Origin of the sequence: Nocardia sp. NPDC051929 (assembly GCF_044548645.1) — a bacterium.
Lineage (GTDB): Bacteria > Actinomycetota > Actinomycetes > Mycobacteriales > Mycobacteriaceae > Nocardia > Nocardia sichangensis.
Map to the genome: position 1 here is coordinate 1 of NZ_JBIUCG010000008.1, position 57671 is coordinate 57671.

Here is a 57671-nt window from a genome sequence, read left to right on the forward strand (position 1 = left end):
CGGCCATCGGCGCCACACCCGCCACCAACTCCGGATCCACCAACGGCTCCGGCTCCGGCTCAGGCTCCCGACCCACACCCCCACCCGGCGCCGCCCCCACCCGAGGAGCCACCACACCACCCGGTTGACCAGGCACGTTCACGCCCGACTGCTGGCCAGGTACGCCCGCCAGGCTCGCCGGGGGTGGACTCGAAGCACCGGCCTGCACAGCAACACTCGGCCCCCCAGGAGGCCCCGGCTGCCCGGCACCGCTGGAGGTACCGGATGCAGGAGCGCCCGGCTGGCCGGGCGGCGGGGGACCGCTCGGCAGTCCCGGCGCAGCCGTGCCCGGTCGTGACCGTTGCTGATCCGGTCGGCTCGACCACGGCGTCGCGGGCCCGGTCCGCTGATCTTCCGCCGTTTCCGGCTCTTTTGCTTCGACCTCAGCGGGCCAGATTTCAGCAGAGGTCATGACCTTCCCCCGGTTGTCTGTGGCCATCGGCGGATAGAGGACGCCCGAGCGGTAGCTTCGAGCAACGGGTGGCAGATGTTCATCCGACCCTTCCTCATAAGTCGCTGTGAACTGGTTGGCAGCCTGGACATTTCGCGCTCGTCAGTGTAGATGGATGCGGTCCGGCCCTTCCGGTTCTACCAGCGTCGCACTTCCCCGAGTTGGGAAGCCTCGACAATGAAGACGTCGAAAGTAGGTCTCACTCATGGTCGATCGTCGCGTATGCCCGCTCCGGTCGATGGTGAGGGGTTCGATCGAGAGGCGGACTTTGCCGTGGTGAGGCACGGGCCTTGCGAGCCTTCGGCCCAGGTGGTGTCGATCGCAATGAACGCAGGTGAAGACTGGACGGCCGACCGTCATGGACCGGCACTCCGCCTAGCATCCGGAAGGTGATCTCATGGGCTTCTTCGGTATTCCATGGAAGGATGTCGCCAAGTTCGCGGTGACCACAACGGCCACCGTCGCCGGTGGCGCGGTCGGATCGCTTATTCCCATTCCGGGGGTCGGCACCACGTTCGGCGCCATGGTGGGGTCTTTCGCGGCGGAGACGCTTTGGGACGGCATCTCGACCGGCAACTGGGGTGACGCAGCTAGTAGAGGCGCCGAATCCGCCGCCTTCTCGCTCCTCGGAGGCGGGGCCGGTGGTGCCCTCCGGGGTGCGGTCGCGACCATGGGGGGCCGAAATCTGGCCGCACGGGCACTTTCGGGCGCGTTCAGCCCGGCTGTCGCGACTACGAGGGCCGTGACGGGCAATGCGGCCCGAGGTTGGTTGGCCGGTGCCGGTGTGGCGGCCGGTATGTCGAGCTTCCGGCCCGGTGCGGGGCCGCCTCCGCCGAAAGAGCCGCAAGCTGTTCCGGACAAGCTCCCGGTGCGTCCGGCGGGTGTGGAATATCGAGGCACTAGTTCGGCCGCGCTGGTGTCTCCATGAGCGAGGACATGCCGACCCTGTATGTCCCGGACGTATATTCCAAACGGTGGCCGGCGGAGCGGCTCAAGCTCTATATCGCGGTTCATGATTTTCTGGAAGTAGATAAGGGCGACGACAAGTGCCTGCACACGACTCTCCAGATGGGCTGGGAATATCTCGGTAAGGGCAACGCGGAAAAAATGCCGATCAAGGCGCCGGTGCCGCAGGTCGACCTGAAGAATTATTCGGTCAGGGCTGCCGTCTTCGAAGACTACGCGATGGTAAACGACAAGCTGGTGAACACTTTCGAGAAGATGGAGAAGCGGGACGTCGGGGTCGCGAAAAAGGTCCACAATTCGAAGGTCTCCGTAGAGACCGCCAGAGACGGCTATAAGAACAAACTCATTCCATATCTCAACACCCAAGCCGCGGCTCCGCCCCCGGATCTGGATGAAAACCGTCATGTCATGACGTACGTCACCGAAGGTTGCGAAAAGTCTCTGCAAATCACGAACACCACGAAATCCGAGCAGGAAGACATCGCAAAAGACATCAAAGGTGATTCCGACGAGACCGACAAGATGACCAAGGACCTCCAGGATCGGGTGAAGGCGCTGGAGACGGCCGCGGCCAATCCGACGGGGTATCCGCAGAACGTCGACACGTCGAACTACCCCACGACCGGCAATAACCAGACGACCCCGCCTGCCGTGGACAACAGCGGCTTCCCCACCGGCCTGGACAGTCTCGACGACCCGACTTCCGGCACGACGCCGGCAGATCTGAACGGCACCGGTACGGACCGCACCGGTCTGAACAATCAGACACCCAACGGTATCGACCCCACCGGAACCACGCCGGGCGTGACGACACCCGAGACTCCGAGTGTGCCGTCGCCGGCCGCCACGTCGCCTGCGAGTTCCGGCCTGGACGCGATGTCCATGCTGCCGTTGATGTTGGGGACACTCGGGAATCGTTTCGGCGCTGACACGGACCTGAACAGCCGCCGCGCGGCGCTGGATCCGCGTCGCTACGACGACGAACTCGATCCGGTGTACCCGCAGCAGGTCGCGTCGCCGACCGTCGCGCAGCCCGCGGCCGCACAGCCTGCCGCGACGGCCCCCACGACGCAGCACACCGGCGCGCCGACCGGGACGACGACTTCCACACAGCCCGCGGTGGCGCCCGGTCGGACACCGGGTGCGGACGGCAGCGTGGTCTACACCTTCCCCGACGGACGCACGCAAAAGGTTTCCGCGATGCGCGCCCAAGTCCTCGACGCGGCGTTCGGCAACAAGAGCGGCACCGACGCGCAGAAGGCGTACGAGAAGACGTCGTCGAAGTGGTCGGACAAGAAGCAGATCGGCGCTCCCATCGATCCTTTCCAGGCGATGACCGGAGACGTCGGTATCTGGGAGAAGCGCACGGCGGTTCTCGTGGTATTCCCTTCCGACACGGGTGGCACGATGGAAGTCATCGTCGACGGCGAGCTGAAACCGTGCAATCCAGCTGAGATGTCCGACAAGGCAGGAGAATTCGGTGCGTTCCAGGGGTTCGTGCACCCGAAGGACACCGATGTGACCGCGCCGGTGGACGGGGGCGCGCCCTCGGCGACGCCGGGCACGGCCGATCAGTCCGCGAACGCGGCAATGCCGGTTGTCGCGGTACCCGCGGGCTGATCGCGCGAACAATGTGGCAGCGGCAGACGAGGATAGGAGGTCGCGATGGCGCTGAATGTGGATCCGCAGGAACTCGTCGCTGCGGCGTCGAAACTCGCCGGGGTGGCGCGCGATACCGGGGCGGCGATACCCGGCGGATGGGTGGTACCCGCGGGAGCTGACCCGATTTCCGCCGCGGCGGTGCCGCAGCTCAACGCGCAAGCCGCGTCTCTGCTCAATGGCATGGCGGGTGTTCTCACCGATATCCAGCGCACCGCGTACAACATCGGCACGGCGGCAGCCGAGTACACCGCGGGCGATGACGAGGGCGCACGGGCCATCAACGGCAGCGGCGGTGAACGCCTGGCCAATCCCGTCGGCGATGTCCAGGAAATCGGCCAGCGGCGCCCGCCCGCGCTGAGGTTCCCCGTCGCGGGGGGCGCCGTCGACCCGTTGACCTTCGCCCAGCAGTTGCACTCGGGTCCCGGGCCGGGCGCGGCGAAGGGATTCGCGGACGCGTTGCGCAAGTTCGCCGGAGGACCGCACCTCGCGGTCGTCGACGGAGTGGACTCGGCGACGCGGTCGATGCAGCACTGGGAACCGGTCGGCGCGAAGGCGGCGTCGGAACTCGGCCGGCGCCGCGGATGGCTCGACCAGCTCGGCACGGGTCTCGGTCTGCTGGCCGACGGAATCGACACCTACAGCGACGCATTCCGCACCGCGAAAGCGAAACACCCCACGCCGGAAGAGATCATCGCCGCGCGCAAGGAGCTCCTCGCGGCGATGCGCTCCAAGAACGAAGTCGGTATCCAAGCCGCGCTGGCGAAATTCAACGAACAGAACGCTCGTTCGGCGGAGACGATCACCGGGTATTCCACCGAGGTCGGCTCGAAGGTCGGCACCGGCAAAGGCACCGGCGATGGCAAGGGAAGCGGTAACGGTGACAGCAGCGCGTTGAGCCAGATGCTGCCCGCCTTGATGAGTGCGATGACTTCGGCCGGAATGCCACTGAGTCAGCTCGGCAAGTCGGATCCGTCGGAGGCCTACGACGACTACGGCGTCGATGACTACGGTTACGACGATCTCGGCATTCCCAGCGGCCTCGGGACGGGCAGCCCGAGCGGGATGCCCGCCGGCAGTCCAGGTCTCGGCATCCCGGATGTCGAGGCCGAAACCGTCGCGGCGACCGCTCTTCCGGTGGCCGCGGCGGCCAGTCTGGGGTCGGGCATGCCCCGCACGGCGGTCATCGAACCACTCGCCGCGTCGTCGGCCGCAGGGGCAACTGCCGCGCGTGGCGGATCGCCGATGATGCCGTACATGCCGATGGCGCCGGGTATGGGCAACGCGGGAGGCAATGGCAACGACCGCAACCGAGTCGTGGCGTGGCATCCGGACCGCTTGATGTATGTCGATGACACACCGCACACCGAAGCGGTGATCGGCGAACGGCCGACCATAGCCCCGACCGTGACCCCGCCGACGCCCGGCCCGGGCAACCAGACACCGACCCAATCCGGAGGTAACGCATGAGTGAGCGCAGCGAGGTGGAGCCATGAGTTCCATCCACCCGGACGTGCAGGCGGCTTTGGACGCCGCCCGCAATCTGCGGCACCGGATCGCCGAGATGCGGGAGAAGATCGACAACATCAGGGCGCGCAGGCCGTCGCCCAGCGGCGCGGTCATCCCGGAAGTCGACGCGATGGGCAGGCTGACCGACCTCTACCTCGCGCCGGGCACCGCTGCTCGGCTGACCTGCCCCGAACTGGTCACCGAGATCATGGCCGCCATCCGGGAGAGCACCGCCGACGCGGCACGGCAGTACCAAAGCGTCATGGAGAACCCCGTCGACGCGGCCGAGCCGATCGCCACCGCTTCCGGGCAGGCAGGATGACCGAGCCGGCCCCGGACGTCACCGTCGCGGACACGGTGCGGTGGCTGCACGACGAGGGGCTGGTCCGTCTGGCCGGGGTGGCGGACGGCATTTCGGAGACGATCGTCGCCTACACGATCGATATCGCCACCGGAACCGTCTCGGCGCACCCGGCGACCGGCGGCGCGGTCGGTGCGGACGTGGTGTCCCTGGCCGCCGACGATCTGCCGTACCCGGCGGGCACCGCCAGGCGTCTGGTGATCGCCGGTGTCACGAATACGGATTCGGTTCTCGTGGTCGACTTGGCGGCCACCCTCACCATCGCGATCAACGCCGACCATCCCGAGCAGGCGGCTCGCTCGTGGGTGCTGCAACTGCTGTTGAATCCCGAGGTCACCATCACCACCAACAGCGCGGACGTCGCGATCGGAACCAGCGCCCGGCTGCGGCAGAGCTTCATTCCCGGCGGCGGCGCGACCTTGATCAACGTCGACGACACCCGCCCGCCGCTCACGGCCGTCACCTTGAACGCGACCACCGATGGTCCAGACCATCTCGATGTGGCCACCGACGGCACCGGTGAGATGTATCTCGGCGCCCGGTTCTGGCAGTTGCGCCAAGTCATGCGCATCGAGGACTCCGCGTGGTCCGCGCTGGCAGCGCGTCTGGAATCGGTGTCCGACGAAGCCGACTACTTGATCGATCCTCGCCCCGGCGAACGAATCTCGGAGAGCAGCCGATGACCGACATGCACTCGTTCCAGGTCGATGACTTCGATGTCGACGACGACGGTGAGCGCGAAGCCGCCCCGCCGGACTGGCGGAACCTGACCTACGAGGTGTTCAACCCCGATCACACCGTCGGCGTCGGGTGCGACCGGGACGGGGAGATCATCGGCCTGTACATCACCGATGACGCCCGCGACAACGGCGACGAGTGGCTGGCGTCCCAGATCGTCAAGCTCGCGCGGTTGGCGCACGCGAAATCGCGTGTGGGCCTGCGGGCCGAGATGGAGTACAAGGGCACCCGTTCCTACACGATCGACTCGTTCGATCTTCCGACCGAGGCGTCGTATCGCGCCATGGAGGAATCCGAGTTCCGACGCGACACCTGAGTGCCGACCGCCGCAACGGCGAGACAGGACAGCGACAATGACCGACAGACTCGACACCGACCCGCCGCACGAGGTGATCGCCACCGCCTACAAGTGGGGGACGGCGATGACCACGACCGGCGGTCGGGCGAAAGGGACCGTCGACGGCTTCGTCGCGCCGCGGCGACCCGAATCGGAGCTCGACCGCCAACTCGTGGCGAAAACGGAGTGGATCAGGACCACCTTCGAGCGTGCGGTGCGTGCCAACGGCCGCCGGGCGGAGGCGACCACGCAGTTCGCGGCACGGATCTCCCACGCGCACGGTGACCACGATCGAGAAGGCGGCGCCGCGGTGCGTAGCGCCGAACCCATCTGACTCGCTGATGGAACCGGAGCGCAGCAGTCCGTACTGGACCGAGATCGTCAAAGACAACTGGCCGGCGATTTCGCCGGGAGACTGGGATGCGCTCGAACGTCTCGCGCGCGACGGCGCGGCGGGGTTGGATCTGCTCGAGGCCGACGGCAAGCGCCGCGACTTCGACGAACGGGTTCGCGCCAGCGCCGCTCTGGACCCGATCAAGGACGAGATGCTGCGCCAGAGCAAGAATCCGCAGGCGTTCGCCGACGCCTTGGAGGCGGCAGCCGACACCTTTCGCTTCTTCTCCGACCTCGTCTACCGGACACGCCACAAGATCCTGGACGTGGTCGATGAGGCCACCCGGAGGATCAACGCGACGAAGCGGGCCGCCGCGGCGGAGGAAGACGAAGCCGACGCCCAGGCGATCCGGAACCGGATTCCCGGAATAATCAACGCCGCCCGGGACGACGTCGAGGATATCGTCCGAGCCGCGCTCGGCGCGCTCGGCCCGAACGACCTGCCCAGTTTGAATCGGATCGGCGATGCGCTGAACCAGCCGGGGCCTTGGGAGCCGGAACACCGCAGGGCGCACGACCACAGCGGTGGCGACCACCAACAGAACCGTCCCGCCACGGATCACTCCGGCAGCCCACGGCAAGACGGATCACCGCGGGTGAACGGGCCGAAGGACGATTCGCCGGTTGCGGTGTTCCCCGGAAAAGTCGATCATCGACCGACTGTGGACCCGGGCGAGGTGCTGTTGCCCGGTGACGAACTCGGGCAACAACCGAATCCGGAGCCGGTGCAGGACACTCCGGTCGTCCCTTCGGCGACGAACCCTGTGCCCGACCAGCGCACGCCCGGTGGGACGACGACCGTCCCCGTGAGCAATTCGCCCGGTGGGGTCCTCGACAACGGGCCCGGTCTACCTGCCGCGAGTGGCGCGCCGCGCACACACATCACCGACAGCGAGCCCCTGGCTTCGCATGACGATGTGCCGGAGGACGGCCACGACCAAGGTGTGCCCGGTGCGGACGCACACGGTTCACACGGAAGGGACCAAGATGTCTCGGTCGATAGAACCGAGTCCGCGAGTCCCGACCGTTCCACTACCGTTTCCGCGGCGGAATCGCACGACACCGTCGCACCCGACCAGATCACCGGTTCCTCCGTGCCCGGGGCCGACCCGGTCGCATCGGCGCCACCGCCGTTGATTCTTCCTCCGCCTGTCGCGGCGCCTGTTGCTGCCGCGCCGCCCGCATCGTCTGTAGCGGCCACACCCGCCGCCTCGGCCCCGCCTCCCGGATCATCGGTCTCCGCTCCAGCGGCACAGGCGGGCTCGGGTCCGCCGCCAGTCCAGCCGAAGCAGACCACGGTCGCGCCGAGCGAAACCCGTGGACCGGCCGCCGCGCCCAAAGTCACGGCGGTGGGCGCGACGCCACCTCCCGGGGCGAGCGGCACCGGCCGGGCGCAGCCGCCGGAACGGACCGAACAGCGTGCTGATGCGGACAAGGACGACTCCGACGACTCGATGCGCACCGTGGTGGGCGCGGCCATGACGTCGGCGGCCGCACCGGCATTCGTCCTGGGCGAGCGAGTGGATGGCGACCTGGTGCTGGCCCGCATGCTGCTCGGCGGCGTCCTTGCCGCGGGCGGCGACGCGGTCCTCGGGCTCGGCTGGGCAGTCTCGGTGATGCGTCATTCGAGCGGCATCACCGCGTTCATCACCTCGAACGAGGGCCGCGGCTGGATGCCCGCCGGGCTGTACCTGCCGCGTGAGATGTCCACGCCGTGGGTGTGGGAGGTGGCCCAGAGCGCGTGGGAGGGTGTCGCCGATCCCGCGCGTGTTCTGGCCGAATTCGGAATCGCCTGGGGCCGCAAGTCCGGTGCTCGGCTGACCGCCGTCGTCTCTTCGGAGGAAGTCGGTGCCGAGTTGCGCCGGCAATTGGGTGACGTGCCGATCGAAGGGGAAGTCCCCGCGGCTTCGGCGATGGACTTCAGCGCGCCGAAGCCGAATCTGGTCGACCGCCTCGAACTGATCGGAGCTCCCGCGCTGGTGCAGCGGGCCGCGACCACGCCGGAGTCGGAGGTCGGGGTGCGATGCTGGGAGTTGGCCTGGGACGCGCATGCCCGGGTCCACAAGGCGGGTCTGGGTTCCCCCGCCGCGCTGGCAGCGCCTGCGACACGGGAGCGGATCCTCGGCGCGCTCCGGCCGGGCCGTGAGGTACCGCAGGAGTGGTGGGAGGAGCTGCGGGATGCCGACGACCTGCTCACCGCGACGATGCTGTCGCGGCGTGCCGATGTGTCCAGGGTCGCGCTGGGCGAGTTGCGCGCCGATCAGGCCGACGGCCGGTACACGTCGGAGATGAGCGCGTTGCGCGCCATGGTTTTCGAGCGACGCTGCGACGAACTCGTGCTACTGCTGGCGGAGGACGCGACACGCCGGCGTCTGCGCGACGCGGTGTACGCGCACGCGCAAATCGTGGGTCATCCGGACTTCGTCGCACCGGCTCCGGGCCCCGCTGCCGCCCGGACTCGTCGCCCGACCATCACCGCGGGTCCGGGTCGGTGAGGATGGGCCGGGCGCCGCAATAGACGAAAAGCGCAACGGCCCAATGCCACTGATCAAAGCGTGAACCGGGCAAACGCCGCGCACTACCCATGGCTGGGAAGGATTGACAATAGTGGGACGTGTGGTGGGAAAGGATCTGATCGAGCATGCCGAACAGCATGGAAATCGACCCTGCGGTTTTGCGTCAGCTGGCCGACCAACACCGCCGGGTCGCGGCCGATACCAGGGAATGGGCCAAACCGCCCGCTGACTGGCTCGCCAACTTCCTGCCCACCTACGGCAAGATCGCCTATCCGGTCTACGAAGCGCTGGAGCGTTATTACGATGCGCGCCAGCGTGCGGGCGAGGCGCTGGCCATTGAACACGACCGCACCGCCGACTCGTTGCAGGCGTCTGCGGCCGCCTATGAGCGGCACGACTCGGAAGCCGCTTCGGTGATCCGGCGGCTGATGGACGACTCCGGTCGCACGTCCCCGACCGGGCCCGGCGGAAGCCCGACCGATCAGTACGGTCCGGGCGGCACGAGGACGCCGGTCGGTTCGGCGCCCGGCGACAGCCCCGTGTCGGCAGGCCCCGTTTCGGCGGGCCCGGCATCGGCGGGCCCGGCATCGGCGGGCCCGGCATCGGCCGATCCCGACGGCGCCCAGAACTACCCGCTCGGTACGTCGCCCGGCGGCCCTAACGGTGCGTCGCCCACGGGTACGGGTGTGCCCGGAGCGACCGCCGCGCCGACGGAATCGGTCGGCACCAATGGCGCTGGAACGCCGAACGCGGCCGGCGCGACGCCGACAACAACGGGGGGACCGTCGAGCACCGGCGTGACCGCGCCGACGACCGGAGGCATGCCTCCCGGTGGAGTCGGGCCACTCAACGCGAGCCCGGACGACCGAGGCGCCACGCAGCCGACCAGCGGCGCGACCGGCCGGTCGGACATGCCGCCCATGCCGGTCCCGGTCGCGAGCCCGTTCGCCGCCGCTGTCGCCTCGGCGAAGGACAAGCAGGCCGAACCCGCCTACGTGGTGGGCAGCCGGGTGAACGACGATCTGGTGCTGGCCAAGACGCTGCTCGGCAGCGTGCTCGCCGCCGTGGACTCTCCGGTGGGTATGGCCTGGGCGGTCGCGGTGATGCGCGGTCCAGGGGGAATCGGCGTCTTCATCACTTCCAACGAAGGACGTGGTTGGTTGCCCGCAGGACTGTTCCTGCCGCGTGAGGTTTCCACGCCGTGGAACTGGGACGAGTTGCTCGCGGCCGACGACGGTGCCGGTTCACCGTGGGAGGGTGTCACGGATCCGGCGCGGGTACTGGCGGAATTCGGCCTGGCGTGGGGCGGCAAAGCGAACGCGAGCTTGTCCGCCCTGGTCTCGTCCGGACCGATCGACCCAGGCTTGCGTGCCCGATTCGGTGACGCGGCGATGGAAGGACTTGTCGGTCCGGTCTACGACGTCGACCTGCGCGCGTTCACCCCCGACACGGCTGACCGCCTCGGTCTTGCTGGTTCGATCCCCGGCCTGGAGCATGTCGCGTCGGTGCCCGACGCGAAGGTGGCTTCTCGATGTGTGGAGCTGGCCGCGGATGCCCACGCACAGGTCGGACGTTCCGGACCGGTGCCCGCCGAAGCCGCCACGTCGCGCACGGTGCGGGAACGGATCCTCGCCGAGTTGCAAGCCGGGAGGGTCGTGCCGCGCGCACTGTGGGACGAGCTGCGCGACGCCGACGATCTGCTGGCGGCCTCGATGCTCGGGCAGCGGGTCGACGTGGGCCGCGTGGAGATCGGCCAGCTGCGGCTGGATGCCGGGGTTTCCCCGTTGCGCAGTATGGTTTTCGAGCGACGATGCAACGAGCTGGTGCTGCTGCTGGCCGACGAACCGGGCCGACAGACTCTGCGCGACGCTGTCTACGCGCACGAACAGATCACGTTGCATCCGCAATTCGTCTCGACACCGGCGCCCGTCTCTGCCGCCGTGCAGCCCGAGCGGGTCGCTCGGCCCGAGACGGTTCCCTCGGTCACCGCACCGGAAGTCGCCGGAGGGCCGCCGCCCACCATCGTCGTCGCGCCTTCGACGCCGCCGCCGGTGGCGCCGCCGGAGCAGGCGTGAAAGCTGAACTCGTCTAGAGTTTTTCGGAGGTACGGACGCGGTGCGGTAGGGTTTCACACCCACCTCGCCGCGACCCGGATCGCGCGATACCTAGCCAGCAGCCGTGCTACGCGAAACCGGGCTGTGCATGGGGGCGAGGGCACACACAGGAACCGGCAATTCCGACCGAGTTGCGGTGACGGCCCATACCGGGCGTCAAGGACCGGTCGAAGACCGGCGGTTATACGGGGAGGCTGCGCTGCCGTGCTCACGTGACCGACGCGGCAGACACCGATAGTTGCGTTGATCCACACGGCCCGCGCCGACGCCTGCCCGCCGGACCCCGATCGTGCCAGGCGGATAGCCGGGATATCGAGCGTGCGAGCCAGCTACACGCGGGATCACTTCGAGCGGCGACCCAACGGCCGCTCGACTATGCGTCGATGACCGAGCTTTCTTCCCGATCCGGTTCGCGCTCCTCCACCGCATCCTGCACGGTCTGGCTGTCGGGCCGGTCGGCGGCGGACCTCTCCCTGGTCCGCCGAGCAGGGATGACGCCGGGTGATCCGGTGGCCGGAGCCCCGTTCTGTTCGTCGGGCGGCGCGGTATTCGCCGCCGGGGCCGCGGTGACGCCGCCGGGCGGCGCGGTGGCCGGTTGCGCTCCGGCCGGCTGCGCGTTCGGGGCGCCCTGCGGCGGCGCGACGGCAGGCGCGGCCTGGTTGCCGGGTGGCGGCGCTTGGCCCGGCTGTCCGGGAGCGCCGTTCTTCTGGTTCTCCTCGGCCTTTTTCGCCTTGTCCTCTTCGGCCTTCTGCATCATCTGGGGTATCTGCGAGATCAGCGGCATGGCCGCCATCGGCAGCATCGCCAGCATCGGCAACAGCGACGACAGTCCGCCGTCGCCGCCGCCACTGCTGCCGCCGGAGGTGCTTCCCCCGTTGGCCTGGCCGCCGCTCGAACTTCCGTTGCCGCTGCCGCTTCCGCCGCCGTTGGCCATGTGATCGTTGAGTTCGGCGATCGCGGTGACCTTGTCGTAGACCCGGTCCACCGCGGTGGCGACAGCTTCGAGATAGGGAAGCTCGTCTTTGGGCTTGAGTTTGCGCGTGCCCGCGCGCTTCAGCGTTTCGTTGAGGTTGGCGACGATATCTTGGATGGATTTCACAGCCCGCGCCTGCTCGCTGGCCACGGTCTGCGAGGTCCTGATCACCTTGTCGTCCATCTGCAGCAGTTGAAACTGCTTGGCCTCGACCTTGTCGACGCTTTTGCGATATTCCTCGTCAGCTTCGCCCTTGCCGAGGGTTTTGTAGAAGTCGGGCTGCAGCAGCTCTTCCACGTCCGGCGGCGGCTTGGGCATGCCGCGGCCGAGCAGGTCGACGGCGGTTTGGATGGCGGTCTCCGCCATCGCGATGAAGGCGCGCAGCCCTTCCGACGCACCGGGCGGGCAGTGCAAATGGATCGGCACCACATGCTTGGCGTCGGAGGCATAGCTCGCCAGAGTGGCGGATGCGGACGCCGTTGCCTTCTTGGCTTGGGTATTCGTCGCCGTCGTTACCATGCAGCCGCCACCGCCTCTCAGAAGTCACCCTCATTCTCCCGGCTTCCCGATTCTGGGAAGTGGTTCATAGTTCGATTACCCACCCAGGAATGGGAATACGGCGGAATCGGTTCGGGCGACACAATATTTGGAAGCGTGTGAGAGGCGGTCGGTGATGAGCGATGGCGAGTCGGTCGAATGGCACCGGCACTGACGAACGACCTGGACGGAGTGCTCCGATCGCTGCTTGCGCTCTACGGCGACGGCCAGCCCGCCGGCCAGGCGGCGACCACGACCCAAGCGATCGCCGCCGACCTGGGTGCCCATTCCGGCGTGGCGGCGCGTCGGTACGGCGAGGCGCAGGGCATGCAGTTGTCGATCGCGGAATCGCATGCGGGCAAGGACAGCATCGTGCAGAAGGCCGTGGGCGAATCCGGTGACGGAACAGTCAACAGCCGCGGTCGTCTGACCAACCAGATCGCGGATCTCCAGAGCCGGATACAGGCGATCGCCGCGGTGGGCGACACCCGCTTCAGCGGTCCCGCGTTGCTGGATGCCGCGCAGACCACCATCTCGAATGCCACCAAGCAGGTCGACGCCGATGTCGCCGCCGCGCGTCAGCAGGCCGCGCAGATCATGCCGCCCGCGACGCCGGTGACCCGGCAGGCCGGGCACGGCGGCGCTCCTCGGCGGCGGCGACGGACGCGTTCCAGGGCCAGGTCCTCGTCTCGGTTGCGTCGCAGCGGCATGGTGCCCTCAGACGGGACGATCGGCAGCAACGCGGTACTGGCCGCCAGTAACTGGCTCGGCACGCCGTATGTCTGGGGTGGCGGCGGCGCGGGTGGTCCGAGCGGCGGCGGATTCGACTGCTCGGGCCTTACCCAGTACGCCGTCGCCCAGGCCAGCCACGGGGAAGTGGTGTTGCCGCGCACCACATACGAGCAGATCTACAGCGGGGTCCGGGTGCATCCCGAGGATGTGCGTCCCGGTGACCTGGTGTTCCCTGCCAGCTCGTTCAGCACGAGAGGGCCCGAGCACGTGCAGCTGGCCGCGGGCAACGGGATGGTCATCGAGGCGCCCTACACGGGTTCGACGGTGAAATGGTCACGTATGCCGAGCGAAGCCGTCGTCGTGCGGGTGCTGTGAGCCGGTGACCGCGGAGGAGAACGCAGCGTGGCCATAAACATCCCCAGCGAGGTCGCGCTGTTCCTCAACATCTGCGGCATCCCCTACCCGGACATCAACGAGGACGATGTGCGTGCCCTCGCGGGGCATGTCCGGACCTTCGCCGAGCAAGTGCGGGATACGCACGACTCGGCGACCGGTGTGATAAACCAGATGGGCGCCTTCTACTCTGGCGAGTCCTACCAGCAGCTGGTCGCCACCTGGGCGGGCATGAGCGCTACCCACATGAGACAACTCGACAGCGCCTGCGAGCTCGTGGGGCAGGCCCTCGAAGTGGCGGCGACAGTGATCACCGCGGTGAAGATCGCCGTATTGGCCGAACTCGCCGCCTTGGCCGCGACCTATGCATCGATGATGGTGACGCCGCCGCTGGCTCCGTCCGCGCCGCTGGTCGCGGCAGCTGCGCGCCGCCTGTGCGAGGAGATGGTGCAGTACCTGGTCGGCTACATCGTCGCCGAGGTCGTCGGCAAAGCCATCGAACCGCTCGAGCAGGCCATCGACGACATGGTCAACGGGATCGTGTACGACGCCACCCGCAACGCCCTCGACATCCCTTCGTCGAGCGGAGCCACCCGGTTGGACATCGACCCCGACGCGGTGCAGCATTTCGCAAAGGTGCTCGATGATCACGCCGACGACATCATGCGGCACGCGGCGACATTCGCCGAGAACGTCGCGGAACTCGACTTCACGACATCGACGCCGTTCGACGATGTGGCGCAGCACACCGCGACGGACACTCCCACACCGCACGGTCCTGCCCCCGCAGCGCGGGAATTCCCGGTCGGGCGCGACGCACAGCCCGGGTCACGCTTCGCTCCGGCTGCACAGGGGAACATTGGTCTCGACGGACACCGCACCGACAACGTGCGAGTCCCCGTCGCGATGCGCGATGCCACGAACGCGATAGGTAACGGGGACCGGCCGGTCGAACGGAATGGATCCGAAGGCCGCGCGGGTGGTCCGGTCCAGGCCGGCGACCGGTCGGCCACACCTGCCGGTGCGGACCCACGTGATCCGGCCGCGGATCCCGCGAGGAAATCACCGGTACCCGATATCGCGCGCAACGGTGGGGATTTCGAGGCGGCGCAGCGACCCGCCGGGCTCGAGACCCCCCGTGCCATCTCCGCGCAAGCGGATGCCGCGCCGGTCGCCAATCGTGATGCGATGCCCGAGGTTTCGGCGCGCTCGACGCCCGACGCCGATGTGCACCGGCCCGGCTCGGCATCCGACGCGGTTGCGCCCGCCGGCCAGCTGTCCGTAGCGGACCGGTCCGCGGTAGAGAGTCCCGTCATGGGCGATTCGCCGAGTATTCCGCCCATCACCCAGCAGGGCTCCACCGCGGCGTCCACCCCTTGGGGGCGTGCCGTGGCGCAGTCGGGCCCGTCGAATCCCGCACCGCCGAAGCCCGAACCTCCGGTGAAGGCCACTCCGAAAGCCCGTCGGCCCGCGGTGACCCCGTGGACCAAGACCCGTCGTACTCGGGACGTTCCGGCCGTGGTGCACGCTCCGTCCGCGCGACCGCCGCTGCGCTTGGTCCGGGAGAAGGGGGCCGAAGCGGGCGTCGACAGTGTCCATCTCGCCGACGCGGCGGCGGCTCCGTCGCGGGTGACGTCGTCCGATCGCGTGGATCCGCCGGGGGCGCGCGACTGAGCGGACGATCGATGGCACAAGAAAACCCATTCCCAAGCACGGGAATGGGTTGCTGAGTCGAAGTGGTGGCAGTGGTAGACGTAAACACACCGTGCTACCGGCCTGGGTGTCGTACCCCCGCAACGGCCGGTGGCCTGCCGGTGCCACCGGCCGTTGCCTTGGGTTCAGATCGTCAGGATGAGGGACTGGCGATCTGTGTTCAGACAGTACCCTCTTCTGTCGGAACGTTCAATAGTGTGCACCTAAATAGCGGCAAGAAATTTCGCCAGAGCCTCTCACCTGCTGCGCGGCGGCTGGAGGGACCGGATCGCGGCTGGCCAGCCGCCGCCTAAGGGGTCGTCTGCAGGCGGATGTTTGCCGACCCCGAGGTAAACATACCGTTAACTGATGGCACGTTCAAAATTGGCATGTCCCGGCTCGGCGGCTGGCGTGCTGGGGTATTCCCATTGCTGGGAAGTAGTCGAGTCCTGGGCGTGACCGCCGGAATCTATCGTTCGATGAGGCTAGATCGGCGGAAGGGAAGTCCGAGTGTCAGCGGCCGAGGACGCGTTCTACACGGGTGTTCAGAATCTTGGGTTGGTCGCCGGTGGCGTGCGCAACGAACAGCACGCGGCGGCAGCGTTTCGGGCTGCCACCGATCTCGACCCGGACATGTGCGATGCCTGGCTCGGGCGCGCCATGGCGGGGGAGGTCACCTCTGAGGTGATCTATGGCGCCTATCGCTCGGTGCACAACCTCTACCGCGATCAACAACGGGCGGGTCTGGTCGATCGCGCCCTGTGGTGCCAGGTCGAGATCGGCATGTACGGCCTGCGCGTCGCGATGGCCGACCGCGACCAGATCGCCATCGCACAGGCGTGCTCGTATGCCGAAGGCGGTGAATGGCAGGAGGCCGCGGCGATTCTCGACGAGGTTCCGCGCGACGACGTATCCGATTTCGTGCGTATGTCGCTTTACTTCCGGACGAAGCAATGGCCGGATGTGCTCACGCTGCGCAGCGCGCGGCCGGTACTGGAAGACGGTCTGCTGGACATCGCCGCGGAGTTGATGACCGCGCAGTCGTTGGCGCATCTGGGTCGCTTCGGTGAGGCCATGCCGCGCGCGCAGCGGATCGTGGAGGACAGCTCCTCGGGCAGTCTGTCCTACATCTGGGCCGACGCGCACTTCTTGCTCGGCATGCTGATGCGGCACAACGGCGACCACGAAGCCGCCGACAAGGTCCTCAAAGGACTACAGGGCTCGGCGCTGTGGCCCGAGCGCGAGGAATGGCAGCGCGCGGTTCGGGACAAGGCGTACCGATTCGAGGTCGCCACCGCGGAACTCATCGCCTCCCGCACCAACAAGTGGGATCCGAAGACGGGTGACGATCCGCGCGAGGCGGCCGCCAGCGCGGCGCGTGCGGAGCGAGAGAGTCTCCTCGCGGAGGCTTCTGATCTGCTGCAGGCGCAGATCGGCATGGACTCGGTCAAAGAACAGGTCGACCGGCTCAAGTCAGGCGTGCTGATGGACCAGGTGCGCGCCAAGCGCGGGCTCGCGGTGGATTCCAAGTCGCAGCATTTGATCTTCTCGGGGCCGCCCGGCACCGGCAAGACGACCATCGCCCGTGTGATCGCCAAGATCTTCGCAGGCCTGGGTGTCGTAGAGAACGCCGATGTCATCGAGGTCTCCCGCAACGACATGGTCGGCACCCACCTGGGCCACACGGCCCCCAAGACCAACGCGCTGATCGACACGGCGCTCGGCGGTGTGCTGTTCATCGACGAGGCGTACACGCTGATCCAGGAAGGTCTTTCCGGCGGCGACGCGTTCGGCAAGGAAGCGGTCGACACGCTGCTGGCCCGGATGGAGAACGATCGCGACAAGCTCGTCGTGATCATCGCGGGATACGAGGACCAGATCGACCGGTTCCTCGCGTCCAACGACGGTCTGGCGTCCCGCTTCACCAAGCGCATCCGCTTCGCCAGCTACGGCGCAGACGAACTGGTGCAGATCGCCGAACACATCGCGCGGAAGAAGGACTCGATCCTCTCCGAGCAGGCACGCGAGGTGCTGCGGCTGCGGTGCGAGGAGTTGGCGGGGCAGACCAAGAACGGCAGGCGATTGATCGATCTGGCCGGCAACGGTCGTTTCGTGCGCAACGTGGTCGAGGCCGCCGAAGCCGAGCGCGACTATCGCTTCACCAGGGAGAACGCTGATATCGCCGCGATGACCGACCAGGAGCTCATGACGATCGACGCGTTCGATGTCACCGCGGCGCTGGAGGGTTTGGCGCCGAGCACGCGGGTGTGAGGCGTCCGCTGATCCACTGTTCCCAAGGTTGGGAATAGTGGTCGTATTCATGCCGTAACCGCTGGTTACGGTGTGGTGGCAGGGCGGCGGAAGGAACGAGAACCGGTGGCGCGCTTCCGGGTTGTGACCAAACACCAGATTTCCGGCTGGCGCTTTCTGCTGCGCCGGATCGAGCACGCGCTGGTCCGGCGCGACGCGTCGATGATCGATGACCCGCAGCGCGGTCGCTCGACCGCGCTGACCGTCGGCATCGCGCTCGCGTGCGTGATCATCGCGGGCGCCGCCGTGCTGGCGTTCTTCAAGCCCGCCAAGAAGGTGGGGGACTCGAAGATCATCGCGGAGAAGGACACCGGCGCGCTGTTCGTGCGCGTGAACAACCGGCTGTTCCCGGCGCTGAATCTGACGTCGGCCCGGTTGATCGTCGGGTCCCCCGACAAGCCGGTGCAGGTCTCCCGGGACGAGCTGTCGAAATTTCCCCGCGGGCCGTGGGTCGGTATTCCCGGTGCGCCTGGCAGCATCGTCGACACCGGCGAGAGGGATTCGTCGTGGACGGTGTGCGACACGGCGCGAACCGGTGCTGCGGCGCCGGTCAACCCCGCGACCGGTCTGCCGACCGTGAGTCGCTCCGCGGTGCGCACGACGGCGATCGGCGGCCCGCTCACCGTGGACGGCGACGCCAATCGCGCATTGGGGGAGGGTGAGGCACGTCTGCTGCGCGACGACAACACGACCTGGTTGGTGTACGGCGACGCCGAGAAAGGCGTGGTGCGCGCCGCGATCGATCTCGCGACCACCGCGGTGGCCATGGCGCTCGGCATCGATTCGACCGCTCCGGTGATGGCGGCGTCCAAAGGCTTGGTCAACGCCATTCCCGAGGCTCCTCCGTTGCGGGTGCCCGACGTACCGGGTAAGGGCGAGTCGGTCACGCTGAACAATGGATTGACCACGCCGGTCGGGTCGGTACTCACCGTATCGACACCGGACCAGGGAGTTTCGTACTACCTCGTCTCACAGTCGGGGTTGGTGCGGGTCAGCTCGGTGCTGGCGGCGATGGTGCGCAACGCCGACTCGCAAGGCGCGGTGTCGACCCGCACCGTCGGGCCCGACGTGATCGCGGCGAACCTGCGTCCAGGTCAGTGGCCGGGCACCGCCACCTACCCGACGCGTCCCATTCGCCTGGTCGACCCGGAGCGATCCGGCGTGACCTGCTTGCACTGGTCGCGCTCGGGAAACGATCCGAACGCGGCCACCGAGCTGTTGGTGGGGAGACAGTTGCCGCTGACGAAGGACGAACAGGGTCGCGCGGTGGATTTGGTGACCTCCGCCGCCTCACGCGGCACCACCGCGGACGCTGCCTACCTGCCAAGGGACACCGGCCGTTTCGTGCAGGTGACCGGCACCGAGCCGGGATCGCCGTTGCGGGAATCGCTCTACTGGGTCTCCGACAGCGGCGTGCGCTACGGCCTCATCACCGAGCCGAACAGCGGCGGCGGCGGCGATCCCACCTTGACCTCGCTCGCCCTGCGCGCCCCGGTCCCCGCGCCGTGGAGCATCATCTCGCTCTTCGCGGTCGGACCCGCCCTGTCCCAGAAGGAAGCTCGCATCCAACACGACGGAATTCCGAACAACAAGATCGTCGCCGGGCTCGGGGGAACGCAGTGACCAGCACTCGCCGATTCGTCCGGCCCGCACGGATGGTGCGCGGTCCCAAAGCACCCGCCGTGACCGAGTTGCGGTTGCAACCGCCGACGGAGCTGCCCAAACCGGTTCCGCCTTCGCGGCTGCGGATGATCATGCCCGTGGTCATGGTCGCGGCCATGGCAGGGATGATGGTCATGATGTTCCGCGGCGGCGGTGCCATGAACCCGATGACGCTGATGTTCCCGGCCATGATGGTCGTGTCGATGTTCGGCATGATGGGCGGCGCCTTCGGGGGCAATTCCGGCGGTGCGGCGAGCCTGAACGAGGAACGCAAGGACTACCTGCGCAGTATCACCGACAACCGCAAGATGGTGCACGCGGCGGAAGCCGAGCTGCATACCTTCCTCCGCTACACCCACCCTGGTCCCGACGAGATCGCCCGGTTGATCGGCGGCAAGCGGATGTGGGAGGTGCAGGTCGCGAGTCCGCAGTTCCTGCGCGTGCGGGTCGGCCGCGGGCGCATCGCCAACCAGGTGCGCGTGATCGTCCCCGAAGCCGCGCCCACGTTCGATCTGGACCCGGTCGGCGTCGTCGAGCTGACTCGCTTCGCCAAGGCCTATTCCACGGTCGGCGGCATGCCGGTCGCGATCAATCTGCTGTCGGCGCCGCAGGTGGGCATCGACGGCGACCCGCGCCTGGTGTCGGGGTTGGTCCGCGCAATGATCGCCGAGGTGGTAGTGCTGCACGGACCGGACCAGGTGGCGGTCGCGGCGGTGCTGTCCGACCCGGACGCGCCGGAATGGTCCTGGCTGAAATGGCTGCCGCACACCCAGCATCCGAACGAGACCGACGCCATCGGCTCCAGCCGGATGGTCTACCGCACCGTCGCCGAACTGCGCACCAAGGTGCTCGCCGGACTCAATCGCGGTCCGTTCTCGGCGAATTCGCAGCCCACCTTGGATCGCACGCACTTCCTGCTGCTCGTCGACGTCGCCGGGCCCGCGAGCGACCGTGACATCTCCGGCATCGACGGCTGCACCTGGTTGCGGCTGGGCGCCACCGAACAGAATCTGCCGCGGGCCCTGCGTTTCACCGTGCGTGACGACCGGTCGCTCAACGAAGTGACCGTCCGCGGCCTGCGTCGCGTCGGCGTCGCCGACACGCTGTCGGTGGCGGCGATGACCAGGATGGCGCGCAGTATCTCGCCGTACCGGCTGTCCACAGTGGTGGAGGCGGTGGCCGCCGAGCAAGCCAGCGGCGGTACCTCCTGGGAGGAAATGGTCGGTCTGCCCGATCCGGGCGCGGTGCGCATCGATCTGCAGTGGCCCCGGCGCCGAGACGCGGACCGCTCGCGGTTGAACATCCCCTTCGGGCACGATCCGGCGGGCAGTGTCGTCTATCTCGACATCAAGGAGTCCGCCGAGGAAGGCATGGGCCCGCACGGCATGTGCATCGGCGCGACCGGTTCCGGCAAATCGGAATTCCTGCGCACGCTGGTGCTCTCGGCAATCGCCACGCACTCGCCGGACGTACTGAACCTGTTGCTGGTCGACTTCAAGGGTGGCGCCACCTTCCTCGGCTACGACCGCCTCTCCCATGTCACCGCCGTCGTGACCAACATGGAGGAGGAAGCCGATCTCGTCACTCGTATGGAAGACGTGATCAACGGTGAAATGGCCCGCAGGCAACGTATTCTGCGCGACGCGGGCAACTTCGCCAGCGTGGCGGACTACGAACGAGTGCGCGAGCAAGGCGCGGACCTGCCCCCGATGCCCACGCTGCTGATCATTCTCGACGAGTTCGCCGAACTGCTCGAACAGCATCCTGGCTTCTCCAAACTGTTCGTGGCCATCGGCCGGCTCGGTCGATCGCTGCGCATCCACCTGTTGCTCGCCTCGCAGAAGGTGCCTGCCAACCGGATGGGCGAACTCGAGGCGCACTTGTCGTACCGAGTTGCCCTGCGCACCAACCAGACCAGCGACTCGCGCGACGCCATCGGCACCGCCGACGCCTATCACTTGCCGAAGAAGCCCGGCGCCGGCTACCTCCGCGTCGGCGCAGGCGATCTGCAACGGTTCCAAGCCGCGTATGTCGGTGAGCCTTACACCGCGCCGGTGCAGAACTCCACGGCCAACGCACAGCGGGTGCGGCGTGCCGGGGGCGGATACCGGCCGCCGCAGCGTTTCACCGCGGTGCATATCGCCGACGCGCGTCCGGCCTCGATCGCCGCGCCGCAGCCGGTCGCGCCGACGCCCGCGTTGGAAGGCGAGCCGGTGACCATCATGGAGACCGTGCTGCAGCAATTCGCCGGCCACGGCAGGCCCGCGCACAAGATGTGGCTGCCGCCGCTCGGCACGCCGCCCACCCTCGACAAGCTCGTCGGTGCCGTTCCCCGAGGCGCGCTGCAACTTCCGCTGGCGATCGTGGACAAGCCACGCCAGCAGCGCCAGGACGTGTGGTCGGTCGATCTGTCCAGCGCGGGCGGCCACGTGGCCGTGGTCGGTGGCCCGCAGTCGGGGAAGTCGACCGCGCTGCAGACCCTGGTCGTATCGGCCGCCATGACCCACACGCCCGAACAGGTGCAGTTCTATTGCCTGGACTTCTCGGGCGGCCTGTCCGGTCTTCGCACCGTGCCGCATGTCGGCTCCGTGGCCTCCGCACGTGACACCGACCGTATTCGACGGACTTTCGCGTTGATCAACAACTTGATCGCCATGCGACAGACGCTGTTCACCGAACTCGGCATCGACACGATGCGTGAGTTTCGGCGTCGCCGCGGCTCCGCCGCCGAGTCCGCGCGGTTGACCGCGGCCGGCGATGTCCACGGGGATGTGTTCATCGTCGTCGACGGTTGGGACATCGGATTCGCGACGAATGGGCCCTTCTACGACGAGTACATGCCCACGATGGAATCCATTGCGGTACAGGGCCTCAATTACGGTATCCATCTGGTCATCAGCAGTTCGCGGTGGGCAGCGATCCGGCCACAGATCAAAGACATGGTGCAGACCCGCCTGGAAATGCGGTTGGGTGACCTGACCGATACGGTTTTCACCGGGCAGCGGAGTGTCGTGGCGGCCATCCCGCCGAATCGGCCGGGCCGGTGTATTTCCTCTGAAGGATTGCACATGCTCACCGCACTGCCACGTGCGGACGGGAATGGCGATGCCGAGTCGGTTGCTGCCGGACTGACCGCCGTTGCCGACCAATTGCGGCGGACACACGACGGTCGTACGGCACCGGAAGTGAGGTTGCTGCCGAGCCAGGTCTCGCTGAGCGAGGTCCTCGCGCGTATCCCCGAGCCGACCGATCTCGCGCAGCGACTGGTCGTGCCGTTCGGTGTCCGGGAATCCGACCTCGGTCCCGCTGTGCACGACTTCGGCGTATCTACGCATCTGGTCGTGCTGGGCTCGTCGGGATCCGGAAAGTCGACGGTGGTATCGGCACTGCTGGAGTCCATCCGCACCCGTTTCACCAAGGACCAGGCGCGGGTGCTGCTGATTGATTACCGACGCCAGCATATGGAAGCCTTGCCCGACGACCAGTTGGTCGGCTATCTGACCAGCGCTCGGGATCTCAGCGAGAATCTGCCGCCGTTCGTCGCCAAGATGCGAAGCAGGCGTCCGCCGGACAATGTGACACCGCAACAGCTCAGGGATCGTTCGTGGTGGAGCGGGCCGGAAATCTTCGTCGTCATCGATGACTACCATATGGTTGTCCAACGCGGACAGCTCAATCCGCTCGATCCGTTGCGGGAGCTCATGATCGATGGCCGCGATACCGGGCTGCATGTCGTCGCGGCCCGGAATATCGCCCAAGCCGATTCCGCGATGTACGACAGCGTTCTCGGGCAGATCAAGAACCTCAACTGTTCCGGCGTCATCCTCGATGGGTCGAGGCTGGACGGCATGCTCATCGGTGACGTGAAGCCCACCAAACAGCCGGTGGGAAGGGGAATCTTCGTGGAGCCGCTGCATTCCCGCAAGGACTTGGTCCAAGCCGCGTGGACGCCGGAGTGAACGCGCCGCACGGCCGAGGTTCCTTTGTCCCCCAAGGTTGGGAATAGCTTAGCGTTCTTGGTGTACCGCTCGAGTGTGAGTGGCACCGATCGATTGGAGGCTTCGATGGTTCCAGTGCCAGTTCCTACCGAACAACTTCCCGTGATCAGTGCCCGACTCGGTGCCGCGAAGCCGACGCTGTGGGTGACTCGCATCGACAGCAATGTCGGTATCACCGAACCGAATCCGTACCACAACGCTTCTGTCCCGGTCGGAATTCACTATGAGACCGCCGATTCGGTCTGCGACGCTCTCGTCAGCCGTAGCGCCGCCGCTGTCGGCAGTTGACCGACCGTGTAGCCCGGTAGAGAGAGGGCGAGTCATGCCGTTCGACGTGTACGTCGCCGAGGGGCCGCAGGCGAATCGGATCCTCCCCAGCTGCCCCGGAGCAGCGTCGTTGGTTGCCGTGTCGGCCGCCCGCGCTGGCATCGACGAGGCATCGATTCTCGCCATGGGCGTAATGGTGGAGCGTGCGCTGTCGTCGGCCGGTTCAACGGCCGATTCGGGTGTCGGTGAGCGCGGGCCGGATGCGTGGGGCCAGGACGTCGTCTCTGGAGCCGCACCGTACGCGCCGACAATCGATGGCGTCCGGTACTCGTGCCGCCTGCCGGGGTGTCAGTGCCCCGGCCGCTCGGACGCGGTGTCTCAGGAAGGAGGACAAGGGCAGGCCTGGGAAGGACTCCATACCAGGTGAACAGCTCGACGTGCCGGTGCTGGAGCGACCGCCGGCGATCGGCGTCATCGAATGCGACGAGGACGACACCCAGGAGGACGCGACGGCGAAAGCGGTGCTCATGGGGGTGCTCGACAGCTTCGATACGCGAGGCGGGAACCGCCGACTATGAGGCTTCTCGGTAGGCGTGCCGAGCGGCAAAAAACACATTGTTCGAAAGGAATGGCAAGGAGCCATGAGTTTTACCACTGAAATCGACCACGATACTTTGAGTAAGGCCCGAGTGCAGTTCGCCACTATTCTGGGCGAGTTCGAGTCGGCCGGGCAAGCATTGTCCGGAGTGCAGCATCAGTTCCCTGCCGCCGTCGAGGGTGAGATCGGCACTGCCATCTACAACGCGGTCGGCAATACGTACGAGCACATCAAGAGCTTGTGCAACATGTTGCAGACCCGCATCATGGATCCGATGGACGCGGCCAGGATCCAGGCCGACGCGGAGGGTATGGACCGGGCGGGTGAGATCGCGCGGCTGGGTAACGACGGCGTGACCGACGTCGGAAACGCCTCTGGCACATGGGCCAACAACCAGATGGAGAACACCTCCGCCATCGGCCAGGATCAGTCGAAGATCGACCTCAATTTCTGACGGCCACGAAACCCGATACAGCTCTAGAAAGGTTTGAGGACAATGGGAAGAATCAAGAACGTCTACGGGCAGGTGGACGGACTCACCGCCGATACCGAACAAATCATCGGCCGCATTCGCGACCAGATCATTCCGGATGTCAAGAAGCGCTGGGATGAGACGCTGGCAACCTTCCAAGGTGACGGCGCCAACGCCTTCTCGGACATCACTCGGGATTTTCACTCCAGGCTGGGTGCGCTCGAGGCTGCCATGGCGCACCTGAACGGAAAGGTGACCAAGATTTCCGGCAGTGGTGGCGATGTGCAGACACTGGATCACCGGCTTTCGGGCCTGTTCACGTAGTCGTCGGGCCGACGCGGTCCCGTCCGCCACCTATGGCCTCGACGGGCGAGTCGCCTGACACTCGTGGTGGGAGAGTTGGAAGCCGAACCGATCTCCATCGATATGAATGTCGATGCCGTCCCTGTTCTCCGGAACATGGATGGCATCGACTTCTTTCTGTCGGCCCCGCTCTTGGGTCGAACATCTCGATGCCGTCGACCAGGGCCCGGTGCATACCGTTGTGACCCGGACGAAACGAGGAGCCGGTACTGCCGAGGGCTACCGTGTGCATCCGGCTGCCGAGGGTCGGCCGCAGTGCCTGTACCGGCAAACGGTCGCGTAGACGCTGCCGACCTGAGGTGCGTGAACGTCGTCGCACAGAGCGGCCGCCGACCGGGCGGCCCGGTTGAGCCCTGAACCTCCTCGGGCCGGATCCGGTGCGGTCCGAGTGGGCGCCGCGGCCCGCAAGATCCCACGTGCAGCCCCATTTTCACGGCATTCCCACCTCTGGGAATGCCTTAGCGTTTTCGATGTACTACTCGCCAAGAGTGGTGCCGGTCGTTAGGAGACTTCCATGTATCTCGCTGTTGATCCGGATCATCTCCCGGTTATCGCTTCCCAGCTCGGCGTCAGCGCGGAGGACTTGATGCTGATGCTCGGTGCGGCCGCGCCCGTCGCTGTCCCGTTTCCGCCGGGTCTCGACGACGTGAGCGCGCTCATTCCCGCCGCATGCGGCAAGCAAGCAGGGTTGTTCTTTCCCACCACGGCGAACGGAGTCGCCATGGGAAGCGAAGGCGCGGTTGCCCTGCCGGAGGTCGGTGTCGCCTTCGCCGCCGGTGACATGGTCGGTGGTACCCAGGTGGACATCGCGTCAGCGGCCATCTAGGCCTGGATAGCCCGAGCGAAAGCTGATGAGATGCTTGCTGTCGTATTCGGCGCGTTGGCACCGGAGGCGATCATCGCCCCGCTGCTCGCCGGCGATGGGGTTACCACGACGCGGTTGACCGCGAATGCCTACAGGGCTATGGCCATGCAATTGAATGCCGCCGCGGCCAACACCGAGGGCTCGATGCTCCAGATGAGCGGGACCTTTCAAGCGCTCACCTCTCAGCAGGCGCAGGCTGCGTTCCGTAAACACGCGGCATGGATGCGTGAGCAGGCCACAGTGGCGGAGACGACCGGCGAGTTGCTGGACCGAGCGGCTGACATCTGCTCCACGGCGAAGGCCGCCATGGCGGCGGTCGCCGCCAAGGTTGCCCAGGTGCGGTTGCAGGAGGGGATCGCGCTCGTCGGCGGCATGGGCCCGTTGAGCGGGCCCGCGGTCGCGGAAGCCGAAGTTGAGTTGCTCGCGCTCAGAGGCGCCGCCCTCGGGGTGATGGCCGGTTACGCCGGGGCACTGGTGCCCACGCTCGCCGCACTGCCGCCGCCGATCGAGGCGCCGCCCATTGTTACCGGCGGTGCAGGGCCGGACCCGCAGACGCAATACCCGTCGTACGACAATCCGGCCAACAATACCGAAAGCGGTCCAACTCAGACGCATACGTCGACCTCGTCGACGAGCGAGAGGTTGACCGGATCGGATAACGGCGGCTCCGAATCGGTCGGCGACAAGACCCCTACCGACACGACCCAACCCACCGATACGACTCAGCCGACGGATCCGACTCAGCCGACCGATCCGACTCAGCCGACGGATCCGGCGAACCCGGGCACCGATCCCGAGCAATTGGCGAACGCGGATCCCAGTAATTGGTCCGGTGATTCGGGAGCGAACGGCGTAGGAGACGGTGCCACAGACCAGTCCTGGCTCTATGGCACGTCGCAGAACTCGCCGACGTTGGCCGGATTGAGTGGTGGGGCCGGGAGTCTCGTCGCGCTGAATATGGCTCGCGGTGGCCTCGGATCGATGCCGGGCGCCTCGACCGGGTTCCGGATGCCCGCCAACTGGACGCCCGGAGCCGGAAGGGCATTCGGCGCCATGCCGCAGCAAGCGGCGTCCGGACCGATGGCCCGCAAGGGCCCGCCACGCGGTGCGGTCGCGCCCAAGGCGCGGATGCGACGACGCCGTAACGACGAGAAGAAGTCGTCGAAGGTGTTCGTACCAGGCGAAGCTCAAGATGTTCCGGTCCTCGAGCAAGCTCCCGTCATCGGGGTCATCGAGTACGACGACCGCGATGACAGGGACGAGCCGACGCCCGAACTGGTACTGGCGGTCGGCGTCATCGAGCCGGACGAAGACGAAGCGGTGCTCGCCTCCGCAGAACCTCCCCGGTGAAGCGCGCCGAGGTCGAATATCGAGTCGAGGGAGATGATCACAATGCATTCGGGGAAGGTGTGGAAGACGATCCAGTAGCAATCGACCTGAATGTCGATGCCGCCCTGCTGTTACAGCATTTGGTCGGCATCGATTCCTATCCGCCGGTATTGGCGCTGCTGCCGAATATCTACCGCATCGAGGATCGGGATCGGGTGCATGCCGTAGTCGCCGCGCAGCTCACCGAAGTGGGTGTGCTCGAGGACGGTCGCGTGCACCCGGTGGTCGAGCATTGGCTCACCAGTCTGTACCGCCCGGATGTGGAAATGGATGTCCGGATCCTGGATACCGGGTTGGATGGCGAGTCGAAGGGAATGCTGCGGATGTCGCTGGTGCGCGCGGGCGAGACCCATGTGCTCGCGGTGCGCTCCGATGACCACGTCGTCATTCAGTCGGTGTTCCAGCAGGACCGCCAGCTCGACACCTTGTCGGCCGCAGTCGCGTCCGCGCTCGGTCCGGCGCAGGCGTTGCGGTTCGAGTCGATCGCCGCGCCGGTCGAGCAATTCGGCGAGATTCCCGACGACCAGGACGAACGGCGGCGTGCCCTGGTGGAACTCGGTGCGGAACCGCATGCCGCCGCGGTGCTGAGCCGGGTTCTGGACGAGGTGGTACGACGGGCGGAGGTGGTGATGATCGAGCACCATGACGGTAGCTCGGCGGAGCCCGAATTCAGCGTGAACGTGCTGGATACCCTGTCGGGGCGAATCATCGTGACGCCGAGCGTCGCGATGGACGGACAGAAGTGGGCGAGATATGCGCCGGGCGACGACGCGGCCTTGCGGTCGGGTATCGGGGCGTTGGTCGACCTGCTGCCCGGTCGAAGTTGGTTCGACACCAGCAGACTGAACTGAACGTCGGACCGTGTTTGTCGAGAGGACGACGGAAATGAACCGAGCACCGAGCATCAACGGTCATTCGGCCGAGTCCGCGCGCGCTCGCGGTGGTTACGACGCGTACTTCGCACCGACGAACGAGCTGAGCGACGCGGCCGTCGCACCCGGCCCCGCCCCCGAGACCCGGCAGGACGCCGACAACCCCACCCTCGTCGACCCCGTGATCGGCGCTCCGCGTGAGCCACGGTCGCCCGCCGGGGAATCCGAGCCACGCTCCACACAGGCGATGGTGACGCCGCCGACTGGCGCGAGCACGCTGCCGCCGCAAATGAATGCGCAGGCAAGCGCGCCGCCGCCCCAGGCGAATGTCCCGCCCGCGCAGACGAGTACGCCACCACCTCAGTTCAATTCCGCTCCGCCGCAGGCGGGCACGCCTTCGCCGGATTACTCGGCGCCGCCCGCGGCAGCGCCGAGAGCAGCGCAACAGTATTCGGCACAGCAGCGGTCCGCCGAGCAGTACCGGGCCGAGCAGCAGTCCGCCACGCCGTCCCAAGCGATCGCGCGCACCGACGCCGCATCCGCGAATCAGGAGTGGTCGTCCGGCTCGGCGACCCCCTGGGTCCCCGAGCGCGTCGACCGCACCGCTTATGAGCCGACGCCGCGGATCGAGGTGCTGCCCGCCGCGCTCAGTTCGATCGAACTGCTCGCCGACATCTCCGCCGCGAAACGCGCGCAGCTGCGCTCCTCCTCGGGAATGCGGGGCGCGCTCAACAAAGTCGGTTTCAACCTCGGGCTCTCGCCCGCCGAACAGCGTGCCGAGGATCGCAAAGCGCGAATCCGGACCCAGCTGACCACTACCTATCAGATCGCGGTGATCAGCGTGAAGGGCGGCGTCGGCCGCACCACCACCGCGGCGACGCTCGGGTCGACCTTCGCGGGCCTGCGCCCGGACCGGGTGGTCGCGATCGACGCGAACCCGGACTTCGGCGATCTCTCCACCCGTACCTGCAGGCACCCGTACGGCCTGACGCTGCGCGATCTGGCGCAGTCCCAGAACCTCGACGCATTCTCCGCGGTGCAGTCGTTCACCTCGATCAATTCCTCCGATCTCGCGGTGATCGCGTCGCCATGGAGCACCGAGGCCACCGAGGCGTTGTCCGGCCGCGAGTACAGCACCGCCGTGGAAGTGCTGCGCAAGCACTTCAATCTGCTGGTGGTCGACTGCGGGACCGGCGTGCTGGATTCGGTCACGTCGACGGTGTTGCAGACCAGCGACGCCGTCGTGGTCGTCACTCCGGCCACCGTCGGCGGCGTGACCGGCGCGGTGGCCACACTGAACTGGCTGAGTTCCCATGGCCTGCAACATTTGATCGCGAAGTCGATCGTCGGCATCGTGCACCATCAGCCGCTGAAGCCGACCGTCGACGTGGACGCGATCGAGAAACTGTTCGAGAGCGCGCAGCGCCCCACCTGTGTGCTGCCCTACGACGCGCACTTGGCCGAGGGCGGCGAGATCGATCTGCGGCTGTTGGAGAAGGAGACCGTGCTCGCGTTCGAAGAGTTGGCCGCATGGCTGGCCGATGGATTCCCTGGATACCTCTCCAGCGGCGCCGACAACTCCGGTGACCGCGGAGGGTGGCGATGAGCGGGCGTAGCGAGCGAATCAGCGAGGCGGAGGCATGAGCACTGCCGTCGCGCCCGCGCCTGCCGGGACGCAGCCGTCGGCGGAGGTCGCACGGGCCCGGATCGCCGTGATGATCTCCACGTATCAGGTCGACGTCGTGGTGCCGACCAAGTTCACCATCGAGACCTTCATCGACGACCTGCTGGTCGTGCTGGCTTCGGCGATCGATGACGAGAACGTCGATTTCACGCCGCCGCAAGGTCAGTGGAGCCTGGCCCGCCCGGGCGAGCCGCCGATTCCACGCTGGCGCAGCCTTGCCGACCACGACATCGACGACGGCACGGTGTTGATGCTGTCGGTCGTCGAGTCGGCCGAGGTGTTCACGCCGGTGGTCGAGGACATCACCGACGCGCTCGCCCTGATCAACGAGCGCGAGTTCGCCGAATTCGACGCGAACACCGCCGCGATTGTCGGTCTGGCCGTGCTCGGCATCGGGGCCTCCGCGGTGGCCGCCATGCTGGCTTGGTCGTGGACCATGACCGGGTCGACCCTGTGGTGCGGCCTGCCCGCCCTGCTGCTCGGCGGGCTGTGCTGGGCGGGCGCCGCGCTGTCGCGCAGGCGCAACGCCGCGGCGACGATCACCCTCGGCCTGACGCTGGCGGCGACGCCGCTGCTGTTCGCCGGAGGGGCGATGCTGGTGCCGCCCGCCTACGACCAGCCGGGGCCGTTCGCCGCGGCCAATCTGGCGGCCGGGGCCGTGGTCGCCGCGGTGGCCGCCGCCACCATGATGCGGTTGAGCAGGATCGGCATCGCGACCCTGATGGCGGTCACGGTGCTCGGCATCGCGCTGACCATCGCGGCCCTGCCGTTGACCTACGTGGATCTGTCCGTCGGGCAGGTCGCCGGCGGCGTGGCGTTCGTCGGCATCGTGTTGTTGACCACGGCGCCACGCTTGGCCGTGGTCATCGCGCGCATCCGGCCGCCGGATCTGCCCGACCCGGGCAACGAGGTCTCCCCGACGACACTGACCGACATCTTCGACGCGGAGACGGTGCGCGAAGGGGACGAGCACACCGCGGTCGGCGAGCGGCAGCGCACTGCCGAGGAGGCCGGTATCGAGGGCCGAGCCCGGCTCGCGGTGACCAGCCTGCGTGGCCTGATCGCCGCGATCTCCACGGTGCTCGCGTCTTCCGCGGTGATCTCGGCCGCGGCCAGCCCCGGTGGGATCCGCGAGATCGTCATGGGCACCGCGATCGGCGGCCTGCTGGCGATGCGCGCTCGCTGGCACCCCGACCGCGTCCAGGCGATCGCGCTGATCGCCGGCTCCGTGGTCACCGTCTGCGGTGTCGGTTTCGTCGAGGTGGGCGCCTACGAGACCCCGGTCGCACGTCTCGTGGTCGGACTCGTGGTGGCGTTGGCGGCGTGCGTGGCGTGTATGGCCGCGCTCCGGCTGCCGGGCAAGCGGCTGTCCCCGGTCACCCGTCGTGTCATCGATCTGGTGGAGTACGCGCTGATCCTGGTGGTTCCGGTGCTCGCCTTCTGGATCATGGGCGTCTACACCGCTATGCGAGGGATCTGATGAAGGTCGGCAGTGCCGCGGTCGCGGTTCTCGCCGGGGTAATGCTGGCGATCACCGCCGCCCCCGCCGTCGCGCTGGAGCCGCCGCAGGTCGTGGTCGGCGCGCCGCCCGCGGACGACCCGCCGGGGCCCGAAGAGCCGATGAAGCAGCAGAAGGGCTGCCTGGCCGCGGGCGCGCTGCCCGATAGCGACCTCAGCCGTACTCCGCCGGCGGAACTGGCGCTGGATCTGCGCCGCGCCAAGGCGCTCAGCCGGGGCGCAGGCGTGACCGTCGCCGTCATCGACACAGGTGTGCAGCCGCACCCGCGCCTGCCCAACCTGGTGGGCGGTGGCGACTATCTCGCCGCGGGTGGCGACGGGCTGTCCGACTGCGACGCACACGGCACGCTGGTCGCCGGAATCATCGGGGCCACCTCCGATCCCGCGGACGGATTCTCCGGTGTGGCGCCGGACGCGCGGATCATCTCCATCCGCACCCGTTCCGGCGCGTTCAGTCCCGAACACCCGAGTTCTGATCCGAGCCAGCGGACCGCCGTCGAGATCCGGACGCTGGCGCGGGCGATCACTCGCGCCGCCAACCAGGGCGCCGGTGTGATCACCGTGTCACTGCCGATCTGTCTGCCGGTGGACGCGCAGCCCGATCAGTCCATGCTGTCGGCGGCCATCGGCTATGCCGTCCACGTGCGCGGCGCGCTCATCGTGGCCGGCGCGGGCAACGCAGGCGGCGGCGCCGGTTGCACGCAGAACCCGGACGTCGACCCGACACGCCCCGCTGACGCGCGCAACTGGCGCGACGTGAAGACGATCTCCACACCAGGATGGTTCGGCGCCGACGTGCTCACGGTCGGTTTCACCACCGCGACCGGCGCGCCCATGCCGGATTCGCTCACCGGACCGTGGGTTTCGGTCGCCGCGCCGGGCACCGGCATCGAATCGCTCGGCCCCGGCGGCGGTGGCCTGATCAACGGCGTCGGCGAACCGGACAAGCTCGTGCCCGTCGGCGGCGCGTCGTTCGCCGCGGCCTACGTCAGCGGTGTGGCCGCCCTGTTGCGCTCGCGCTTCCCCAATGAGACCCCACGCGAGATCGCCTCCCGCCTGCAAGCCAGCGCGCACGCCCCGGGACGCGGAATCGACAACATGGTGGGCGCGGGCATGGTCGATCCGCTCGCCGCCCTGAGCTACCGCACACCGCCGCAGCAACCCGCGGGCCTGTTCCAGTCCTCGGAACTGCCGATGCCTCCTCCGCCGCGCGCGAAGGACCTGCGTCCCGCGATCACCGCGACCGTCGTCATCCTCGCCGCCGTACTGCTCGGCCTGGCCGGCAGCCACTTGAATTCCGCGATGCGGAGGCGCCGGTGAGCTTTCCGAGCGTACGGGTCGCCGGCGTCGAGCGGGGTCCGTTCGCCGCCTTCGTCGTCGTCGGCAGCCCGCTGCTGGTCGGGCTGTCGGCCAAGACGCCGTGGTGGGTGAGCGCGGTGGTGGTCACCGTCCTGGTCGTGACGGTGACCGTCCGGGTGAACGGACGGACCGGTATGCGCTGGTTGCTGGACTGGGTGGCCTACCGCACCGGCCGGACCGCGCGGGCGCGCGAACGCACGCAGACCGCGCGCATTCGCGACGTGCAGGTCGCCGCGGGTGTGTGCGGCGTCAACGAGGCGGGTGACACGCTGATCGCGATGATCCAGCTCGCGCCGAACCTGGATCTGCCCACCGTCATCGCCGAGCGAACCCTCTATACCGAGGACACGATCCCGGTCGACCTGCTGCTTCCGATGCTGGACCACTTCGGCATCGCGGTCGACATCGACATCGTCACGACCGGTCAGCGGGTCCGCTCCAGCGGTAGCTACAGCATGCTCTACGACCAGCTGATCGGCTCGCACCCCGTGGTGGGAGACCGGCTGACCTGGTTGGTGGTCCGGCTCGATCAGGAACGCAATCTGGCGGCGCTGAGCAAGCGCGGGCCGTGCGCGGTGGTCGCCCCGCAAGCGCTGGCCAGCGCCACGCATCGGATCGCGGGCCGCCTGCGCGAGCGGGGTATCGCAGCGCACGCGCTGCCGGCCGCCGCCCTGCGGGACGCGACGCGCCTGCTGCACGCGGGAATCGAACTCTCCGACCTCCAGGAAACCTGGAGCAATCTACAGACGTCGGTGCCGGGCCGGTGTGTGACCAGCTTCCTGATCGACTGGTCCCGGCTGGGCGGGGTGGGTCTGGACGACTGCTGGACCTGGAACCGCGGCCGCACCACACTGGTGGTGAGCCTGACCTCCGACACCGAGGGGCCACGCGCGCTGGTCCGGTTCATCGGTCCGGCTGTCACCACCGAACTGCCGGACTACCTGCGACTACTGGGTGGCGACCAGTCCACGGCCTTGCTGGCATCGTTGCCAACCGGCGACTCGATCCGAGCCCTGCGCGGTTTCGAGTCCGGCGCCGACATCGCGCCGGAGGACCTCGCCGCCGAACTGGCCATCGCGATCGGCCCGAACGGTCAGATCCTCGGTGCGATCAGCGGCCAGCCACGTCACACCCTGGCGTTGCCGCTGTTCGACCCGGCCCGGTTCAACCCGCGCAGACGCACCATCGACGTCCATGCCAAGCTGCCCGTCGCCCAGCAGATCGTCCTGCGGGCGATGGTGGTCGGCGCGGACGTGGAGATCCATTCGGCGCGGCCGGACAGCTGGCGTCAACTGGTTACCGCGGTCGGCGACCCGCGCTCGATGCGCTTGGCCGACCCGGGCGACGGGCACGGCGCAGCAAACGGGGAAGCGGAGACGCCGGCCACCATCGCGGTCTTCGACCATCTGCCGCCGCGTGCGTCCAACGCGCACACGACGGTCACCATCAGCGAGCCCGGCGGTCCGCGCAGGCGCGCTGTCGATCTCGCGATCAACCAGGTCAGCGCGACCGCGGTGGACGTGAGCATCCCGATGCGCACGGTGCGGGTCGACCTGATCGAGCCGAGAGGCGAAACACGATATTTCGATACTGTCGACGGCCCGCCCGCGCATCCCGCGGGGGCATCCGGACCCGTGGTTGCACCTCCGCAACCCGGTGGCCGTCGCGTGAGCTGATGGGAGCGGTCGGTTAATGTCTATCACCGTGGTAGCGGACACCCATTCCGATGGCGGCGAACTCCCTCATCAGGACGCCGGGGACGCGCTGACCCCGAGACAGGCCGCCGCGGCGATCTTCTCCAGCCGATTGTCGGAGCTGATCGCGGAATCCGTCGTCTCCACCGAGGACGGATCGACGCGGTCGCTGACGCTCTACTCACTGGCGCAGCACCTGGAACTGGCCTACCCGGACGTGCCGGTGTCGCAGTCCGGCCTGTACCGGCTGATCCACGGTGACGCGATCCCGCGCCTGGACTTGGTGATCGCGCTGGCTCGCGTCTTCGACGTGCCGCCGGAGTACTTCGTGACCGAGGAGAAGAAGCGCTGACCCGGCCGGTCGGCTGTTCTCTCCAGCGGGAATAGCGGCCGCCTCGGCGAGCGCCGCGGGCCGGATACGATCCGGACATGCCCGCCGAGGACCCGGGAGATGTGTTTCTCCGTCATCGAGGTGCGGTCCTCGACGCACTGCTCGCTGATCCTTCGTTCGGGCCCTCCACGACGTCGTCCACGGTCGGCGCGGATTTCGGCGGCAGCGCCGAGCCGGGTGACAGCGCGGCTATCAGCGTCCAGTCGCTCGGGTTGCCCGATCTCGACTCGCAGCCGATGGACGTCGCGCCGCGGCGCCGCACCGGTGACGGCCCCAAGGCCAGTGAGCGGATTCTCGCGCTGCTGAACGGGCAGGCGCAGGATTCCACTCCGGCTATGGAGTTCGGGAACGACTTCTCCTCGGTCGCCGCGCGATCCACTGCGCAGGCTGAGGCGGAGCCGGAGCCGGAACGTCCGTCCACGGCCTCGGCCAACCGGCTCGCCCCCGCGCAGCAGGTCGCCAAGGACGCGCTCGTCCAGTTGCGCAAACCCAAAGTCGCGTTGATCGTGGCCGCGGTGATCGCCGTGCTGCTGTTGCTGCTGTTGATCACCACCGGCGGTGGTGCGAAGAACACAGCGCAGGACCAGGTTCTGGTGGTCACGCCGCCGCCGACCTCCGCCGCGCCTTCGACCTCGCCCGCTCCGCCGTCGAGCTCGATCATTCAGCCGAAGTCCGCGGAGTCGAAGTGCCCGCCCGGCAGTACCCCCGGCATGGACGCGTTCGGTGGGCAGGCAGGCAAGGCGTGGTCGTGCGTGCGGGCCTACAAGGTCGACGGTCAGGTCATCACCATCGATCTGGGCAAGACCTACCAGATCGATTCGATCGGGATCGTGCCCGGCTGGGACCACATCAGCGCGGACGGCACCGATCAATGGGCGAAATACCGCACCGTCAGCCGGGTTTCATACATGTTCGACGACGGCACCAAGACCGTCTACACGCAGCCGACGCTCGACCAGCGGACCTTGGTTGTGACCAAGCTGGCGCCCGCGGTGAGCGCCTCGAAGATCGTGTTGACCGTGCTCGAGTCCAAGGGCGATTCGTCGATCAACACCACCGCGATCTCCTCCATCGTCATCACGGGGCACTGAGGTGTCCACACTGCCCGAACTCGTCTGCCAGTACTGCGGCCACCGCAACACCGGCGCCGATGCCCGCTGCACCCATTGCGGAGCGCCGCTGCGCTCGGCCGTGGACACGGTGAAGTCCGTCGCGGAGCACCTGCCCGGTCAGGTCGCCGAAGTCGCCGAGAAGGTCGGCGGTGAAGCGAAAAGGTTTGTGGACAAAGCATATCCGCGCTGGCAGTGGCAAGCGGTGGGGGTGCTCGCGCTGCTGATGGTCGTGGCCGTCGTCTGGGGTCTATGGTCCTGTTCGCCGTCCCTGCCGTCGATCGCGCAGGGGAGCGCGCCGGTCCGGGCCATCCCGGATCTCCTCCGCACGGCCGCTAGCTGTCAACCATTGGATTCCGGCGGGCAGCGGGAGAAGTGCGTCATCGCCGCCTCCGACCCGATGCTGTTCGGCAATATCGCGGGCGGCCGGGACATGACCTTCTACGCCGAACTGCTACCGCAGGATCGCCTGGCCGACAGCATCTCTCGATGGCGCGGCGCGGGTGGTACGGCCCTCGTCGACGGTCCTGTCTACGCGGCGATCGGCCCCTCGGCAACCGTCTGGTACGCGGACACCCGGACCGGTCTGCGGTTGGAGACGAGCAACTTCGCCGGTCGAACGGGCGCGCAGACCTTCCTGTCGCGTGCGGGACTGGTCCGCTGACGTAGCAGCGCCCACTTCCGGCGGGGCCCGGAAATACCTGATCCCGGACGCCGCAACCCATGTCCGCGACAGAAAATTATTGTTACACTGTTGATTGTGCCGTTATCCAGCGGTACGTTATGTGAAGTACGAAACACGTACGAGCGCAGTTCTCGGGAAGGCAACGGATCGATGGTGGCAACCACCCAGCAGACGATTTCATCGAAGCGGTTCCGCGATGATCCGACCGATCTGGAAGCGGCGTACTTCCGGTGGATCCAGCCGGGGTCCTCGACGTCGGCGATCACGGATCGGGCCGAGCGGATCTTCCGTCAGCATCTGGAACTGGCGGCCACGCGCGCGCCCGGTTCGGCGACCACCCACGTCTACCGGCCGGACGACAGCGCCGGGGTCGGCGCCGCGATCCAGATCGTCAACGACGACATGCCGTTGCTGGTCGACTCGGTGACCGCCGCGCTGCGCCGCCTGGGCGCCACGGTCACCGAGGTCGTGCATCCGGTGTTCGACGTGTCGCGCGACGCCGACGGCCGGGCGCTGTCCATCGCACCCCGCGACGGTGTGGCCGAACCGGCGGCGGAGACCGACGGTCGGGCGTTGCGCGAGTCGTGGATCCACGTGCAGCTGGGCGCGGGTCTGTCCGACGAACTGGTCGACCGGATCGAACAGGCCCTGCCGCCGCTGCTGGCCGACCTGCGCCGCGTGGCCGACGACACGCCGACCATGGTCGAAGTGCTCAATACCGTTGCCGACCAGCTCGATCAGGCGGCGCAATGGGCGGGCGACGCGGAGATCCCGCAGACCGCCGGTCTGCTGCGTTGGCTGTCGGACGGGCACTTCACCCCGCTCGGCTACGGCTACTACCACTTCCGCCGCTCCGCGCCGAGCGCCGACGCCCCCTTCGAGCCGTGGCAGCTGCCCGGCACCGGGCTCGGCATCCTCGGCAACGGCGCCACCGCGGACATCAGCGTGCCCGTGGTCGGCGCGAAGCGCACCGTGCTGCGGATGGCCAACGGCTCCGTGGACTCGCTGCTGCCTGGCTCCCGCGATCTGTACTTCATCAGCGTGGCCGATTACGGCGCGAGCGACCCGAGCGGCCGTGCGGCCTGGGGCGATACCGTGAAGATGGTCAAGGGCGAACACGTCTTCGTCGGCACCTTCACCGTCGCGGGCCTGCACGAGAACATTCTCGACATCCCCGTCATCTCCCGGCGCGTGCTGCAGGTCATCGAATGGGCGGGCTTCGGCCTGGACTCGTTCTCCGGGCAGGCCATGCTGGAGATGATGCAGTCGTTCCCGCGGGTCGAGCTGTTCTCCACCGACGCGCGCAGGCTGTTCGAAACCGTCTCCGCGGTCATGAATCTGGGTCTGCGGCGGCAGGTGCGGCTGTTCATCCGGCGCGATTCGCGCAGCGACACCATCTACTGCCTGGTCTACATGCCGCGCGACCGCTACTCCACCGAGGTCCGCGTGCGCATGGGCGAGATCCTGCGCGAGCAGTTCGACGCCGAACAGATCGCGTACTCGGCGCGGGCCACCGAATCGGAGCTGGCCGTCGTCTACTTCACGGTGCACCGCAAGCCGGGCGCCGACGCCGCCGACATCTCCGAGGAGAATCGCGAGCGGATCCAGGAGCTGCTGCTGGCGACGACGTGGACCTGGGGCGACCGGCTGGTCGCCGAGGCCGCGGGCGCGTCCGACGTACCGCAGGCGCTGGCCACCGACTACGCGGCGGCCTTCCCCACCGGCTACCAGCAGGAGCACGAGCCCGCGCACGCGCTCACCGATCTGCGCCGCCTCGAGCGGCTGTCCGATGGGGAGATCGACACCGATCTCTACCGCCAGGGCGACTCCGCCGCACCGGAATGGCGTTTCACGCTCTACGTCGCGGGCGAGGGCATCTCGTTGAGCCGCGTGCTGCCGGTGCTGCACAGCCTCGGTGTGGAGGTGGTCGACGAGCGGCCCTACCGTGTCGTGCTGGCGGACCGGCCGGACCGCTGGATCTACGACTTCGGGCTGCGGGTGACCGCGGCGCCGTTGCGGGAAGCGCTCGCCGTCGAGCCGCTCGCGCAGCTGGCGCACTCCGTCGAGGCCGCGTCGCTGCCGGAAACCAGTGTGCGACGGCGTTTCCCGGATGCCGTGACCGCGATGTGGTTCGGCCGCGCCGAAGTCGACGGCCTCAACGAACTGGTCCTGCGCGCCGGCCTGCACTGGCGTGAGGTCGCCCTGCTGCGGGCCTACGCGAAGTACTTGCAGCAAGCCGGATTCGCCTACACCTTCGGCAACATCACCCGCGTGCTGCTCACCCATCCGGCGACGGCGCGGTCGTGCATCGAGTTGTTCGCGGCGTACTTCGACCCGGACGGCGTCGAGGCGGAGGCCGCGGGCCGGGCCGCGGAGATCGCCGAGCGGGTGCAGGCCGAGATCGACGCGGTGGTCAGCCTGGACACCGACCGCATCCTGCGCGCGCTGTTCGGTCTGATCGAGGCGACCCTGCGCACCAACTACTACCGGCGCGACGCGGCCGGAGCCGCGCTGGATTACCTGTCGCTCAAGCTCAATCCGCACGCGATCGCCGAACTGCCCAAGCCGAAGCCGCAGTTCGAGATCTTCGTGTACTCGCCGCGGGTGGAAGGCGTGCACCTGCGCTTCGGTTCGGTCGCGCGTGGCGGTCTGCGGTGGTCGGACCGGTTGGAGGACTTCCGCACCGAGATTCTCGGTCTGGTCAAAGCGCAAGCGGTGAAGAACGCGGTGATCGTGCCGGTCGGCGCCAAGGGCGGTTTCGTGGTCAAGCAGCCACCGGCGGCCACCGGCGATCCGGCGGCCGACCGGCAGGCCTTCGGCGCGGAAGGCGTCGCCTGCTATCGCACGTTCATCTCCGGCCTGCTGGACATCACCGACAACGTCGATCGCGCGACCGGCGAAGTGCTTCCGCCCGCGCAGGTGGTGCGTCGGGACGGTGACGACACCTATCTCGTGGTGGCTGCCGACAAGGGCACCGCGACGTTCTCCGATATCGCCAACGATGTGGCGCAGAGTTACGGTTTCTGGTTGGGTGACGCGTTCGCTTCGGGTGGTTCGGCGGGTTATGACCACAAGGCGATGGGCATCACGGCCAAGGGTGCGTGGGAGAGTGTCAAGCGGCACTTCCGTGAGATGGAGATCGATACCCAGACCCAGGACTTCACGGTGGTCGGTGTCGGCGACATGAGTGGTGACGTGTTCGGCAACGGCATGTTGTTGTCCGAGCACATTCGTCTGGTGGCCGCTTTCGACCACCGCCACATCTTCCTCGACCCGATTCCCGACGCCGCGCGTTCCTATCAGGAGCGGAAGCGGATGTTCGCGTTGCCGAGGTCGTCGTGGGCGGATTACGACACGTCGCTGATCAGCCCCGGCGGCGGCGTCTACGATCGCTCAGCCAAGGCGATCCCGGTGACGCCCGAGGTGCGCGCGGCGCTCGACCTGCCCGCGAGCGTCACCACCCTGTCGCCGCCGGAGATGATCAAAGCCATTCTCCTGGCTCCGGTGGATCTGTTGTGGAACGGCGGTATCGGCACCTACATCAAGGCGAGCACCGAGACCAACGCCGAGGTGGGCGACAAGTCCAACGACGCGGTCCGGGTGAATGCCGACCAGCTCCGGGTCAAAGTGATCGGCGAGGGCGGCAACCTGGGCGCGACGGCGCTGGGCCGGATCGAGTTCTCGCGCAACGGCGGACGGATGAACACCGACGCGCTGGACAACTCGGCGGGCGTGGACTGCTCCGACCACGAGGTCAACATCAAGATCCTGCTCGACGCCGTGGTCTCCAGCGGTGAACTCGCCGTCGACGAGCGCAACCCGTTGCTGGCCTCGATGACCGACGAGGTCTCCGAACTCGTGCTGCGCGACAACATCTCGCAGAACTTCCGGCTCGGGATGTCGCGGGCCGACGCGGCGGGCATGTCCGGGGTGCACGGCAGGCTGATCAACGACCTGGAGCAGCGCCGCGGTCTGGACCGCGAACTCGAGGCACTGCCGACCGAGGCGGAACTGGCTCGCCGCGCCGCCGAGGGGTTCGGGCTCAGCTCGCCCGAGCTGGCGAATCTGATGGCGCACGTCAAACTCTCGCTCAAGGCCGACCTGCTGGCCGGCGATCTGCTCGACAGCGCGGCGTTCGCGTCGGTGCTGCCCGCCTACTTCCCCGCGCCGCTGCGGGAGCGGTTCGCCACGGCGATCGGCAGGCACCCGCTGCGGCGCGAGATCGTGGCCACCGTCGTGATCAACGAGATGGTGGACTACGGCGGCATCACCTACGCCTTCCGGCTCGCGGAAGAGGCCGGGGCGACCACCGACGACGCGGTGCGCGCGTACAAGGCGGCGGTGGAGATCTTCGATCTGCACGCGCTGTGGGAGCGGATCAGGCAGACGCCGATGTCCACGGCGGCGCGCAACGAGCTGGAGCTGGAGACCAAGCGCACGCTGGATCGGGCCGCGCGCTGGCTGCTGTCCAACCGGCCGCAGCCGATCGCGATCGGCGCGGACATCGCCAGGTACCGCGACGGCGTGCGCGCCCTCTCCGGCCAGGTCCCCGGGTGGCTGACCGGCTACCTCAGCGACGACCTCGCCGAGCGTTCGCGGCGGTCGATCACCCGCGGCGCGCCGCGGGAACTCGCCGAGGAAGCGTTCGGCTTGATCCACCGCTTCCCGCTGCTGGACGTGATCGACCTGGCCGACATCGCCGATCGCGATCCCGCCGAGGTCGCGGCGCTGTACTACGCGCTCAACGAGCACTTCCAGATCGAACGGCTGGTGACCGCGGTGGGCGAGCTGGAGCGCGGCGGGCGCTGGCGGGCGCTGGCCCGGCTGGCGGTCCGCGAGGATCTCTACGATTCGCTGCGGTCGCTGACCCGCGACGTACTGACCGCGACCGAACCGCAGGACAGCACCGCGGAGAAGATCGCGTACTGGGAATCGACCAACCGGTCCCGGCTGGCCCGTGCCGGCGCGGCGCTGGCGCAGATCTTCGCGTCCGAGACGCACGATCTCGCGGCGCTCTCGGTGGCAGCGCGGCAGGTGCGCGGCATGGTCAGCGGCGGTGAGTCGACCGTCGCACCGACGGTCGCGGGCTGATCTTCCACCCGATGCCCGGAGGCAGGCGCTCGGCGTCAGCCTCCGGGCATCGGCGTTCCGCAGTTGCCGCAGAACTTGGCGCCGGGCGTCGCTTCCGAACCGCAGTTCGGGCAGTGCCGCGGTTGCGGGGCGAGACGCGCCCCGCAGTTCATGCAGAACTTCGCGCCCGCGGGATTCGCGGACTGGCAAGCGGCGCACGACGTCTGGGCCGTCTCGGGCGCGGCGGCGGGCAATTGCGGCGCGGGGGAGGGGCTGCCGACGTGATGGCCGATCGCGTTCAAACTCAGCGCCGCGCCGAGGAATCCGCCTTCGACGCCGTGGTGGTGCCCGCGCGCGAAGCCTTGGCTCGCGCCGAGTGCGAGCTCGCCCGCGGCATAGCGCTGGAAATCGCCGGTGAGGTTGATGTACTTGACGTCTTTGGCCAGCCGCTTCAGCCGGTCGGCGTCCTCCGGCGCGAGGCTGATGTCGAAGTTACCCATCCGCGGGATGCGCAGCCCGTATTCGTAGAGCGCGGTGTTGGTCTGGCGCAACACGGCCTGCTCGATGGGTTGCAGCTGTGCCGAGAGGCCCAGCACCGGCCAGTCGCCGCCTGCGACCCCCCGGGTCACCGCCATCTTCATGGATTTGAGCAGCAGGTCGGCGCACCAGTTCTGCACCCGTTCCTGGTCGGTGAGATCGGCCGTGCCCGCGAGCGCGGTGAGCAGTTCGGCCGGATCGCGGACGCTCACGGCGAATTCGCCGAAGACGCGCAGCGTCACCACCTGCTCGCTGACCGGGTCGAGGATGTCGTCCAGTCGGCCGCCGAAGCGAATCCCCGGAAACTCGCGCGTGGAGACGAAATACAGTTCGGCGCGGTAGTAGTTGCCGCCGGTGAGGGTGTCGACGAGCGCGCCGAGCACCGGTAGCTCGTCGGCGTCGATGCGGTGGCGTCCCGGGCCCATCGCGCCCACCACACGCCCGGACTTCAGGAAGAGGGCGATCTGGTCGGCGTTGACCATCGCGCGGCTGTACCGGCGGATGTTGACGTCCGGCCACTTGTAGACCAATTGGTTCTTGCGGTCCTCGGGGACCGCGATGAATTCCCGCTCGAACCAGGCCATCTGCGCTCCCTCATCCGATTCGTCTCATCTAGCGTACCGATACGCGGTGGCACGATCAACGAATGTCGCGGCGATCGTCGCTGATCGGACGCCCTTTTTTCAAAGACTTTGATGTCCAGCGTGTTACAAGTCGCGACTCGCTATTGAACGTGCCGCTACATAACGGTACATTGAGCGAAGTTATGATCGCCGTCACGTGAAAGGCCACCGCCATGACCACAGTTCGACCACCCGCGGATGCGCCCGCGCAGGCTGCCGCGCTCGAAGACGAGGACTCGGGCTATCACAAGTCGCTGCGCCCGCGTCAGCTGCAGATGATCGCGATCGGTGGGGCGATCGGCACCGGCCTGTTCCTCGGCGCGGGTGGCCGGCTGGCCAGCGCGGGCCCCGGCCTGTTCATCGTGTACGCCATCTGCGGCGTGTTCGTGTTCTTCATCCTGCGGGCGCTCGGTGAGCTGGTGCTGCATCGCCCCTCCTCGGGATCGTTCGTCTCCTACGCCCGCGAGTTCTACGGCGAGAAGCTGGCGTTCGCTGTCGGGTGGATGTACTTCTTCCACTGGTGCATGACCGGGATCGTAGACATCACCGCCATCGCGACGTATGTCCATTACTGGGGAGCGTTCGAGGCGATACCGCAGTGGACGATCGCCCTGGTCTCGCTCGCGATCGTGGTCAGCATCAACCTGGTCTCGGTGAAGTGGTTCGGCGAGCTCGAGTTCTGGGCCGCGCTGATCAAGGTGGTCGCGCTGGTGACCTTCCTGATCGTCGGCACGGTGTTCCTCGCGGGTCGCTTCAAGATCGACGGCCAGACCACAGGTCCGAGCGTGATCGCCGACCACGGCGGGCTGTTCCCGACCGGGATCCTCCCGCTGGTCCTGGTCACCACCGGTGTCGTATTCGCCTACGCCGCAGTGGAACTGGTCGGCACCGCGGCCGGTGAGGCGGAGAACCCGGAGAAGATCATGCCGCGCGCGATCAATTCGGTGATCGCCCGGATCGCGCTGTTCTACGTGGGTTCGCTGGTCCTGCTCGCGTTGCTGCTGCCCTACACCGCGTTCAAGAACGGCGAGAGCCCCTTCGTCACCTTCTTCTCGCGGCTCGGCGTGGAGGGCGCGGGCTCCGTGATGAACCTGGTCGTGCTGACCGCGGCGTTCTCCAGCCTGAACGCCGGTCTCTACTCGACCGGCCGCATCCTGCGCTCGATGTCGATGAACGGCAGCGCGCCCACCATCGCGGCGCGGATGTCCAGTGGCGGCGTGCCCTACGTCGGCATCCTCGCCACCGGCGCGGTCGCGCTCATCGGCGTCGGCCTGAACGCGGTGGTGCCGGATCAGGCCTTCGAGATCGTGCTGAACATGTCGGCGCTGGGCACCATCTTCGCGTGGACCGCCATCGTGGTCTGCCAGCTGCAGCTGTGGCGCTGGTCGCGCACCGGCCGCGCGCAGCGTCCGTCGTTCCGGCTGATCGGCGCGCCGTTCACGAGCTTCGCGACGCTGGTGTTCCTCGCCGTCGTGGTCGGGCTGATGGCCTTCAGCGACGACCACGTGCAGCGCGGTGCGGTGATCGCGATGGTCGTCATCATGGCCCCCGCGCTGGTGGGCGGCTGGTTCCTCGCCCGAAAGCGGGTGCTGCAGATCGCGGAGATCCGCCAGGGCATCACCGGTCAGTTCCCGGTCCTGGCCGAGCGCCCGCGCCGCGAATCGGGCGATCCGGTGGTGATCCTCGACAAGCCCGACGAAGAGTAAGGCAGTATCCGCCCCGGGCCGTTCGTCCGGGGCGGATCTATTCCCAATGTCGGGAACAAAACCAGCGCGCATCGACAGGCGACGGACCAGAATGAAACCGCGATCACACGGCGGGTCTGAGAGGTTCGTATGCCGGAGCACCCCAGCGCATCCGACCGTCCACTTGCGCACCCTTGGGCGAATCGGCGCATGCGCGGTACCGACGTGCCCCGGCGAACTGCTCACCCCTGGGCAACTCGGCACCTGCTCAAGACCGAAGTGCCTCCGCTACCACCCAATCCGTGGTCGACTCCACGGTATGTCGAGAAACCACGTGCCGTGGCAGTCGACTCGGTTCCGAGCGCCGTCGAACCGGCCGACCGGGACGGCGACGAGCACACCATCGGGACCGCCGAGTTGTTGCTCGGCGCACTCGAGTCCGACCCCGGTTCCGGGCGCAGCGCGCGCTCGCGGCCGAGCGGGCGCAGACTGGGCGGCGGCCTGGTGTCCATGCCCAAGGTGAGCCCCCTCGACCCGCGCACCGCGGTGATGCAGAACCCGGAAGTGCCCGAGCACAAACGGTTTTGCTGGAAATGCCAGCAGCCGGTCGGCCGCACCACCGAAGCGCGGCCCGGCGCCGTAGAAGGCGAATGCGGAAGATGCGCTTCGCCGTTCAACTTCCGGCCCCTGCTCCAGCCGGGGGAGATGGTCGCCGACCAGTACGAAGTGCAGGGCTGCCTGGCCCACGGCGGGCTCGGATGGATCTACCTTGCGATCGATCGCAATGTGAGCGACCGCTGGGTGGTGTTGAAGGGGTTGCAGAACCCGCTCGACTTCGAGGCGCACGTGGTGGCCCTCGCCGAACGCCAATTCCTTTCCGAGGTGGCCTATCCCGGCATCGTCAAGATCCACAACTTCGTCAAGCACCGTTCCGGGCGCGACGTGGCCGACGGCTACATCGTCATGGAGTACGTCGGCGGACGCTCGCTGAAGAAAATGCTGGATCTGCGTGCGCCGGAACGTATTCCGGCGTCCGAGGCGATCGCATTCATGATGGAGATCCTGCCCGCGCTGGACTATCTGCACTCGTTCGGCCTGGCCTACAACGATCTCAAGCCCGACAACATCATGGTCAGCGAGGACGAGGTCAAGCTGATCGACCTCGGCGCGGTGGCCGCGATGGAGTCCTACGGCAGCATCTACGGCACCCCGGGCTATCAGGCGCCCGAGATCACCGAGACCGGCCCGACGGTCGCCTCGGACATCTACACCGTGGGGCGGACGCTGGCCGCGCTGGTGCTGGACATGCCCAAGAACGCCGACGGACACCAACTGCCCGGCGTCCCTTCGCCGGACGATCAGCCGCTGCTGCGGGAATATCCGGCGTTGCGCAGGCTGCTGTGCCGGGCGACCGATCCGGATCCGCGGCGCCGCTTCCCGACCGCCTACGCGATGTACGGCCAGCTCGCCGGCGTGCTGCGGATGGTGCTGGCCTACGACACCGGGAAGGAACATCCGCAGGCGTCGCTGGAATTCGGCGCGATGCGCGGCGATTTCGGGATCGAGACGTTGATCGGCCAGACCGACGGCATGACCGACGGGCGGCATCGCCTGCCCGCGCTGGACGCGCCGAGCGTCGTCGCCGCCCTGCCGGTGCCGCTGATCGACAGCGAGGATCCCAGCGCCGATCTGCTGTCCACACTGCTGCACGGCGATCCGAGGCACGCCCTGGACGCGTTGCGCCGCACCGCCGACCGGATCGTCTCCGGGACCATCCCGGAGCCGGAGACGTTCGAACTGGAGGGCACGCTCACCGCGGTGCGCGCGCACCTGGACCTGGGCGAGGTGGTGCCCGCCTGCGACCGGCTCGCCGATCTGCGGCCGGACTACGGCACGGACTGGCGCATCGAGTGGTACTCGGCCGTCGCCGCCTTGCTGGACGGGCAGTACGAGCGCGCCTACGAGTACTTCGACCTGGTGCACGGCATGCTGCCCGGTGAGATCGCCCCCGCGCTGGCGCTGGCGGCCACCGCCGAGCTCACCCTCCAGCATCTCGGGGATGCCGCGGGCGACCACTGGCATCGGCTCGCCGAGGAGTACTACCGCACGGTCTGGCGGACCAATCACGGCGTGGTGAGCGCGGCGTTCGGCCTGGCCCGCAGGCTCGCCGCCGACGGCGGCCTGCTGGAAGCCGTCGAGGTGCTCGATCAGGTGCCGGAGGCGTCGCGGTATCAGAACGTGGCGCGCATGACCGGGTGTCTGCTGCTGGTCTCGCAACCGATCCCGGAGACCACCGAGGCCGACCTGCTGGAGGCGGCCGCGCGGCTGGACGCCGCGCCGGACGAACCGCGGGCGCTGCAACTGCAGGTGATCGTGGTGGGCGCGGCGCTGGAGTGGGTGCGCGCGGGCGGTCAGGCCGCCACTGCGGAGGCCACCCTGCTCGGTTTCCCGTTCACCCCGCTGGGGCTGCAACGCGGGCTCGAGTCGAGCCTCCGGGCGCTGGCCCGGATCGCCCCGCACCGGCTGCACCGTTACCGCCTTGTCGACCTGGCCAACTACGTGCGGCCGAAGTCGAGGTGGTGAGCGGTCTCAGGTGGTGCGCGCGGTGAGCATGAAAAGCGCTGGCGCGGCCAATATCATCAGCAGCCACAGCCAGTTGCCCGTGGTCACCGCGAGCACCACCGAGAAGACCACGGCCGCCCCGGCCAGCACCACCAGGCGCGGCAGCGGGTTGACCGGGGTGACCTCGGCCGGGGGCGGTGTGCTGCCCGGCAGGTCGGCGAACAGTTCGGCCAGTTGACTCTTGCTGGTCGCGGCCGCGACGGCCGCGCTGAGTTCGTCGAACTCGGCCAGGCTCAACCGTCCGGTGCCCAGGTGGTGGGTCAGCTCGCGCATCGCGCGCTCGCGGTCGGCGAGACTGGCCGGAAGACCCGCGGATTCACCCATGCCGGAAGGATAGGCGCAGCGGCGGAACCGGGCGTCGGATGGATTTCCAGAGGCGGGAAGAACGGCTGGTGGGCGCGCCCTCGGGAGGCCGCGTCGCAGCACGCCAGTGATGTTTGCTGAAATGTCGCCAGAGACCGGTCGGTCGTCCCGGCAATGGCCGCGCACCGGCGGTCGTCACGTGTTGCGATGTGGTTTCCTTGAGGTATGACTGCGGGTGTGGAATACACGATCGACGAGCTGGCGCGGGAGGCCGGTACGACCGTGCGCAGCCTGCGCGTTTACCACGAACGCGGTGTGCTGCCGCCCCCGCAGGTCAAGGGGCGTACCGGGTTCTACGGTGCCGACCACCTCAATCGGGTGCGCACCATCAGCAGGTTGCTCGATCGTGGGATCAAGCTCAACGGCATCAAGGAATTGCTCAACGCCTGGGACCGTGGCGACGACCTGGGGGACATTCTCGGTGTCGGCGAGCCCGGCGCGACCGAGCCGCTCGTCGTGGACGCCGGGGAAACGATCGCGGCGACCGAACTGGCGGAGCGCTATCGCGACGTGCCCAACGGTCTGGCCCGGGTCGTCGCCGCGGGTCTGTACGAGCCCGTCGACGCCGCGACCTACCGGATCGCGGACCGCCGTCTGACCCAGAGCCTCGACCAGATGGCGGCCGCGGGCATCCCGGCCGACGAGGTCCTCGGCGAGTTGGAGAAGCTGCGTGCCGACGCGGAGCGGATCGCCCGCCGCTACGTGGACCTGTTCCGGCGCACCGCGTGGGCGTCGTTCCAGGACTCCGAACGCGGTCCGGCGCAGGTCGCCGAGCTCGCCCAGCGCCTGGCGGCGACCAGGCCGGTCCCGGCGGAGACCACCGCCGAACTCGTGAACCGGCTCGTCGCAAGGTATCTCGACCAGGACGCCGAGCTGGCCGAGGCGCTGCCGGAAGCCTGATCCGACCGCCTGGCGTCGCCGACCGAAGAATTTCTGTTTCAGATTCCCATCATTGGCGATACGTGGCGGTAACGTGCCGTTGATCAACGGTATATTGGGACCATCCGGCGCGCGATCGCGGCGCCGAGTCGCCTGACATCCCCTACTTAGGTATGTCTGCGGGCAACCTACCGATGCGCCGAAGTGTCGCTCCCCCCGACAATCTGAATGTCGCACAAGGGCAGCAGATGGGTGTGGGCACATGGGAAGCGTGACACTGTGGATGCAGATGTCGCTCGACGGCTTCGCGGAAGGGCCGGATCAGGAGGTCCACTGGCCGGTGGTGGACGAGGAACTGTGCGAGTCGTTCCTGGACGAATTGCGCTCGGCCGACTTGTTCCTCTACGGCCGCAAGACCTACGAGATCATGGCGTCGTTCTGGCCGACCGCCGACGTGGATCCGGCGATCTCGGAGTTCTACGTGGACTTCGCGCGGTGCTGGAAAGAGACGCCGAAACTGGTCTTCTCGCGCACCATGGCCTGCGCGGGGTGGAACACCCGCGTGGTCAGGGAGGACCTCGTCGAGGAGGTCACGGCGTTGCGCGCGCAGCCGGGATGCGACATGGTCCTGTTCGGCGGCGCGGAGACGGCGTCGGCGTTCATGAAGCACGACCTGATCGACGAGTACCGGTTGTTCGTGCATCCCATCCTGCTCGGTGGCGGGATTCCGCTGTTCCCGACGCCCGCGGTGGTGTCGGGCTTGCAGCTGGTGGACGTGATGACCTTCGACAGCGCGGTGGTCCAGATGCACTACCAGCAGATGGCCTCCGCCAGGTAGGAACCGGCGCGGGAAGCGCGTACCGGACCGGCGACCGCGCGAGCGGACGGCTTCACCGTCGACGTAACCTCTGATTGTCGAGCGCTTTGCCGCGTCGTCGGCTAACTTTCGTTTTATGTCCCTGGTTCAGGCACGTGGCGACGTGCTGCCTGCATCCACCAGTGAATTCGTCGGCCGGGAAACGGAATTGGACCGGCTGGGCACGCTGCTGGACGGCGGCGCCCGCCTGATCACCCTGGTCGGCCCGGGCGGGATCGGCAAAACCCGATTAGCCGCGGAGGCCCTACGCCGTGGCGCCCGCGTGCGGGGCAGGCCGGTGTACTGGGCGCGATTGGCCGGGCTGGAGGCCGACAGCACCGCCACCGCGCAGGACGTGATGCAGTCGGCCGTGTGCGCCGATGCCGGTTCGCCGCCGGCCCGCGACGCGCTGGTGCGCACCTTCACCAGCGGAGACCGTCGCACCGAGCGCGCCGTGCTAGTTCTGGACAACTGCGAACACCTGCTCGGCGCGGTGGCGGCGATGATCGCCGAGTTGCTGGAAGGCACACCGGGACTGACCATCCTGGCCACCAGCCGCGAACCGATCGGCTGGGCCGACGAGTACATCCTGCCCGTACCGCCGCTGTCGCCGCGGCAGTCGCTCGAATTGTTCCGGCAGCGGGCCGAACTCATCGGACGCGCGATCCCGGACGAGCGTGAGGCGACGGCCGTTGCCGCGCGGATCTGCCGCCGGGTCGACCACAACCCGCTGTTCATCCGACTTGCCGCGGCGCGCCTGCGGCATCAACCGCCGATCATGGTGCTGCACGAACTCACCGGCGACGCGGATGACAAGCGGTTGCACTGGACCCACGGAGCACGTGCGGGCGCCGAGCGGCGCCACCGCGGCGTCTACGACGTGATCGCGTGGTCGTTCGCGCTGTGCGGGGCCTCCGAGCAGTTGCTGCTCGAGCGGCTGTCGGTCTTCGCCGCCGGATACGAGACCGACGACGAGTCGCTGCGCGGGGGCATCGACCTCGACGCCGCGATCGCGGTATGCGCCGATGACGACCTGCCCGCCGGTGAGATCGAACATCTGCTGGAGCGGCTCACCGAACAGTCGCTGTTGTCCGCGCACCTCACCGCGACCACGGTCAGCTGGTACCTGGTGGGCAGCGTCCGGGTGTTCGCCAGGGAGCGGCTGTGCCGCCGGGGCCGCGCCGAGCTCGACCGGCTCGCCGGACGGCACCGCCGGTATCTGCGGGACAAGGTGGTCGCCGGACAGGCCCTCTGGCTCGGTCCGCAGGATCAGACCTGGCTGGCATGGGCGCGGTCGGCGTGGAACGACATCGTGCTCGGCATCGAATCCGGGTTGGCGGACCCGGCCGAAGCCGTGGTCGCCCTCGAGATCGCCACCGTCCTGCTCTCGATGAAGGTGCCGTACGTCAAGTCCGGCGCCGGCGCGCTGACCCGGTTGACCGAACGCGCGCTGGAGGCCACCCGCGGCTCCGGCCCCGGCACCTCCGGGCTCGCCGACCTGGCCACCGCTCTGCTCGGCTGGAACTCGCTGTGGCAGGGGCGGACCGATCACATCCCGCAACTGCTCGCCGACCGCGCGGCCCTGCCGTCGGATGCGGGCCCGCGATACACCGACACAGATTTCGGGCTGCCCGCGCCGGTCGAGTGGATGTGGGGCCTCGAACTGATGCTCGTGCGCGGCGACCGGCGCGCGATCACCATCCTCACCCGGGCCCGCCACAAGTTCGCCGAACAGGGCGATCGCATCGGCGCGGAGCGCAGTGACGTGTTCGTGGTGTTCTGCGCCGCTCTCGTCGGCGACCGGACGCAGGCGCTGGAGCACACCGCGCGGTTCCTGGCGCGGTCGGCATCGTCGGGCTCGACGTTGTCGCGAGCCTGGGCCGAGATCGCGCGCGCGGTGGCGCTGGCCAAGCACGGGTCCGCCGCCGAGGCGCTGACGCTGACCCATGGTGTGCTCACTCGGCACCGCGGTGAGCAGGACACTTGGACGGCGAGCTGGGCGGTGGGCGCGCACATCGTCGCGCTGGCCCAGGTCCTGCTCGCGCAGCGCGCCGAGGGCCGCGATCGTGCCGCGTGCACCGACACCGCGACGGAGATCGCGTATCTGGTCGGCAGTTTCAAGACGCGGCAGCGTTCGATGGGCATCTCCGTCGAACGCGTTCCATTGATCGCCGCCGAACTCCGCGGCGCGGCGGAGGCCGCCCGCGCGGTGCTCGGCGACCGGGCCTATGCCGCCGCCGAGCGCAGAACGCGACTGCGGCCCGAACTGGACGCACTGTGGTGTTCCACCGCGGATCCGGTCCCGGCCTCCCGGCGCCCGGATCGCCCGGCGGCCTCCCGGCCGGTGTCGCGGCGGCCCGCTTCCCGCTGGAACGATCTGTCGGACGCCGAGCGCGATGTCGCCGTCTTCGCGGCGGCCGGCTGGCCCAACAGCGCCATCGCCGGGCGGCGGCGCAGCTCCATCCGCACGGTCGACGCGCAGGTCGCCGCCATCCGGCAGAAGCTGGAGATCGCCTCGCGCGCCGACATCGCGGCCCACATCCCCGACGAGCTCGCCGATCGGGTGCGCTACGAATCCGAGCGGCGGCCCAGCCGGCGCCGTCGAGGGGGGAGCCGGGATCGATAGACGACTGCCTCCCCGGCGACCGGGCCGGAGGCGTGCGAAACCCTTCCCCCGGCCGCGCCCATTAGGCTGCTCGAGCGGTGATTGTCTGGATCGGTAGGTGCGTCGGCATGTCGGAGGTGAACAGCGGTGGTGACAACGGTCCCGCCGCGCCCGTCGAGTTCGTGGGCAGGCATGCCGAACTGCGGCGGATAGAAGCCCTGCTGAGCTCGTCCAGCGCCCGGTTGATCACCCTGGTCGGGCCCGGCGGCATCGGCAAGACGACGTTGGCGGTGGAAGCCGTACGGCGCTATCGCGGCGCGGCGCGGCACCCGGTGTATTGGACGCGCCTGGCCCGGCTGGTGCCCGGCGCGGAGACCGGGGCGGTCGCCGAGGAGGTGCTGCTGTCCGTCGCGAAGAACGGCATCGCGGGCCGCTCCGCCTGGGACGGCTTGGTGGAGATCTTCGCCGACGGTCTCGCCGATGGCGAGACGCACCGGACCATCCTGGTGCTGGACAACTGCGAACACGTGCTGGCCGGAGTCGGCCCGCTGATCATCGGACTGCTCCAGGCGGCCCCCGGCTTGACCATCGTCGCGACCAGCCGGGAGCCGATCGGCTGGATCGACGAGCAGCTGGTAGCCGTGCCTCCGCTGTCCAGCGTGCACGCCCTCGAACTGTTCCGGCGGCGAGCCGAGCGCACCGGGCGGCCGATCTCCGAGGATCCGGGCCAGCTCGCCATCGCCACCCGCATCTGCGGGCACGTCGACAACAACCCGCTGTTCATCCGCCTGGCCGCGGCGCGGCTGCTGCACCGGCCACCGGCGATCCTGTTGCGCGAGTTGTCCGGTGACACCGACGATCGCCGCCTGCAGTGGACGCACGGGGCCAGAGGCGGCATCGGCGAACGGCACCGCAGCGTGCGTGACGTGATCGCCTGGTCCTACGGCCTGTGTACCGCGTCGGAGCAGTTGCTGCTGGACCGCTTGTCCGTGTTCGCCACCGGTTGCGACGCCGAGGACGACGAGACGCCGTGCGGCGGGGCCGACGTGGACGCGATCGTCGCGGTGTGCGCGGACGCGACGTTGCCCGCGGAGCGAATCGAGGGGCTGCTCGAGCGCCTGGTGGAACGCTCGCTGCTGTCGGCCCGTATCACCACCTCGACGGTGCGCTACTACCTGTTGGAAAGCGTTCGGGTGTTCGTGCGCGACCGGCTGTCGGCCCGCGGCGATCACCTGGACGAGGCGCGGCTGTTCGCCCGGCATCGGCGGCACTATCGCGACCGCGTGGCGGCGGGCCCGGCCACCTGGTACGGCCCGCGGGAGCAGGAGTGGATCGCCTGGGCCCGGGCGGCCTGGGACAACATCCTCATCGCCGTCGAGACCAGTCTCGCCGATCCGGAGGAGGCCGTGGTCGGGCTGGAGACCGCCGCGACGCTGATGGCGTTGCGCGTGCCGTTCATCACCGGGTCCAACCGCGCCATCACCAGCCTGACCGAACAGGCGCTGGAAGTCACCGCGCAGGTGGAGCCGCCGCCGACCCGGCTGCGGATCAACGCGACCGCGCTGGTGGGCTGGATCGCCATCTGGCAGGGCAGACACGCCTATACCGCGCAGTTGTTGGACGAATGCGCCGCGGAGTGCCTGTCCGACGCGGAACTTCGGCGCGGCTGGCGGGAGACGACGGCGACCGATGTCGGCCTGCCCGCCGCGGTGGAGTTCACCTGGGGACTCGAACTGCTGCTGATCCATCTCGACATCCGGGCGGTGGACGTGCTGGCCAGGGCGCGCAGGAAATTCGCCACCTTGGGCGACCGGGCCGGAGAGCAGCGCAGCGAATTGTTCGAGGCGCTCACGTACGCGAACCTCGGTGACGCGGACGTCGCGCTCGGGGCCGCGCGCAGGCATCTGGACCGGGCCGTCGCTTCCGACGCGGGCTGGGCGACCTCATGGGCGGAGCTGGCCTGGATGATCGCGGTGTCCCGGCACGGCGATCCGCGAGAGGCGGTCACGCTCGGGCGGTCCACCCTGGAACGCCTGCTGATCACGGGGGACACCTGGACGGCGGGCTGGGTCGCGCATTTCATGATGATGGCGCTGACCTACCTGCTGTCCGCCCGGATCGAGGCGGGGGACACCGACAGCGCCGAAGCGATCGCCGCCGCCACCGAGATCGCCCATCTGCAAGGCGGGATCGCTACGCTGCACCGCTCCATGGGCATCGTCGCAGACCGGGTGACCCTGGTGGCCAGGGGCACCGCTCAGGCGGTCGCGGCGGTCACCGCGGTCCTCGGCGCTGAGGCGCACGAAGCGGCGGTTCAGCGCGGCGCCCGCCTGCGTCCCGAACGCGACGAACTGCAATTACTGCTGCTGGGCAGGTTGCCCGCCGATCGGCTGCTGCCTGCGCGGCGGTCGCAGGCCAGGTCGACGGCCTCGCGCTGGGACGAGTTGACGCCCGCGGAACGCGAGGTCGCCGTGCTGGCCGCCGCGGGCTGGGCCAACAGCGCCATCGCCGCGCGCAGGGGCAGCTCGATCCGGACGGTCGATGCACAGGTGGCGACCGTACGCAGAAAGCTGATGGCGGCTACCAGGGCCGACATCAGCTGGCACGTACCGGATCACCTCGAGGAGCGGATCCGGCTGGAATCGGAGCGAAGGCCCGCGCGAACGCGAACACGCCCGTAACCGCGCGGCGGTCACGGGCGTGCCGGTAGGAAGGTCGGTCAGGCGTCAGGTCAGCGAGCCGTCGTAGCACAGGCTCGACGACCGCCAGGAATGCTGCGGCCCGGTGCCGGGATCGAAGGCCCACTGGTCGATCGATCCCGCGGCCTTCCACCACACGGAGCCGCGTCCGTCCGAGACGACCTGGTAGACGTCCTCGGAACCCTCGATGAGCTGGCTTCCGACGCAGTAGTCGTTGTATTCCGTGCCGTACTGGCGGGCGCCGGGGCTGAACAGGCCCGCTGGGTGGGTGTACGCGCCCGGGTTGGGCACGGTGCTGGCCTGCCGCACATTGTGTCCGCGGTGCCAGTAGGGCGCGCCGACCCCATCGGTGCCGCAGGTGAAGGTCGAGCCCCCCGCGACGACGGTGGTGCCCTGGCCGTAGGCGCCACCGGCCCAGAGGCAGGCAGCGCCCTGAGCCTCGGCGGTGCCCGCGCCGAGGCTCAGGCCGCCCGCCGCCACCGCTGCCGCCGCCAGCAGGGTGAGCGTCCGTGCCGTGCCGCGCTTGTCGTTACACGCGGTCGTCCGGCGAAGCCCGTTAATGTTGATCATTGGTGTTTCTCTTTCGTGCGCTATCCCGGCCGGAGTGGATTTCCGGGATTGGTGATACTTCAAGTAATGTGCCGCTAGACAGCGGTACGATCAGTCCAGAAGGACGTCGCGGAAGATTGTGGGTGCGAGTGAGTGAGCCGGTCCGGCGATCACTGGCACCAGCGGGCCTGCGGGCGGCAGACGGTGTAGCCGCTGCCGTCCGGGCGGGCGACGCGCGACCAGCTGGGGCTGACGGAATTGTTGCCCGTGGTGGTGTCGGCCGGCGCAGGGGTGCTCTGGCGCTGGTGGTAGTCGCGGATGGCGTCGTCGTGCTCGTCCGCGCGGAGCGGGTCGTTGTCGCGGTGGTTGTAGCCCATCGGGTCGATCTGGTGCCAGCCGTTGGTGTCGCCGGTGCCGTTGCGCGGGTCGGAGGGGCCCGAGTGCGACTCGGCGCCCGCGATGCCGACGGCGCCGGCGGTGAGGATGCCGACGATCGCGGTACAGGCGAGCAGTCGCCGTGCGGCGGAGTTGGTCGTGGCGGTCATCGTAAGTCTCCGTTCGGAATTCGAGCCGTGCGCGGCGACACGGTTCGAGCGGCGGCGGTGCGGCGAACGTCGATGGTCGGGGTTGCCGCGCGAGGTGGGGGCGGGGAAGGGATCGGGGCGGCATCCGTCGCGGACGTCTGGTCCGCGGGCCGGTGCCGGTCGGCTCGGTCCCGGTTGTCGGGATGGGAAGAGCCCGGCCTGTCGTCTCCGTGGCGGCCCGGGTCTGCGGGGCGCGGTGCCGCGACGATCGCGTCGGGCCCGGCCAGCGCTTCGGCCGGCGCCGGGGTTTCCGGCGTGGCCGCTATCGCGCTCACGATCAGCGGGCGGACGAGCCAGGTCTGTGTCCGTCGCTGGTGCGGCGTGATGCCGGTCATCGTTCGCGTCCGTTCATCTCGCCACCTCGGGATCGGAGATCGGCCCGGTGTGGTCCGATCGGCAGGTCCCTATCTATCGTGCCGTTGGATAACGTCACATTAATCGACGGGTCGATGCCTTGTCGAGTGCTTTCCCATACTTGGGAAGAACTGCGGAGTTTCCGGCGTGGGTCGGCGTCTTGACCAGGGGTGATGCCGACCGCCTGTAACCCGGGGGCTTTGCGAAACTTGCTCGACGCGATGCTTTTTCGGGACGGTGCGGCCTTCCGGCGGGCCGGGTAGGGGGCGCGGCAGTGATGCGGCGCTCTCGCCGAAAGTGACGTGGGTAGCACGACCGGCCGGGGCACGGGGGCTGTGTCTTCGTTGCACTCACCACGCCAGGGCCGTGCTGACCGCGGAGGTGGAGCCGGCATGCGCGCGGGATGTGGGGGCGAATGAAGGGCAGCGGCAGTGCCGCGCGGTTCGCCGCTGTGGGCTGATGAACGGGCTGCGACGGAAAGCCCTTCGCGCATACACGAAAAGGGCGCCTGCCGCGATGGCAGACGCCCTTTTAGGGTTGCTGGATCAGGCCTCGGTGACCGCCGCGTATGCCGGGGCCCCTGAACCCGTGGCCGCCGCGGGCGCGCGGCTCGGCTTCGCGGCGGCGGGGTCGCGGAACGGGGCTTCGATCACGGCGCGCTCCTGCCACAGGTAGTACAGCGCCATGGCGAAGATGCTCGTGCCGATCACGTTGGCCAGGAAATGCCACCAGATGCGGTAGGTCGACGCACCGGCTCCCGGGTCGAGCAGGCCGAAGAAGGTCGACAGGCCGATCGCTTTGGTGCCGAAGGCGACCGTCAGGGTGAGCGCGAGATGCTCGAGTCCGTGGATGCCCTGCATCAGTACGCCCATGCGGCCCCACTTGCGCGCCTTGCTCTCCAGGGCGTGGTGGGTGACCAGTGCGACACCGACCAGTCCGGCGAGGAAGTGGAAATTGCCGACCAAGTGCAAGATTTCCATCCCGAGCGACGGCTTCATATGGTTGACCTGGCCGAATCCCTTGGCCAAGCCGGTGCCCCACGGCGTCATCCACGCCGGTGAGTTCGGGTGCTGGATCCAGTATCCGACCTGTGCCACGTGCTCCTGGAAGTGACCTATCTGGGCGATGACGCCCAACGCGATCACACCGAGCGCGGTGCGGAACATCCATGGTCGCAACGGTTTGCGCATCGCGATGGCGAGCACGCCGACGGCCGCCCACATGACGACCATCCAGGCCACCATCAAGATCGCACCTAGGATTTCGAACCCGGTCGCCTCGGCTGTGTGGTTCATGGGGAACCGCCCTTCTGCGCGCCCTCCGGCAACGGCGACGGATGGGGGGAGTTGCTTCGGAAACGCGCGGAACGCGTTGTTCGCAAGATACAAGGTCGTGCGGGCTCGTGTCCGAGATTTCCGAATGTCCTGGTACCTGCGACAATTCGATTCGAGTCATACTCAACGCGTATAGCGCGAGTTCACGATGGTCGCAGAAAGCCTTCGACGATGCGGTGGGCGCGGTCGGCGGCCTCCGGATCACCGATCCGCAGCGCGGTATTCGTCGCGCAGAGCACCGCATCGATCTGGAAGGCGACCAGAT

The 57671-nt window shown here is 68.2% G+C and carries 41 protein-coding genes (1 of these 41 running past the window's edge); 34 read left to right on the forward strand and 7 right to left on the reverse strand.

Annotated features, from left to right (window positions below; all coding sequences use genetic code 11):
* Positions 1 to 887 precede the first annotated feature (887 nt).
* The 9 genes from ACIHAX_RS11790 (at position 888) to ACIHAX_RS11830 (ending at position 11044) form a co-directional block, all read left to right on the forward strand.
* On the forward strand, positions 888 to 1418 hold the full coding sequence (locus ACIHAX_RS11790) for a hypothetical protein (RefSeq protein ID WP_364431800.1): 531 nt from the start codon (positions 888 to 890) through the stop codon (positions 1416 to 1418).
* Positions 1415 to 3076, forward strand: a complete 1662-nt coding sequence (locus tag ACIHAX_RS11795) for a hypothetical protein (protein ID WP_364431803.1) — start codon at positions 1415 to 1417, stop codon at positions 3074 to 3076. Before ACIHAX_RS11790 ends, ACIHAX_RS11795 begins: the two co-directional genes overlap by 4 nt.
* Positions 3077 to 3121: 45 nt before the next feature.
* The gene (locus tag ACIHAX_RS11800; protein ID WP_364431806.1) at positions 3122 to 4585 is read left to right on the forward strand and encodes a PE family protein; all 1464 of its coding nucleotides are present in this window, start codon (positions 3122 to 3124) and stop codon (positions 4583 to 4585) included.
* Positions 4586 to 4607: 22 nt separating this feature from the next.
* Entirely contained in the window at positions 4608 to 4946 is a 339-nt protein-coding gene (locus tag ACIHAX_RS11805) for a hypothetical protein (protein ID WP_364431809.1), read from the forward strand.
* Entirely contained in the window at positions 4943 to 5668 is a 726-nt protein-coding gene (locus tag ACIHAX_RS11810) for a hypothetical protein (RefSeq protein WP_364431812.1), read from the forward strand. Before ACIHAX_RS11805 ends, ACIHAX_RS11810 begins: the two co-directional genes overlap by 4 nt.
* The gene (locus tag ACIHAX_RS11815) at positions 5665 to 6039 is read left to right on the forward strand and encodes a hypothetical protein (RefSeq protein WP_364431815.1); all 375 of its coding nucleotides are present in this window, start codon (positions 5665 to 5667) and stop codon (positions 6037 to 6039) included. The genes ACIHAX_RS11810 and ACIHAX_RS11815 overlap by 4 nt, the downstream gene beginning before the upstream one ends.
* Positions 6040 to 6076: 37 nt before the next feature.
* Complete coding sequence (locus tag ACIHAX_RS11820) at positions 6077 to 6394, forward strand: hypothetical protein (RefSeq protein ID WP_364431818.1); 318 nt, start codon at positions 6077 to 6079, stop codon at positions 6392 to 6394.
* A 7-nt stretch (positions 6395 to 6401) separates the two neighbouring features.
* Entirely contained in the window at positions 6402 to 8948 is a 2547-nt protein-coding gene (locus ACIHAX_RS11825; protein ID WP_364431821.1) for a hypothetical protein, read from the forward strand.
* 146 nt (positions 8949 to 9094) lie between these two features.
* On the forward strand, positions 9095 to 11044 hold the full coding sequence (locus ACIHAX_RS11830; protein WP_397277222.1) for a type VII secretion target: 1950 nt from the start codon (positions 9095 to 9097) through the stop codon (positions 11042 to 11044).
* A 412-nt stretch (positions 11045 to 11456) separates the two neighbouring features.
* Here the strand turns inward: ACIHAX_RS11830 and ACIHAX_RS11835 are convergent, their stop codons facing one another.
* On the reverse strand, positions 11457 to 12422 hold the full coding sequence (locus ACIHAX_RS11835; RefSeq protein WP_397277224.1) for a hypothetical protein: 966 nt from the start codon (positions 12420 to 12422) through the stop codon (positions 11457 to 11459).
* A 330-nt stretch (positions 12423 to 12752) separates the two neighbouring features.
* Between ACIHAX_RS11835 and ACIHAX_RS11840 the strand changes: the two genes are divergently transcribed.
* The 19 genes from ACIHAX_RS11840 to ACIHAX_RS11930 all read left to right on the forward strand — a co-directional run bounded on the left by ACIHAX_RS11840 (position 12753) and on the right by ACIHAX_RS11930 (position 41737).
* Positions 12753 to 13700: a C40 family peptidase gene (locus ACIHAX_RS11840; protein WP_364431830.1), complete on the forward strand. Its 948-nt coding sequence runs from the start codon at positions 12753 to 12755 to the stop codon at positions 13698 to 13700.
* Between the two features lie 27 nt (positions 13701 to 13727).
* Positions 13728 to 15392, forward strand: coding sequence for a hypothetical protein (locus ACIHAX_RS11845; RefSeq protein ID WP_364431833.1), 1665 nt, complete (start codon positions 13728 to 13730; stop codon positions 15390 to 15392).
* A 528-nt stretch (positions 15393 to 15920) separates the two neighbouring features.
* Positions 15921 to 17681, forward strand: a complete 1761-nt coding sequence (gene eccA, locus ACIHAX_RS11850) for a type VII secretion AAA-ATPase EccA (protein ID WP_364431836.1) — start codon at positions 15921 to 15923, stop codon at positions 17679 to 17681.
* Between the two features lie 105 nt (positions 17682 to 17786).
* Positions 17787 to 19343: a type VII secretion protein EccB gene (gene eccB, locus ACIHAX_RS11855; protein WP_364431839.1), complete on the forward strand. Its 1557-nt coding sequence runs from the start codon at positions 17787 to 17789 to the stop codon at positions 19341 to 19343.
* Positions 19340 to 23341 (forward strand): type VII secretion protein EccCa, encoded by a 4002-nt coding sequence (gene eccCa / locus ACIHAX_RS11860; RefSeq protein ID WP_364431842.1) that lies wholly within the window; start codon positions 19340 to 19342, stop codon positions 23339 to 23341. The genes eccB and eccCa overlap by 4 nt, the downstream gene beginning before the upstream one ends.
* Before the next feature lie 743 nt (positions 23342 to 24084).
* Entirely contained in the window at positions 24085 to 24225 is a 141-nt protein-coding gene (locus tag ACIHAX_RS11865; RefSeq protein WP_364431845.1) for a hypothetical protein, read from the forward strand.
* Between the two features lie 63 nt (positions 24226 to 24288).
* On the forward strand, positions 24289 to 24699 hold the full coding sequence (locus ACIHAX_RS11870; RefSeq protein WP_364431848.1) for a hypothetical protein: 411 nt from the start codon (positions 24289 to 24291) through the stop codon (positions 24697 to 24699).
* Between the two features lie 42 nt (positions 24700 to 24741).
* Positions 24742 to 25041: a hypothetical protein gene (locus tag ACIHAX_RS11875; RefSeq protein ID WP_364431851.1), complete on the forward strand. Its 300-nt coding sequence runs from the start codon at positions 24742 to 24744 to the stop codon at positions 25039 to 25041.
* Between the two features lie 553 nt (positions 25042 to 25594).
* Positions 25595 to 25906: a PE domain-containing protein gene (locus ACIHAX_RS11880; RefSeq protein WP_364431854.1), complete on the forward strand. Its 312-nt coding sequence runs from the start codon at positions 25595 to 25597 to the stop codon at positions 25904 to 25906.
* A 30-nt stretch (positions 25907 to 25936) separates the two neighbouring features.
* Positions 25937 to 27295: a PPE domain-containing protein gene (locus ACIHAX_RS11885; RefSeq protein ID WP_364431857.1), complete on the forward strand. Its 1359-nt coding sequence runs from the start codon at positions 25937 to 25939 to the stop codon at positions 27293 to 27295.
* Positions 27296 to 27354: 59 nt separating this feature from the next.
* On the forward strand, positions 27355 to 28185 hold the full coding sequence (locus ACIHAX_RS11890; RefSeq protein WP_364431860.1) for an ESX secretion-associated protein EspG: 831 nt from the start codon (positions 27355 to 27357) through the stop codon (positions 28183 to 28185).
* Positions 28186 to 28219: 34 nt separating this feature from the next.
* Positions 28220 to 29812 (forward strand): AAA family ATPase, encoded by a 1593-nt coding sequence (locus ACIHAX_RS11895; RefSeq protein WP_364431863.1) that lies wholly within the window; start codon positions 28220 to 28222, stop codon positions 29810 to 29812.
* A gap of 34 nt (positions 29813 to 29846) precedes the next feature.
* A complete protein-coding gene (gene eccD, locus ACIHAX_RS11900; RefSeq protein WP_364431866.1) occupies positions 29847 to 31370 on the forward strand; it encodes a type VII secretion integral membrane protein EccD in 1524 nt (507 codons plus the stop codon).
* Positions 31370 to 32728 (forward strand): type VII secretion-associated serine protease mycosin, encoded by a 1359-nt coding sequence (gene mycP / locus ACIHAX_RS11905; protein WP_364431869.1) that lies wholly within the window; start codon positions 31370 to 31372, stop codon positions 32726 to 32728. The genes eccD and mycP overlap by 1 nt, the downstream gene beginning before the upstream one ends.
* A complete protein-coding gene (eccE, locus tag ACIHAX_RS11910) occupies positions 32725 to 34443 on the forward strand; it encodes a type VII secretion protein EccE (protein ID WP_397277232.1) in 1719 nt (572 codons plus the stop codon). The genes mycP and eccE overlap by 4 nt, the downstream gene beginning before the upstream one ends.
* Positions 34444 to 34459: 16 nt before the next feature.
* Positions 34460 to 34813, forward strand: a complete 354-nt coding sequence (locus ACIHAX_RS11915; RefSeq protein WP_039804933.1) for a helix-turn-helix domain-containing protein — start codon at positions 34460 to 34462, stop codon at positions 34811 to 34813.
* Between the two features lie 77 nt (positions 34814 to 34890).
* Positions 34891 to 35943, forward strand: coding sequence for a discoidin domain-containing protein (locus tag ACIHAX_RS11920; protein WP_364431876.1), 1053 nt, complete (start codon positions 34891 to 34893; stop codon positions 35941 to 35943).
* Between the two features lies 1 nt (position 35944).
* On the forward strand, positions 35945 to 36625 hold the full coding sequence (locus tag ACIHAX_RS11925; RefSeq protein WP_364431879.1) for a hypothetical protein: 681 nt from the start codon (positions 35945 to 35947) through the stop codon (positions 36623 to 36625).
* 171 nt (positions 36626 to 36796) lie between these two features.
* Positions 36797 to 41737 (forward strand): NAD-glutamate dehydrogenase, encoded by a 4941-nt coding sequence (locus tag ACIHAX_RS11930; protein ID WP_397277461.1) that lies wholly within the window; start codon positions 36797 to 36799, stop codon positions 41735 to 41737.
* 35 nt (positions 41738 to 41772) lie between these two features.
* Here the strand turns inward: ACIHAX_RS11930 and ACIHAX_RS11935 are convergent, their stop codons facing one another.
* A complete protein-coding gene (locus ACIHAX_RS11935; RefSeq protein ID WP_355072211.1) occupies positions 41773 to 42837 on the reverse strand; it encodes an SPFH domain-containing protein in 1065 nt (354 codons plus the stop codon).
* Positions 42838 to 43049: 212 nt separating this feature from the next.
* Here ACIHAX_RS11935 and ACIHAX_RS11940 point away from each other — a divergent pair, with 212 nt between their 5' ends.
* Positions 43050 to 44582 carry an amino acid permease gene (locus ACIHAX_RS11940; protein WP_397277236.1) on the forward strand — a complete coding sequence of 511 codons (1533 nt, stop codon included), beginning with the start codon at positions 43050 to 43052 and terminating at the stop codon, positions 44580 to 44582.
* Positions 44583 to 44840: 258 nt separating this feature from the next.
* Entirely contained in the window at positions 44841 to 47144 is a 2304-nt protein-coding gene (locus ACIHAX_RS11945; RefSeq protein WP_379254592.1) for a tetratricopeptide repeat protein, read from the forward strand.
* A gap of 6 nt (positions 47145 to 47150) precedes the next feature.
* Here the strand turns inward: ACIHAX_RS11945 and ACIHAX_RS11950 are convergent, their stop codons facing one another.
* Complete coding sequence (locus ACIHAX_RS11950) at positions 47151 to 47507, reverse strand: DUF1707 domain-containing protein (RefSeq protein ID WP_356966539.1); 357 nt, start codon at positions 47505 to 47507, stop codon at positions 47151 to 47153.
* A 204-nt stretch (positions 47508 to 47711) separates the two neighbouring features.
* On the opposite strand from ACIHAX_RS11950, the gene ACIHAX_RS11955 reads away from it, so the two are divergent.
* The 4 genes from ACIHAX_RS11955 to ACIHAX_RS11970 all read left to right on the forward strand — a co-directional run bounded on the left by ACIHAX_RS11955 (position 47712) and on the right by ACIHAX_RS11970 (position 54567).
* The gene (locus tag ACIHAX_RS11955; RefSeq protein WP_355072219.1) at positions 47712 to 48446 is read left to right on the forward strand and encodes a MerR family transcriptional regulator; all 735 of its coding nucleotides are present in this window, start codon (positions 47712 to 47714) and stop codon (positions 48444 to 48446) included.
* A gap of 241 nt (positions 48447 to 48687) precedes the next feature.
* Positions 48688 to 49263: a dihydrofolate reductase family protein gene (locus ACIHAX_RS11960; protein ID WP_355072221.1), complete on the forward strand. Its 576-nt coding sequence runs from the start codon at positions 48688 to 48690 to the stop codon at positions 49261 to 49263.
* A 115-nt stretch (positions 49264 to 49378) separates the two neighbouring features.
* Complete coding sequence (locus ACIHAX_RS11965) at positions 49379 to 51907, forward strand: ATP-binding protein (RefSeq protein ID WP_397277238.1); 2529 nt, start codon at positions 49379 to 49381, stop codon at positions 51905 to 51907.
* A 107-nt stretch (positions 51908 to 52014) separates the two neighbouring features.
* Positions 52015 to 54567, forward strand: a complete 2553-nt coding sequence (locus tag ACIHAX_RS11970) for a hypothetical protein (protein WP_355072225.1) — start codon at positions 52015 to 52017, stop codon at positions 54565 to 54567.
* 45 nt (positions 54568 to 54612) lie between these two features.
* Here the strand turns inward: ACIHAX_RS11970 and ACIHAX_RS11975 are convergent, their stop codons facing one another.
* From ACIHAX_RS11975 to ACIHAX_RS11990, 4 genes are all read right to left on the reverse strand, one after another.
* Entirely contained in the window at positions 54613 to 55155 is a 543-nt protein-coding gene (locus ACIHAX_RS11975; protein WP_355072227.1) for a hypothetical protein, read from the reverse strand.
* A 149-nt stretch (positions 55156 to 55304) separates the two neighbouring features.
* Positions 55305 to 55679 (reverse strand): hypothetical protein, encoded by a 375-nt coding sequence (locus tag ACIHAX_RS11980; RefSeq protein WP_364431897.1) that lies wholly within the window; start codon positions 55677 to 55679, stop codon positions 55305 to 55307.
* Between the two features lie 938 nt (positions 55680 to 56617).
* Positions 56618 to 57367 (reverse strand): DUF6008 family protein, encoded by a 750-nt coding sequence (locus ACIHAX_RS11985; protein WP_364431900.1) that lies wholly within the window; start codon positions 57365 to 57367, stop codon positions 56618 to 56620.
* 182 nt (positions 57368 to 57549) lie between these two features.
* Positions 57550 to 57671 carry the final stretch of a TetR family transcriptional regulator C-terminal domain-containing protein gene (locus tag ACIHAX_RS11990; RefSeq protein WP_364431903.1) on the reverse strand. The gene runs 499 nt beyond the window's last position, so the window shows 122 of its 621 coding nt (coding positions 500-621); the start codon falls outside the window, past its right edge — the gene reads right to left on this strand; the stop codon is at positions 57550 to 57552.

Coding starts and splice junctions, on each gene's coding strand:
- ACIHAX_RS11790 (WP_364431800.1), top strand. CDS start 888: ATGGGCTTCTTCGGTATTCCATGGAAGGATGTCGCCAAGTTCGCGGTG.
- ACIHAX_RS11795 (WP_364431803.1), top strand. CDS start 1,415: ATGAGCGAGGACATGCCGACCCTGTATGTCCCGGACGTATATTCCAAA.
- ACIHAX_RS11800 (WP_364431806.1), top strand. CDS start 3,122: ATGGCGCTGAATGTGGATCCGCAGGAACTCGTCGCTGCGGCGTCGAAA.
- ACIHAX_RS11805 (WP_364431809.1), top strand. CDS start 4,608: ATGAGTTCCATCCACCCGGACGTGCAGGCGGCTTTGGACGCCGCCCGC.
- ACIHAX_RS11810 (WP_364431812.1), top strand. CDS start 4,943: ATGACCGAGCCGGCCCCGGACGTCACCGTCGCGGACACGGTGCGGTGG.
- ACIHAX_RS11815 (WP_364431815.1), top strand. CDS start 5,665: ATGACCGACATGCACTCGTTCCAGGTCGATGACTTCGATGTCGACGAC.
- ACIHAX_RS11820 (WP_364431818.1), top strand. CDS start 6,077: ATGACCGACAGACTCGACACCGACCCGCCGCACGAGGTGATCGCCACC.
- ACIHAX_RS11825 (WP_364431821.1), top strand. CDS start 6,402: ATGGAACCGGAGCGCAGCAGTCCGTACTGGACCGAGATCGTCAAAGAC.
- ACIHAX_RS11830 (WP_397277222.1), top strand. CDS start 9,095: ATGCCGAACAGCATGGAAATCGACCCTGCGGTTTTGCGTCAGCTGGCC.
- ACIHAX_RS11835 (WP_397277224.1), bottom strand. CDS start 12,422: ATGGCGGAGACCGCCATCCAAACCGCCGTCGACCTGCTCGGCCGCGGC.
- ACIHAX_RS11840 (WP_364431830.1), top strand. CDS start 12,753: ATGGCACCGGCACTGACGAACGACCTGGACGGAGTGCTCCGATCGCTG.
- ACIHAX_RS11870 (WP_364431848.1), top strand. CDS start 24,289: ATGAGTTTTACCACTGAAATCGACCACGATACTTTGAGTAAGGCCCGA.
- ACIHAX_RS11875 (WP_364431851.1), top strand. CDS start 24,742: ATGGGAAGAATCAAGAACGTCTACGGGCAGGTGGACGGACTCACCGCC.
- ACIHAX_RS11880 (WP_364431854.1), top strand. CDS start 25,595: ATGTATCTCGCTGTTGATCCGGATCATCTCCCGGTTATCGCTTCCCAG.
- ACIHAX_RS11885 (WP_364431857.1), top strand. CDS start 25,937: ATGCTTGCTGTCGTATTCGGCGCGTTGGCACCGGAGGCGATCATCGCC.
- ACIHAX_RS11895 (WP_364431863.1), top strand. CDS start 28,220: ATGAACCGAGCACCGAGCATCAACGGTCATTCGGCCGAGTCCGCGCGC.
- eccD (WP_364431866.1), top strand. CDS start 29,847: ATGAGCACTGCCGTCGCGCCCGCGCCTGCCGGGACGCAGCCGTCGGCG.
- mycP (WP_364431869.1), top strand. CDS start 31,370: ATGAAGGTCGGCAGTGCCGCGGTCGCGGTTCTCGCCGGGGTAATGCTG.
- ACIHAX_RS11915 (WP_039804933.1), top strand. CDS start 34,460: ATGTCTATCACCGTGGTAGCGGACACCCATTCCGATGGCGGCGAACTC.
- ACIHAX_RS11920 (WP_364431876.1), top strand. CDS start 34,891: ATGCCCGCCGAGGACCCGGGAGATGTGTTTCTCCGTCATCGAGGTGCG.
- ACIHAX_RS11930 (WP_397277461.1), top strand. CDS start 36,797: ATGGTGGCAACCACCCAGCAGACGATTTCATCGAAGCGGTTCCGCGAT.
- ACIHAX_RS11935 (WP_355072211.1), bottom strand. CDS start 42,837: ATGGCCTGGTTCGAGCGGGAATTCATCGCGGTCCCCGAGGACCGCAAG.
- ACIHAX_RS11940 (WP_397277236.1), top strand. CDS start 43,050: ATGACCACAGTTCGACCACCCGCGGATGCGCCCGCGCAGGCTGCCGCG.
- ACIHAX_RS11950 (WP_356966539.1), bottom strand. CDS start 47,507: ATGGGTGAATCCGCGGGTCTTCCGGCCAGTCTCGCCGACCGCGAGCGC.
- ACIHAX_RS11955 (WP_355072219.1), top strand. CDS start 47,712: ATGACTGCGGGTGTGGAATACACGATCGACGAGCTGGCGCGGGAGGCC.
- ACIHAX_RS11960 (WP_355072221.1), top strand. CDS start 48,688: ATGGGAAGCGTGACACTGTGGATGCAGATGTCGCTCGACGGCTTCGCG.
- ACIHAX_RS11965 (WP_397277238.1), top strand. CDS start 49,379: ATGTCCCTGGTTCAGGCACGTGGCGACGTGCTGCCTGCATCCACCAGT.
- ACIHAX_RS11970 (WP_355072225.1), top strand. CDS start 52,015: ATGTCGGAGGTGAACAGCGGTGGTGACAACGGTCCCGCCGCGCCCGTC.
- ACIHAX_RS11975 (WP_355072227.1), bottom strand. CDS start 55,155: ATGATCAACATTAACGGGCTTCGCCGGACGACCGCGTGTAACGACAAG.
- ACIHAX_RS11980 (WP_364431897.1), bottom strand. CDS start 55,679: ATGACCGCCACGACCAACTCCGCCGCACGGCGACTGCTCGCCTGTACC.
- ACIHAX_RS11985 (WP_364431900.1), bottom strand. CDS start 57,367: ATGAACCACACAGCCGAGGCGACCGGGTTCGAAATCCTAGGTGCGATC.